Source organism: Pseudomonas sp. S3(2024), assembly GCF_036861315.1.
Classification (GTDB): domain Bacteria; phylum Pseudomonadota; class Gammaproteobacteria; order Pseudomonadales; family Pseudomonadaceae; genus Aquipseudomonas; species Aquipseudomonas putida_A.
In genome coordinates this window covers 194,233-251,903 of the sequence record NZ_JAZAQQ010000003.1, presented here as the reverse complement: position 1 = coordinate 251,903, position 57,671 = coordinate 194,233, and the positions used below count along the sequence as shown (strand labels likewise).

Genomic DNA, 57,671 nt, shown 5'->3' with positions numbered 1-57,671 from the left:
CCAAGGCCGGACTCAAGGACGGCTTCCAGACCACCATCTGGACGCGTCCGTCCGGCAGTCTGCTTAACCCGAATCCGAGTCTGGGCGCGCAGTTGCTGCAATCGGATCTGGCGGAAATCGGCATTCAGGCGGAAATCCGCGTGATCGAGTGGGGCGAACTGATCCGCCGCGCCAAGGCTGGCGAGCATGACCTGCTGTTCATGGGCTGGGCTGGCGACAACGGCGATCCGGACAACTTCCTCACGCCGCAGTTTTCCTGCGCGGCGGTCAAATCCGGCACCAACTTCGCCCGCTACTGCAATGCCGACCTGGACAAGCTGATCAGCGCCGGCAAGACCACCAGCGAACAAGGCGTACGCACCAAGCTGTACGAACAGGCGCAGGCGCAGATTCAGCAGCAGGCGCTGTGGCTGCCGCTGGCGCACCCGACCGCTTATGCGCTGACGCGCAAGGATGTGCAGGGTTACTCGGTGAGCCCGTTCGGGCGGCAGGACTACTCCAAGGTCAACCTGAAATAACCCGTCACAACACAATTCACCTGTGGGAGCGGGCTTGCTCGCGAAGGCATCGGATCAGCCAAACTCTTATTGACTGACACATCGCCTTCGCGAGCAAGCCCGCTCCCACAGGGGTTGGTGTTTGTTGTTGAAAGCTACATCCAGCCACACTCCGCCATCGACAGCGGCTCGCCGTCGCCGATGATGAAGTGATCCAGCACCCGCACATCAATCAGATCCAGAGCCTTCTGCAGACGCTTGGTCAGTTGCCGATCCGCCTGGCTCGGATCGCTGTTCCCCGACGGGTGGTTGTGGCAGAGAATCACCGCCGCCGCGTTGTTGGCCAATGAGCGTTTCACCACTTCCCGGGGATGCACGCTGGTGTTGTCGATCGAGCCGCGAAACAGCGCCTCGAACGTCAACACCTGATGCTTGGAATCGAGAAACAGGCAGCCAAACACCTCGTGTGGCTCGTGGCGCAGCATGGATTTCAGATAGTCCCGAACTGCCTGCGGATTCTCCAGCGCCGGTTTTTTACGCATGCGCTCGGCCAGGTGTCGCCGCCCCATTTCCAGCACCGCCTGCAACTGCGCGAATTTCGCAGGCCCCAATCCCAACTGTCCGCTGAACGCCGCAAGATCGGCCTCCAGCAACGCGCGCAGGCTGCCGAATTGCGTCAACAGGTGTCGCGCCAGATCCACCGCGCTTTTTCCCGTGACCCCGGTTCGAAGAAAAATCGCCAGCAACTCGGCGTCCGAAAGACTTCCCGAGCCCTGTTCAAGCAGCTTCTCCCGCGGCCGCTCCGCCGCCGGCCAATCGCGAATACTCATACACCTTCCTTGTCTGTGGGCACCGCTGTTCCGTAGCGGTCGCTGTGATATCGTAGCCCATCTTTTTTGCGGGCGAATTCACCCTGGGGAGGGGGTTTCGCCACGTATGTCACCCACGAAATGTAAAGGCAGACCTATGCAGCGGCTGTATCGGAAACGCATCGTTCTGGGCGTCGGCGGCGGCATTGCGGCCTACAAGAGCGCCGATCTGGTTCGTCGCCTGATCGACCAGGGCGCTGAAGTGCGCGTGGTCATGACCCATGGCGGCGCCGAGTTCATCACCCCGCTGACCATGCAGGCCCTGTCCGGGCACCCGGTTCACCTCGACTTGCTCGACCCGGCCGCCGAAGCGGCGATGGGCCACATCGAACTGGCCAAATGGGCCGATCTGGTGTTGATCGCCCCGGCCACCGCCGACCTGATCGCCCGTTTGGCCCAAGGCATCGCCAACGATCTGCTGACCACCCTGGTGCTGGCCACCGACGCCGTGGTGGCCGTCGCGCCAGCAATGAATCAGGCGATGTGGCGCGATCCGGCAACCCAAGCCAACCTGAAAATCCTTGAAAGCCGTGGCCTGAAGACTTTCGGCCCGGCCTCTGGCAGCCAGGCCTGCGGCGACGTCGGCATGGGCCGGATGATGGAAGCCACCGACCTGGCGCAGTGCGCGGCGGATTGCTTCCAGCGTCAGGCGCTGACCGGCAAGCACGTGGTGATCACCGCCGGCCCGACCCAGGAAAACATCGACCCGGTGCGCTACATCACCAACCACAGCTCCGGGAAAATGGGCTTTGCCCTCGCCGAAGCGGCGGTGGAAGCCGGCGCCCGTGTGACCCTGATCAGCGGCCCGGTGCACCTGCCGACGCCGGATCGCGTCACGCGCATCGATGTGGTCAGTGCCCGCGACATGCTCGCGGCCTGCGAATCCGCCATCCCGTGTGATGTGTTCATCGCCTCGGCAGCGGTGGCGGACTACCGTCCGGAAGTCGTTGCCCCGCAAAAACTCAAGAAAGACCCTACAAGCGGCGACGGCTTCGTCCTGCAAATGGTGCGTAACCCGGACATCCTCGCCACCATCGCGACCCGCCCCGACCGTCCGTTCAGTGTCGGCTTCGCCGCCGAGACCGAACATTTGCTCGACTACGCTGCACGCAAGCTGAAAGACAAGAATCTCGACCTGATCGTCGCCAACGACGTCGCCAACCCGAGCATCGGTTTCAACAGCGAAGAAAACGCCTGCAGCGTGATCGACCGTGAGCTTCACGCCACTGTTTTCGCCCAGACCAGCAAGAGCAAGATCGCTCGCCAACTGGTCACTTTTATCGCCGAACGTCTGAACCAGGTTTAATTTACATGCACGCTTTGCAAGCCAAGATCCTCGACCCACGCATCGGTACCGAATTCCCGCTGCCGCAATACGCCACCCCGGGCTCCGCCGGCCTCGACCTGCGCGCCATGCTGGAACAGGACATCGTGATCAAGCCGGGTGAAACCGTGCTGATCCCTACCGGTCTGTCGGTGTACATCGGCGACCCGAACCTCGCCGCGCTGATCCTGCCGCGCTCGGGCATGGGCCATAAGCACGGCATCGTGCTGGGCAACCTCGTCGGCCTGATCGACTCGGATTATCAGGGCCCGCTGATGGTGTCCTGCTGGAACCGTGGTCAGAACGACTTCACCATGACCGTCGGCGAGCGTCTGGCGCAGCTGGTGTTGGTGCCGGTGGTGCAGGCGCACTTCGAAATGGTTGAAGAGTTCGTCGAAACCGAACGCGGCGCGGGCGGATTTGGCCATACCGGCACTAAATGATCCACGGGTAATTTCTGTGGCGAGGGAGCTTGCTCCCGCTGGGCTGCGCAGCAGACCCGAAATCTTGTGGGCGCAGCGCCCCCAAGCGGGAGCAAGCTCCCTCGCCACAAAATTTGTGCAGCAGGTTTTAGCACCGAAAATCAAGGTTTTGCCGGCTGCAGGCCACGCCAGCCTAGGCGTCATGGCCCTTTCACACCACGAACTCTCTGTGGAAAACGCCGTCATAGCCTTCAGTTTGAGCCTGCCGCCGAGTGAATCGTCGGTCTGTCCCGCCACTTTCGAGATGGAGCATTTGTGCAGATGAGCACCCCCGCCAAGATCGCCCCGAAGCTACCCGACAGCATCTTCCGCGCCTATGACATTCGCGGCACTGTGCCGGAATTCCTCAATGCCGAAACCGCCTACTGGATCGGCCGCGCCATCGGCTCGCAGAGCCTGGCCCAAGGTGAACCGAATGTTTCCGTCGGTCGCGACGGCCGCCTGTCCGGCCCGGAACTGGTTGCAGAACTGATCCGCGGTATCGCCGAGAGCGGCTGCCACGTCAGCGACGTCGGCCTGGTGCCGACACCGGCGCTGTATTACGCGGCCAACGTGCTGGCCGGCAAGTCTGGGGTAATGCTCACCGGCAGCCACAACCCGTCGAACTACAACGGCTTCAAGATCGTGATCGCCGGCGACACCCTCGCCAACGAACAGATTCAGGTGCTGCACGAGCGCATCAAGACCAATGACCTGACCAGCGGTCAGGGCAGCGTGACCCAGGTCGAAATCCTCGACCGCTACACCACCGAAATCGTCCAGGACGTCAAACTGGCCCGACGTCTGAAAGTCGTGGTCGACTGCGGCAACGGCGCGGCCGGCGTGATTGCCCCGCAACTGATCGAAGCGCTGAACTGCGAAGTCATTCCGCTGTTCTGCGAAGTCGACGGCAACTTCCCCAACCATCACCCGGACCCGGGCAAACCCGAAAACCTCGTCGACCTGATCGCCAAGGTCAAGGAAACCAACGCCGACCTCGGCCTGGCCTTCGACGGTGACGGCGACCGTGTCGGCGTGGTGACCAACACCGGCAGCATCGTCTACCCGGACCGCCTGCTGATGCTGTTCGCCCGCGACGTGGTGGCGCGCAACCCGGACGCGGAAATCATCTTCGACGTCAAATGCACCCGCCGTCTGGTGCCGCTGATCAAGGAGTACGGTGGTCGTCCGCTAATGTGGAAGACTGGCCATTCGTTGATCAAAAAGAAAATGAAACAATCCGGTGCTCTATTGGCTGGTGAGATGAGCGGCCACATCTTCTTCAAGGAGCGCTGGTTCGGTTTCGACGACGGCATCTACAGCGCCGCACGGCTGCTGGAGATCCTCAGCAAGGAAAAATCCACCGCCGAAGAGCTGTTTGCGACCTTCCCGAACGATATTTCTACGCCGGAAATCAATATCCATGTGACCGAAGAGAGCAAATTCAGCATCATTGATGCACTGCACGACGCACAGTGGGGCGCAGGCGCCGACCTGACCACCATCGACGGCGTGCGAGTCGATTACGCCAAAGGCTGGGGCCTGGTGCGCGCCTCCAACACCACACCGGTGCTGGTGCTGCGCTTCGAGGCCGATGACGAGGCTGAATTGCAGCGCATCAAGGATGTGTTCCACGCCCAATTGAAACGCGTTGCACCTGATCTCCAACTACCGTTCTGATTCACCCGGAGCCCTGAATGACCCTCGAACGCGAAGCCGCCGCCCACACCGCCCAGGTTCTGTCCGAAGCGTTGCCTTACATCCGACGTTATGTCGGCAAGACCCTGGTGATCAAATACGGCGGCAACGCGATGGAAAGCGAGGAGCTGAAAACCGGCTTCGCCCGCGACATCGTCTTGATGAAAGCCGTAGGCATCAACCCGGTGGTGGTTCACGGCGGCGGCCCGCAGATCGGTGATCTGCTCAAGCGTCTGTCGATCGAAAGCCACTTCGTCGATGGCATGCGTGTCACCGACGCCGCGACCATGGACGTGGTGGAAATGGTCCTCGGCGGTCAGGTCAACAAAAGCATCGTCAACCTGATCAACCGTCACGGCGGCAGCGCCATCGGCCTGACCGGTAAAGACGCCGGGCTGATTCGGGCGAAGAAACTGACCGTCACCCGCCAGACCCCGGAGATGACCCAGCCGGAAATCATCGACATCGGTCAGGTGGGCGAAGTGGTCGGGATCAACACCGAGCTGCTGAACCTGCTGGTCAAAGGCAACTTCATCCCGGTGATCGCGCCGATCGGCGTCGGTGAGAACGGCGAGTCGTACAACATCAACGCCGACCTCGTGGCCGGTAAAGTCGCCGAGGCGCTGAAAGCCGAGAAGCTGATGCTGCTGACCAACATCGCCGGCCTGATGGACAAGTCTGGCACCGTGTTGACCGGCCTGAGCACTCAGCAGGTCGACGACCTGATCGCCGACGGCACCATCTACGGTGGCATGCTGCCGAAGATCCGCTGCGCACTGGAAGCGGTTCAGGGCGGTGTTGGCAGCTCGCTGATCATCGACGGTCGCGTACCGAACGCGATCCTGCTGGAAATCTTTACCGACACCGGTGTGGGCACGCTGATCAGCAATCGCAAGCGTCCGTAAGCCGTCGCGGAAACGAAAAGACCCTGCTCAGCCTGACTGAGCGGGGTCTTTTTTTGCCTGCGGCCTTCCATCTATTGTGGCGAGGGAGCTTGCTCCCGCTTGAGTGCGCAGCGCTCACAAGCTTTTCGGGTCTGCTACGCAGCCCAGCGGGAGCAAGCTCCCTCGCCACAAAAGCTCATTCCACAGTTCAGACGCCGAACTGGGCGCGGTACGCTTCCACGGCTGGCAAGTGCTGCTTGAGCTGCGGATCGTCGGCGAGGAATTCCAGCACCTGATTCAGCGAAACGATGCTGATCACCGGAATACCGAAATCACGCTCGACTTCCTGGATCGCCGACAACTCGCCGTTGCCACGCTCCTGACGGTTCAGGGCAATCAGCACGCCGGCGGCCTTGGCGCCGTCCTGGGACGCGATGATCTGCATCACTTCGCGGATCGCGGTGCCGGCAGTGATCACGTCGTCGATGATCAGCACGTCACCGGTCAGCGGCGCGCCGACCAGGCTGCCGCCTTCGCCGTGGGCCTTGGCTTCCTTGCGGTTGAAGCACCATGGCAGGTCACGGTTGTGGTGTTCGGCCAACGCGACAGCGGTGGTGGCTGCCAGCGGGATACCTTTGTAGGCCGGGCCAAACAATACGTCGAAAGGAATGCCGCTTTCGGCGATGGCTGCCGCGTAGAAACGCCCCAGCTGCGCCAGGGCCGAACCCGAGTTGAACAGGCCGGCATTGAAGAAGTAAGGACTGGTGCGCCCGGACTTCAGGGTGAACTCACCGAAGCGCAAAACGCCGCGATCGATGGCAAAACGAATGAAATCGCGCTGATACGCTTGCATGAAAAAAACCCCAAATACCACGGATTTAGCTAATTAGCTTGACGCCGTGTATCATACACGCACGCGATTTTTGGGGCCATTTATGCGGATCATCAGTGTGAACGTCAATGGTATTCAGGCTGCAGTCGAGCGTGGTTTGCTCAGTTGGCTGCAAGCACAGAATGCCGACGTCATCTGCCTGCAGGACACCCGTGCCTCCGCCTTTGAACTGGATGACCCAGCCTTCCAACTGGATGGCTACTTCCTTTATGCCTGCGATGCTGAAGTCCCTGCCCAAGGTGGCGTGGCTTTGTATTCGCGGTTGCAACCGAAGGCTGTCATCAGCGGTCTCGGTTTCGAGACGGCCGACCGCTACGGGCGCTACCTGCAAGCAGATTTCGACAAAGTCAGTATTGCCACCTTGCTGCTCCCTTCGGGGATGAACGGCGATGAGGACTTGAACCAGAAGTTCAAGCTCATGGACGACTTCGGCAAGTACCTGGACAAGCAGCGGCGTAAACGTCGCGAGTACATTTATTGTGGCTCGCTGTACGTTGCGCAGCAGAAGCTCGACATCAAGAACTGGCGCGACAGCCAGCAATCCCCGGGCTTCCTGGCGCCAGAACGCGCCTGGATGGACGAGATTGTCGGCAACATGGGCTACGTCGATGCCCTGCGCGAAGTCAGCCGCGAAGGCGACCAATACAGCTGGTGGCCGGACAACGAGCAGGCCGAGATGCTGAATCTGGGCTGGCGCTTCGACTACCAGCTGCTGACCCCGGGCTTGCGCCGTTTCGTACGCAGCGCGCGCCTGCCACGTCAGCCACGGTTCTCGCAGCACGCGCCGCTGATCGTCGACTACGACTGGACGCTGACCATATAAGCGTCGATCCGTCGTTAAAAAATGCCCGTATCGCGAGATACGGGCATTTTTTATGCCGCGCCTGAAGCCGTCCTGACCTCAGACGGCGACAAAAAACGGCAAGGCCAGGTAAAGCTTGATGACGATCACGTTGATGATGTCGATGAAGAATGCACCGACCATCGGCACCACCAGAAACGCAATCTGCGAAGGCCCGAAACGCTGCGTCACCGCCTGCATGTTGGCAATGGCGGTTGGCGTTGCGCCCAAGCCAAAACCGCAATGCCCCGCCGCCAGGACCGCCGCGTCGTAGTTACTGCCCATCACTCTGAATGTCACAAAAATCGCAAACAGCGCCATGACCAACGTTTGCGCAGCCAGGATGATGAATATCGGCAGTGCCAACGCTGCCAGATCCCAGAGTTTGAGAGACATCAAGGCAATTGCCAGAAACAGCGACAGGCTGACATTGCCCAGCACCGACACTTCACGCTCGAATACCTGATACAGGCCCAGCGCCGATAGCCCGTTACGTAGCATCACCCCCACAAACAAAACGCAGACAAACGTTGGCAACTCGAATGCGGTTCCGTGCAGAAAGCCATTCAGAAGATTGCCAGCCAATAAACTGACCGCAATCAATGCCAGTGTCTCGATAAACGAAAAGGGCGTAATCGAGCGCTCTTTGTTCGGCTGCTCAAAACCCTTTGGCATCCGTGGCATTTCTTGAAACTGGCAACCGGGCACTTCAACGCGCTTGATGAGCAGGCGAGCCACCGGCCCACCAATCAAACCACCCAGAACCAGGCCGAAGGTCGCCGACGCAATTGCAAGCTCGGAGGCCGAAGCGAGGCCGTACTTTTCACTGAATACCGTGCCCCACGCCGCCCCCGTACCGTGACCGCCCGCAAGCGTGATCGAACCCGTCAGGAGCCCCATCAACGGATCAAGACCCAACGTTTTGGCAAGGCCAATGCCCAAAGCGTTCTGAACCACCAGAAGCCCGGTAACCGCCAGTAGAAATATGCCGACTACGCGACCACCCTTTTTCAGGCTGGCAAAGTCTGCGCTCAAACCGATTGTGGCAAAGAACGCCAACATCAACGGCGTCTGCAGTGAAGTATCGAATCTGATTTCTATATCAAAAGTTCGCAATATCAATAAACCCAGCGCAACCACCAGTCCACCGGCGACGGGTTCAGGAATATTGTAATTACGCAGAAATCCGACTCGTGCAATAAGTCCGCGCCCCAGTAATAGCACCAGAGAGGCGGCCACGAGCGTTCCATAAAAATCGAGCTGGATCATTGGGGATATTCTTGGCTATTTATTCATCAGGCGCACTTTTACCCGCGCACGCCTATTGAATCGGCTGATTGTCTCAACACTGATTGATGTGGAATTCAAGGGCCTTTGATGGCTTGAATATATCGAGATATTTCTGAAGCAATGTTGCGCGGAGCAACCTTAACAATCGACAAGTCCTGTTGCCAAGGACTGAGATCGCGTTAAAGCATTGCAGTTGTGACTAAAAGTGTAGGCGTTAGATATATAAAAAATATCCACTACCGCTTGTCGCAGATAGAACTGCTCCTACACGAAAGAGTAATTATTCGAGTTGCAAAAAACAAAAATGCCCTGACAAGTCAGGGCATTTAAATAAAAACTTGCGAGTCACGGAGGCTTTGCATTGATCGTTATTTGATCAGGCGCCAAGTAAACGGATAACGGTAGGGAAAGCCTTCGTTCGCCTTCACCCCGGCAATGATCGTCAACACCAGCGCCCCGATGGCCAGCAGGCCCAGCAAGAAGAAGCCGATGATCAACACCATCAGCAGCAGACAGATCGCGGCGGCAATCGCCACGGTGATCTGAAAATTCAGCGCCTCCTTGCCCTGAGCGTCGATGAACGGATCGGTCTCGCGCTTCATCTGCCACAGGATCAGCGGCCCGATCAGGTTGCCGAACGGAATCCAGATCCCCAGCAAGGCGGACAAGTGACAAAACATCGCCCATTGGCGAACCTCCTGGCTCGGCTTGGGCAGCAACTCTTGCTCATCACTCATCACGTCCTCCTTGCGGGTTGCGAACCTGCTCAGTCGGCCAGTGCAGCCTTTTGCAGTTCGAAGATTTCGTTCATGCCTTTCTTCGCCAGTTCCAGCATGGCGTTCAGATCTTCAGGCTGGAACGGCGCGCCTTCGGCGGTGCCCTGGACTTCGATGAAGCCACCGGTGCTGGTCATCACCACGTTGAGGTCGGTCTCGGCGGCGGAATCTTCAAGATAGTCCAGATCCAGCACTGGCTCGCCCTGATACATGCCGACCGATACCGCGCCGATCATTTGCTTGAGCGGGTCGCCGCCTTTCAGGCCGCCGCGCTTCTTGATCACTTTCAGTGCATCGACCAGTGCCACCATGGCGCCGGTGATAGAGGCGGTGCGGGTGCCGCCGTCAGCCTGGATCACGTCGCAGTCGACGTACAGGGTCACGTCGCCCAGCTTGGACATGTCCAGCGCAGCGCGCAGGGAACGACCGATCAGACGCTGGATTTCCAGGGTACGACCGCCCTGCTTGCCACGGCTCGCTTCACGCTGGTTACGCTCGCCAGTGGCGCGCGGCAGCATGCCGTACTCGGCGGTCAACCAGCCCTGGCCCTGACCTTTGAGGAAACGCGGCACGCCGTTTTCGACGCTGACGGTGCAGATGACCTTGGTATCACCGAATTCGACCAGTACGGATCCCTCGGCGTGTTTGGTGTAGTTGCGGGTAATGCGGATCGAGCGAAGCTGATCGGCAGCGCGACCACTTGGACGTTTCATAGGGAATACCTGTACTGGGGACGGAAAACTGCCGAGCATTATAGAGCGCTGCACCGCGCCTGGGCACGGGTTAAAAATTCCGGCCGTCGACCCAGGGCCCTGAAACGCGCATAACCGACGGCCTGCAGCCCTTTGTCACACCGTGTGTTTGGGCGCATCCGCCGCACTGCGCTACAATCCTGCGCCTTTGCTGCCAGTCGGCTTAAATTCATTGATATCGAGCCTGCGGAACATCCCTTCTGCGCCGATCTGCATTGCGAGGTCACCGCCATGGTGCACAGCATGACCGCCTTCGCCCGCGTCGAGAAAGCCGGCGTCCAGGGCACCCTGAGCTGGGAGCTGCGCTCGGTCAACAGCCGCTATCTGGAACCGCACCTGCGCCTGCCGGAGTCGTTCCGCGACCTCGAGGGCGCCGTGCGTGAAGCCCTGCGTCAGGGCCTGTCGCGGGGCAAACTGGAATGCACCCTGCGCTTCACCGAAGAAAGCACCGGCAAGCCGTTGCAAGTCGACCGCGAGCGCGCCGCGCAACTGGTCGCCGCCGCCGAAACCGTTGCCGGCCTGATCAAGAACCCGGCAGCACTCAACCCGCTGGAAGTGCTGGCCTGGCCCGGCGTGCTGGTGGCCGACGCGACTGATCCACAGGCGCTGAACGCCGATGCGTTGGCGCTGTTCAATCAAGGTCTCAAGGAACTCAAGGCCGGCCGCGAGCGCGAAGGCGCGGAGCTGGCACGCCTGATCAACGAGCGCCTGACTTCCATTGAAGAGGACGTCGTGACCTTGCGTGAGCTGGTGCCGCAGATGCTCGCCACCCAACGTCAGAAAGTCCTCGATCGCTTCACCGACATGAAAGCCGAACTGGACCCGCAGCGTCTGGAACAGGAAATGGTCATCCTCGCGCAAAAGAGCGATGTGGCCGAAGAACTGGATCGCTTGAGCACCCACATCATCGAAGTGCGCCGGGTGCTCAAGTCCGGCGGTGCCGCCGGTCGGCGCCTGGATTTCCTGATGCAGGAACTCAACCGCGAAGCCAACACACTGGGCTCCAAGGCCTTCGACCCGCGCAGCACCCAGGCCGCCGTCAACCTCAAGGTGTTGATCGAGCAGATGCGCGAACAAGTGCAGAATATTGAGTAAGGCAACAGACATGACCCACAGCACCGGCACCCTGTACATCATTTCCGCGCCATCGGGCGCAGGCAAGAGCAGCCTGGTCAAGGCTTTGACCGATGCCAATCCGGAGATCCGCGTCTCGATCTCCCACACCACCCGCGCCATGCGTCCGGGTGAAGTGGACGGCGTGAACTATCACTTCGTGACTCGCGAAGAGTTCGTGAAGATGGGCGAGCACGGCGATTTCCTCGAACGCGCCGAAGTCTTCGGCAACTTCTATGGCACCTCGCAAAGCCGTCTGCAGCAAACGCTGGACGAAGGTCACGATCTGATTCTGGAAATCGACTGGCAAGGCGCCGAACAAGTGCGCAAGCTGATGCCGCAGGCACGCTCGATCTTCATCCTGCCGCCGTCGTTGCAGGCCTTGCACCAGCGTCTGACCAACCGCGGCCAGGACAGTGACGAGATCATTGACGGGCGGATGCGTGAAGCCGTCAGCGAGATGAGCCACTATGTCGAGTACGACTATCTGATCATCAACGACGATTTCGCCCATGCACTGGACGATCTGAAGGCGATTTTCCGCGCCAATCAGCTGCAACAGAAACGCCAGCAGGTACGTTTCGGCAAATTACTGGCCGAACTGCTCGGTTAATCAGCACTTCCCAAAACCGCTGCAAGCGCTTTACATTGGTGCTTGCAGCGCGTTGAAGGGTCTGGTCAAAAAATCAGCGCTTCCCTAATCGCTGGTGATTTTTTAAACTGCTCAGTCCGCTCGCCCAACCGGGCAGCGCGCATATTGCATTCGCTCCGAGGAATACCATGGCCCGCGTAACCGTTGAAGACTGCCTAGAACACGTGGAAAACCGCTTTGAGCTGGTCATGCTCTCTACCAAGCGTGCCCGTCAACTGGCCACCGGCGGCAAAGAGCCACTGGTCCAGTGGGAAAACGACAAGCCGACCGTTGTCGCCCTGCGTGAAATCGCAGAAGGCCTGATGAGCTACGAGTTCATCGCCGAGCAGGAAATCGTCCACGAAGACCCGGTCTTCGCTGCGTTCGAGGACGAGTCCAACGAGGCCGTCTAAGCCTATGCCTGGTCGACGTAGCACGGCGCGGGAACACAGCCTACGGCAGGAGTCATCATGCCGAGCATAGACGCCCTCGCCGATCGCTTATCGACCTACCTCGGCAATGACCAGGTCAACCTGGTCCGCCGAGCGTATTTCTACGCCGAACAAGCCCATGACGGTCAGCGCCGTCGCAGCGGCGAGGCGTACGTCACGCACCCTCTTGCGGTGGCGAATATTCTTGCCGACATGCACATGGACCATCAGAGCCTGATGGCCGCGATGCTGCATGATGTGATCGAAGACACCGGTATCGCCAAAGAAGCGCTGCAAGCGCAGTTTGGTGAAACCGTGGCCGAACTGGTCGACGGGGTCAGCAAACTGACCCAGATGAACTTCGAGACCAAGGCCGAAGCCCAGGCCGAAAACTTCCAGAAAATGGCCATGGCCATGGCGCGCGACATTCGCGTGATCCTGGTCAAACTCGCCGACCGCCTGCACAACATGCGCACGCTGGAAGTGCTGTCCGGGGAAAAACGTCGCCGGATCGCCAAGGAAACCCTCGAAATCTACGCGCCCATCGCCAACCGGCTGGGCATGCACGCCATTCGTATCGAATTCGAAGACCTCGGTTTCAAGGCGATGCACCCGATGCGTTCCGCGCGGATCTACCAGGCGGTCAAGCGCGCCCGGGGCAACCGCAAGGAAATCGTCAACAAGATCGAAGAGTCCCTCGGCCACTGCCTCGCGATCGACGGCATCCAGGGCGAAGTCAGCGGTCGCCAGAAACACCTCTACGGCATCTACAAGAAAATGCGCGGCAAGCGTCGGGCCTTCAACGAGATCATGGACGTCTACGCGTTCCGGATCATCGTCGACAAGGTCGATACCTGCTACCGCGTGCTGGGTGCCGTGCATAATTTGTACAAGCCGTTGCCGGGGCGCTTCAAGGATTACATCGCGATTCCCAAGGCCAACGGCTATCAGTCGCTGCACACCACGCTGTTCGGCATGCACGGCGTACCAATCGAGATCCAGATCCGCACCCGCGAAATGGAAGAGATGGCCAACAACGGCATTGCCGCCCATTGGCTGTACAAATCCAGCGGTGACGAGCAGCCCAAAGGCACTCACGCCCGCGCCCGCCAGTGGGTCAAAGGTGTGCTGGAAATGCAGCAACGCGCCGGCAACTCGCTGGAATTCATCGAGAGCGTGAAGATCGACCTGTTTCCGGACGAGGTCTACGTGTTCACGCCCAAAGGCCGGATCATGGAGCTGCCCAAAGGCTCCACGGCGGTCGACTTTGCCTACGCGGTGCACACCGACGTCGGCAACAGTTGCATCGCCTGCCGGATCAACCGCCGCCTCGCACCGCTGTCCGAACCGCTGCAAAGCGGCTCCACGGTCGAGATCGTCAGCGCACCCGGCGCGCGGCCGAACCCGGCGTGGCTCAACTTCGTGGTCACCGGCAAGGCCCGTACGCACATCCGCCATGCGCTGAAACTGCAACGTCGCTCCGAGTCCATCAGCCTCGGCGAACGCCTGCTGAACAAGGTGCTCAACGGTTTCGACAGCTCACTGGAGAAGATCCCGGCCGAGCGCGTCAAGGCGATGCTCAGCGAGTACCGCCTCGAACTGATCGAAGATTTGCTCGAAGACATTGGCCTGGGCAACCGCATGGCCTATGTCGTGGCGCGCCGTCTGCTCGGCGAAGGCGAACAGCTGCCAAGCCCGGAAGGCCCGCTGGCGATTCGCGGCACCGAAGGTCTGGTGCTCAGTTACGCCAAATGCTGCACGCCGATCCCGGGCGACCCGATTGTCGGGCACCTGTCGGCGGGCAAAGGCATGGTCGTGCACCTGGACAACTGCCGCAACATCAGCGAAATCCGGCACAACCCGGAAAAATGCATCCAGCTTTCGTGGGCCAAGGATGTCACCGGCGAATTCAACGTCGAGCTGCGCGTCGAGCTGGAGCACCAGCGCGGCCTGATCGCGCTGCTGGCCAGCAGCGTCAACGCGGCCGACGGCAATATCGAGAAAATCAGCATGGACGAGCGCGATGGCCGCATCAGCGTCGTCCAGCTGGTGGTCAGCGTCCACGACCGTGTGCACCTGGCCCGCGTGATCAAGAAACTGCGCGCCCTGACCGGGGTCATCCGCATCACCCGCATGCGTGCCTAATTCACACCTAACAAGGAGTCATACATGACCAAGACCGTTATCACCAGCGACAAGGCCCCAGCCGCCATCGGTACCTACTCCCAGGCGATCAAGGCCGGCAACACTGTCTACATGTCGGGCCAGATTCCTCTGGACCCAAAGACCATGGAACTGGTTGAAGGCTTCGAAGCCCAGACCGTCCAGGTGTTCGAGAACCTCAAAGCCGTGGCTGAAGCCGCTGGCGGTTCGTTCAAGGATATCGTCAAGCTGAACATCTTCCTCACCGACCTGAGCCACTTCGCCAAGGTCAACGAGATCATGGGCAAATACTTCGACCAGCCTTACCCGGCCCGCGCCGCCATCGGCGTTGCTGCCCTGCCGAAGGGTTCGCAAGTCGAAATGGATGCCATCCTGGTCATCGAGTAATGCACACGGCGCAGCCTTCAAACGCTGCGCCGACTGCTCTGCGGTAAAGAAAAGGTTTTGAAAGGATTCCACCATGCGCAAAGCGCTTGCTCTCTCGCTGCTCGCCATCTTCCTCGGCGGCTGTGCCAGCGACCCCGCCGACCGTGACATCAGCGGCACCTGGATCAACCAGGTGGCGATCGACGCTGCTGCCAAGGGCGGCCCCCTGCGCGAAGCGCTTCAGGCTTATGGCCCGAACCTGGAGTGGGACGTCAACACCAAGGCCGGTCAGGCCCGCTACACCAACGGTTTCGAGAACGTCGAAGGACGGCTACAGGGCGAACAGTCCGGCGCCTGGAAAGTCGACTTCTATGGCAGCTCCGGCAGTGAGCTGAAACGCGATGGCGGCCGGATGAAACAAGCCGCCACCGAGAACGAACCCGACCAGTTGTTCGACCGCGCGCAAATCCCCGTACCGGAAGGCGCACCGATTGGCGCCAGCTTCGAACGCGCACTGTATTCGGCCTATCTGGGCGGCAGCTGGAAGATTGCCAGCGGCGACGGCGAAGGCAACACCGTGCAGTTCCAGGCCGATGGCCAGGTCTCCGGCCTGCCCGGCGCCGACCGCTATGCCCTGTGCCTGGCAGGCGACTGCGCCTCGATGAACAGCGACCACGACAGCATGTGGCTGCAACTCAACGGCCAGGGCAACAACTGGATCTTTGCCCGCAAAGGCAAGGCGCTGGAGATTTTTCAGGCGGTGAACAGCGCACTGGCAGATGAAATGCCGCAGTTCACCCCGGGTGAACGCAAGTGGTTGCTTGAAAAGCAGTAACCACACCTGAGGGCAACACATAACCCTGTAGGAGTGAGCCTGCTCGCGATGACGGTTTAACGGCCAACATAAGTGTTGAATGTTATGGCCACATCGCGAGCAGGCTCACTCCTACAGTTGTTTTTGGGTGTCTGGAAGTCAGCACTTGCCTTCAAGAATCGCCGCATAGCCTTCACGGTAACTCGGATACGTCGGCGTCCAGCCCAGTGCCTTCGCCCGGGCATTGCTGCAGCGCTTGCTGCCGGTGCGGCGTACGCTGGCGTCTTCCGCCCAATCGGTGACACCCAGATACTCGCGCAGCCAGGCGACCACTTCGGCCAAGGGTGCGGGCGCATCGTCAACACCGATATAAACATCCTGCAACGGCGTGCCCTGATAAGCCGCCTGCAGCAGAAACGCCATCAGCCCCGCCGCGTCATCAGCATGAATGCGATTGCCGTACAGCGGCGGCTCAACCGCCACCCGATAACCGCGGCGCACCTGGGTCAACAGCCATTCACGTCCCGGGCCATAAATACCGGTCAGGCGCACGATGCTCGCCGGGATACCGCTTTTCAGCGCCACTTGCTCAGCCTCAAGCATCACTCGCCCGGAATAGCCGCTGGCGACGGTCGCTGAATGTTCGTCGACCCACTCCCCTTCCTGCTGGCCGTACACGCTGCTGCTGGACACGAACAGCAGTCGCTCAGGCACCTGGCCAAAGTCATTCAGCCAGCTCAGCACATTCTGCAAACCCTGTACGTAGGCGGCGCGATAACCGGCTTCATCGTGATCGGTGGCGGCCGCGCAATACACCAGATAATCCACCGCCCCGAACGGCCAGTTTTCCGGGCAATCTTCCTTGAACAGGTCACCGGCGACGCCGATGACGCCATCCGGCAAACGCGAAACATCACGGCGCAGACCATGAACCTCCCAGCCGGCGGCCAACAATTGCGTAGCCAGACGACTGCCGACGTCACCACAACCGGCAATCAAAACAGAAGGCGCGGACATCAAAAAACTCCCAAACGAAAGGAACAGACTAGCCCTCGCAAAGGACGAACGGCTAGCAATCGTGGAAAAAAAGATACTCTATTACTTCTGTTAACAAGAATTACTTGCAATAATGCACCCCACTTTTGTTCTCGGCCTCACGAGGCCTGGAAGAGCATCAACCGTTTTCTACTTCAGGTCCGGCCAGCATGACACGTAATCAAAACCCCGCTTCGCCAACCAAACGACCTCGCGCCTTCAGCGCGGTGGCGGCCCTGCTGCTCAGCCTGATGCTGGCGCCGACCGCCGCCTTCGCCGATGCCCAGGCGCCAGCCGCCCCGGCTGCCACTGAACAGCACGCGCCTGCTACCGCCGCGCCAGCCGCCACCGACCCGGTACAGGCTGTAGACGCCAGCGCAGCAGACGCGCCTGAAGTGCTCGAACCTGACAACAGCTTGGGCATGGCCCACGACCTGTCGCCATGGGGCATGTACCAGAACGCCGACATCATCGTGAAAATCGTGATGATCGGTCTGGCCATCGCTTCCATCATCACCTGGACCATCTGGATCGCCAAAGGCTTCGAGCTGATGGGCGCCAAGCGTCGTCTGCGCGGTGAAATCGCTGCCCTGAAAAAAGCCGCGACCCTCAAGGAAGCCAGCGCCACTGCGGCAAAGGAAGGCACCCTGGCCAACCTGCTGGTGCACGACGCGCTCGAAGAGATGCGCCTGTCGGTCAACAGCCGCGAGAAAGAAGGCATCAAGGAGCGCGTCAGCTTCCGTCTTGAGCGTCTGGTCGCTGCCTGTGGCCGCAACATGAGCAGCGGCACCGGCGTCCTCGCCACCATCGGTTCCACCGCGCCGTTCGTCGGCCTGTTCGGTACCGTCTGGGGCATCATGAACAGCTTCATCGGCATCGCCAAGACCCAGACCACCAACCTTGCCGTCGTGGCGCCGGGCATCGCCGAAGCGCTGCTGGCCACCGCGCTGGGCCTGGTTGCGGCGATTCCTGCGGTGGTGATCTACAACGTGTTCGCCCGCTCCATCGCCGGCTACAAGGCGCAGGTGTCCGACGCTTCGGCGCAGGTCCTGTTGCTGGTCAGCCGTGACCTCGATCACCAGCCTGAGCGCAGCAGCTCGCAACCACACATGGTGAAAGTGGGGTAATCGGCCATGGGCCTGCATTTGAAAGAAGGCGCAGACGACGATCTGGCCGAAAACCACGAAATCAACGTCACGCCGTTCATCGACGTGATGCTGGTGCTGCTGATCATCTTCATGGTGGCCGCGCCGCTGGCCACTGTGGACATCAAAGTCGACCTGCCGGCCTCGACCGCCAAACCGGCGCCGCGCCCGGAGAAACCGGTGTTCCTCAGCGTAAAAGCTGATCAGCGCCTGTACATCGGCGACGATGAAGTGAAAGCCGAAACCCTCGGCGCCATGCTCGACGCCAAGACCCAGGGCAAGAAAGACACCACCATCTTCTTCCAGGCCGACAAGGGCGTGGACTACGGCGACCTGATGAGCGTGATGGATAAATTGCGCTCGGCCGGTTATCTGAAGGTCGGTCTGGTCGGACTTGAGACGGCAGCCAAGAAATGATCACGACGCGCCATAAGCTGACGCGTTACAGCGGTAGCCTGGCCGTGGTGCTGGGCGTTCACGCGCTGGCCATCGCGCTGGCGCTGAACTGGACCGCCCGCCCGCCCATCGAACTGCCGCCGCAGGCAATGATGGTTGAGCTGGCACCGGTTCCGACCCCGCCACCGCCTGCTCCGCCGAAAGTCGTCACACCGCCGCAGCCACCGGCTCCGGTCGAAGAGTTGCCGATTCCGAAACTGGCTGAAGCACCCAAGGCCGAGATTGCTGTACCGAAGCCCAAACCCAAGCCAAAGCCGAAACCGCAGCCGCCCAAACCGGTGGAGAAAAAACCGGAGCCGGTGAAGGAAAAACCTTCCGAGGAAAAACCGGCGGAGACGCAGCCGACCCAAGCACCGACGGAGAAATCCGCCCAGCCGGCACCGGGACCGTCGCCCGCACAAATGGCCGCCAAGGCCAGCTGGCAAAACACCCTGCTCGCGCACTTGGGCAAGTACAAGAAGTATCCGGCCAGTGCGCAGGCTCGCGGCAAGGAAGGCTTGAACCGTCTGCGTTTCGTCGTCGACGCTGAAGGCAATGTGTTGTCGTTCGAACTGGTGGGCCGCTCGGGCAACGCCGATCTGGACCGGGCCACCCTGGAAATGATCCGCCGCGCACAACCGCTGCCCAAGCCACCGGCCGACATGCTCAACAACGGCTCGATCGAAATTGTCGCGCCGTTTGTGTACTCGCTGGATAAACGCCGCTGATCCATTGTGGGAGCGGGCTTGCTCGCGAAAGCGTCGTGTCAGTCGACATCCATGTATCTGACACACCGCATTCGCGAGCAAGCCCGCTCCCACAGGGTCGACAGTGGGATCGAAAAGGCACCGAAAGGTGCCTTTTGCCTATCTGGCAACGGCAAACTCACATTGCCCGGTGTCGCATTCCTCACTCAGTCTGATAACGTGCGTCTATCGATTGCAGCCGTTATGCTTGGCCCGCAACTTCATGGACGCTTGCTATGACCCTCACAGAATTACGCTACATCGTTACCCTCGCCCAAGAGCAGCACTTCGGCCACGCCGCCGAGCGTTGCCACGTCAGTCAGCCGACCCTGTCGGTGGGCGTGAAAAAACTTGAAGACGAACTCGGTGTGCTGATTTTCGAGCGCAGTAAAAGCGCCGTGCGCCTGACCCCGGTCGGCGAAGGCATTGTCGCCCAGGCGCAGAAAGTCCTGGAGCAGGCGCAAGGTATCCGTGAACTGGCCCAGGCCGGCAAGAACCAGCTGACCGCCCCGCTGAAAGTCGGCGCGATCTACACCGTCGGGCCGTACCTGTTCCCGCACCTGATTCCACAACTGCACCGGGTCGCCCCGCAGATGCCGTTGTACATCGAAGAAAACTTCACCCACGTGCTGCGCGACAAGCTGCGCAACGGCGAGCTCGACGCGATCATCATCGCCCTGCCGTTCAACGAAGCCGACGTGCTGACCCTGCCGCTGTACGACGAGCCGTTCTACGTCTTGATGCCAGCCCAGCACCCGTGGACGCAAAAAGAATCCATCGACCCGGGCCTGCTCAACGACAAGAGCCTGCTCCTGCTCGGCGAAGGCCACTGCTTCCGCGATCAGGTGCTTGAGGCCTGCCCGACCCTGACCAAGGGCAACGACGGCGCCAAGCACACCACGGTGGAATCCAGCTCGCTGGAGACCATCCGCCACATGGTCGCCTCCGGCCTGGGGATCTCGATCCTGCCGTTGTCGGCTGTCGACAGCCATCACTACGCCCCGGGCGTGATCGAAGTACGCCCGCTGTCGGCGCCGGTGCCATTCCGCACCGTGGCGATTGCCTGGCGCGCGAGCTTCCCGCGGCCGAAAGCCATCGAGATCCTCGCCGACTCTGTTCGCCTGTGCTCGGTGGCCAAGCCCGCCGCACCGGTCACGGCCGGTTAAGCCAGGGTCATGACCGAGCTGTCGCAAGTGTCGGTGACGGCACTCAAGGGTGTCGGCGAAGCCATGGCCGAGAAACTGGCCAAGGTCGGCCTGGAAAACCTCCAGGACGTGCTGTTTCACCTGCCGCTGCGTTATCAGGATCGCACCCGCGTGGTGCCGATCGGCCACTTGCGCCCGGGTCAGGACGCCGTGGTTGAAGGCACCGTCAGCGGCGCCGACGTGGTCATGGGCCGGCGGCGCAGCCTCGTCGTGCGCATGCAGGACGGCACCGGCGGCCTGAGCCTGCGCTTCTACCATTTCAGCAATGCACAGAAGGAAGGCCTCAAGCGCGGCACGCGGATTCGCTGCTACGGCGAAGTCCGGCCCGGCGCTTCGGGGCTGGAAATCTACCACCCGGAATACCGCGCCATCACCGGTGACGAACCGCCGCCGGTGGACGAAACCCTGACCCCGGTTTACCCGCTCACCGAAGGCCTGACCCAACAGCGCCTGCGCCAGTTGTGCATGCAGACCCTGACGCTGCTCAAGCCAAACACCCTGCCCGACTGGCTGCCGACCGAACTGGCCCGTGACTACCAACTGGCGCCGCTGGCCGACGCGATCCGCTACCTGCACAACCCGCCCGCCGATGCCGACGTCGATGAACTCGCCCTCGGTCATCACTGGGCCCAGCATAGGCTGGCCTTCGAGGAGCTGCTGACCCATCAACTGTCGCAACAGCGTCTGCGCGAAAGCATGCGTTCCCTGCGCGCGCCAGCGATGCCGAAGGCGAAAAAGCTGCCGCCGAAATACCTGGCCAACCTCGGCTTCAACCCGACCGGCGCGCAACAACGCGTGGGCAACGAAATCGCCTACGACCTCAGCCAGCACGAACCGATGCTGCGGCTGATTCAGGGCGATGTTGGCGCGGGCAAAACCGTGGTCGCCGCCCTCGCGGCACTGCAAGCGCTGGAGGCCGGTTATCAGGTCGCGCTGATGGCGCCGACCGAGATCCTCGCCGAGCAACACTTCATCACCTTCAAGCGCTGGCTCGAACCGCTGGGCATCGACGTCGCGTGGCTGGCCGGCAAGCTCAAGGGCAAGAATCGCGTCACCGCGGTGGAACAGATCGCCAGCGGCACGCCGATGGTGGTCGGCACTCACGCGCTGTTTCAGGATGAAGTGCAGTTCAAGAATCTGGCGCTGGTGATCATCGACGAACAACACCGCTTCGGCGTGCAGCAGCGTCTGGCGCTGCGGCAGAAAGGCGTCGGCGGGCGCATGTGTCCGCACCAACTGATCATGACTGCCACGCCGATCCCGCGCACGCTGGCGATGAGCGCCTACGCCGACCTCGACACCTCGATTCTCGACGAACTGCCGCCCGGTCGCACCCCGGTTAACACCGTGCTGGTCACCGACACCCGCCGCGTCGAAGTCATCGAACGGGTGCGCAGCGCCTGCGCCGAAGGGCGTCAGGCCTATTGGGTGTGCACGCTGATCGAAGAGTCGGAAGAGCTGACCTGTCAGGCCGCCGAAACCACGTTCGAAGACCTCACCGCCGCCCTCGGCGAGCTGAAAGTCGGACTGATCCACGGCCGCATGAAACCCGCCGAGAAAGCCGCCGTCATGGCCGAATTCAAGGCTGGCAACCTGCAACTGCTGGTCGCCACCACCGTGATCGAAGTCGGCGTCGACGTGCCCAACGCCAGCCTGATGATCATCGAAAACCCCGAGCGCCTCGGCCTCGCGCAGTTGCACCAGTTGCGCGGCCGCGTCGGTCGAGGCAGCGCGGTCAGCCATTGCGTGCTGCTCTACCATCCGCCGCTGTCGCAGATCGGCCGCCAGCGCCTGGGCATCATGCGCGAGACCAACGACGGTTTCGTCATCGCCGAAAAAGACCTCGAACTGCGCGGCCCCGGGGAAATGCTCGGCACCCGTCAGACCGGTCTGCTGCAATTCAAAGTCGCCGACCTGATGCGCGACGCCGATCTGCTGCCCGCCGTGCGCGATGCTGCGCAAGCGCTGCTGGAACGCTGGCCGACGCACGTCAGCCCATTGCTCGACCGCTGGCTGCGTCACGGGCAGCAATACGGCCAAGTGTGAGCACCGTCGCAGTTTGTGCAGGATCGTTCCTACAGAGCTGGTTATACTCCTGCCATTGTTTCAAAAACGGATACAGACCATGACTGACGCAGCTCTCGCCCCCGAACTCCCGCACGCGCCGTCTGTAATTCGGCTGCTGCTCGGCAAGCTGGGGATCGCCTACGAAGAAGTGCTCGACCACCACGGCCTCAACGCTTCGCGCAAGGTACAAGCCGTGTTGCTGGACGATGCCGTCGGCGCGCTGATGGTGCTGTTTCCGCAGAGCCAATTGCTCGACCTTAATCGCCTCGCCGAACTCACTGGCCGGCGCCTGACCGCCGTGTCCACCGAGCGCCTGGAAAAGATGCTCGGCAAACACAGCCTGAGCCTGCTGCCGGGCCTGCCAGCACTCACCAGCTCGCCATGCCTCTACGAAGAAAGCCTGCTGCGTGAGCCGAAACTGCTGATCAACTCCGGCGAGCCGGGCCTGCTGCTGGAAATCACCAGCGAAGCCTTCAAGAGCATGCTGACCAAGGCCAGCGCCGCCAACTTCGGTGAAGCCCTGAGCAGCATCCGTCCGAACCTCGACCGCCCGGACGATGACCGCGAGGAAATCACCCAGGCTGTGCAAGCGTTCACTGCACGCCGGATTCAGCAGCGTCTGGAAGCGACCATCGAAATTCCGCCGCTGGCCGAGACCGCGCAAAAAATCATCAAGCTGCGCGTCGACCCCAACGCCACCATCGACGACATCACCGGCGTGGTCGAAACCGACCCGGCACTGGCCGCGCAAGTGGTGAGCTGGGCGGCGTCGCCGTACTACGCCTCGCCGGGCAAGATCCGTTCGGTGGAAGACGCGATCGTTCGCGTGCTCGGTTTCGATCTGGTGATCAACCTGGCGCTGGGCCTGGCCCTCGGCAAGACCCTGAGCCTGCCGAAAGACCACCCGCAACACACCACACCGTACTGGCAGCAATCGATCTACACCGCCGCCGTCATCGAAGGCCTGACCCGCGCCATGCCGCGCGCCCAGCGCCCGGAAGCCGGCCTGACCTATCTGGCCGGTCTGCTGCACAACTTCGGCTACCTGCTGCTGGCTCACGTGTTCCCGCCGCACTTCTCGCTGATCTGCCGCCACCTGGAGGTCAACCCGCACCTGTGCCACAGCTACATCGAGCAGCACCTGTTGGGCATCAGCCGCGAACAGATCGGCTCGTGGCTGATGCGCTACTGGGACATGCCCGATGAACTGGCCACCGCCCTGCGCTTCCAGCACGACCCAAGCTACGACGGCGCCTACGCCGAATACCCGAACCTCGTCTGCCTGGCCGTACGCCTGCTACGCAGCCGCGGCATCGGCTCCGGCCCGGATGAAGACATTCCGGATGCGCTGCTGGAGCGTGTTGGCCTGACTCGCGACAAGGCCAATGATGTGGTCAGCAAAGTGCTTGAGGCTGAAGTGCTGCTGCGTGAGCTAGCTTCGCAATTCAGCCAGGCCTGAAACGCATCGCGGGCAAGTCTTGCTTCTGCAGAACAAGCCTGGCCCGCGACGCAAACTCACTATCAAGCCAGATAACGCAGCACATAACCCGGATAAGGCGGGGTGCCAAACGCTGTATAAGCGCAAACAACGATCCGGCGGTCGTCCGTTACTGTGCACCCTCTGAATATATCAACCCCGTTTTCATGGTTAAAGACTGCCCATCCTTTGCCCACGAATGCCGTATCAAGAGAGCCGTTCAGGTTATAGCGCGCAGTGACGACGGAACTCTTTTCATCAAGAAACGCCGCCCCTCCCTGTCCACTGACAACCAGCTTGCCATCGGTCTGCCAAACGCAGCGCTCCCAGGCAACTCCGTGCTCCGTGAAACGGGAAAACAGTGGTTTGCCGTTGTTGAAAACAAGATTGAAACTGCCGCTCGAGTTCAGCGCGACAATCAGCCCATCACGACGCGACTCACGACTTGCGGCTCCCGCCGCTAACAGGCCCCCGTCTGGTTTTAACACCATCGAAACAAGGTCAAGCCAATGGCTACTGTCGGTGATGGTTACGAGACCATTCTTGTTGTCGCCATAGCTCGCATCGACCTTGCCATGCTGGTCGTAGCGAATCACATAAGCGTCAGGCGACTCATCGGAAGTCGCTCTGCTGAAATCACCGCAGACCAGCACTTTTCCATCGGGCTGAACAGCCAAACCTGAAGCGTAATTCCAGCGATGAGTGACATCAGGAAGCTCCACCAGCACAAAGCCTTTCTCATTGAAAGTCTTGTCCAGCGAGCCATCCGCATCAAGTCTTAAAACAAGCCCTCTCAAATAGTCAAAAGCGAAAAAGACAGTACTGCTAAGAACAATCTTTCCATCGAGCAGCCCTACACCAAGCATTCCAAAGCCACCCGCCTCTGCGGATGACTTCTCAACGTTTTTGTCGTCATGGCGACGGGTGAGAAAATTTGCATCCGGATGGCTGCGTGATTCGATGAGGTCGTACACATTGACAGTGACCATGCCGTCCTTTTCAGGACCGAAGGACGTGTCCATCTGGCCATCAGCCAATTGACGCACGACCGCGAGATCAACGGAATCGTTCGAGTGTTCCACCGTCCCCGTGACCAGCCATCCACCGTTGTCGAGGAGGCGCAAATGACGCGCAGAAAAAACAGCGCCTGCCCGAGAAGGAATCTCGACAATCCCCTGTTTCCCAAAAGTTGAATCTAATGTGCCGTCCTCTAACAACCTTGCAACTTTGGGCAGGGATTTCTCCAAGGATGAAGCGCTGAATAGCAATAGCATTTTCTTGTCAGGTAACGAGGCAACCGATTCAGGGAACCTGCCCACAACGCCTTCAAAAGGCAGTTCAAGCTTGCCGCCTGACGCAAAAGCAGGATCGAGCCCTTCGCTTGCCGTTGTTTTTTCAATATCACTCATGATCGCACTCCTTGTGATTTGCCAATGCTGCCCACCAATCGACACCGCTGACAGTGGAGCACCAATCAGAAATGGGCACACCTGTCAGACCTGACAGGTGTGCAAAGGATTTAAGGAGTGCTATAGAGGACTTGCGAGCTAATCAGTAGAGCGCAAGCTTCGAGGGCGAGGCGTTGTTGCTACGGGATTTTGTGCTGGACCAGGATCGGGTTATCGGCGTTGGAATCTCTGCGGGCGAGTTCGATTGCGATGAGTCCGACTCGCTCACTGGCCCCAATCAGGCCTTGGGCTTGGCCTTCCTCGGCTTCAAATACTTCATCAACCCCTGAAACCACATCACCAGCGCCGGGTTGCCTTTGAGCTGAATCGACTTGTCCTGAATCCCCTGCATAAACGCCAACTGCTTGTTCTTCGCCTGCATCGTGGCAAAGGCATAACCCGCATCCTTGAACGCAATCGCAAACGCCGGCTCCGCCACCACCCCAGACTTGCTGGTGATGCGCTGATTCTTCACCACGAAATGCCGCGCCACCTTCCCATCCAGCGTCTGCAGCTGAAACATCAGATCCTTGTCACCCAACTGCTGCTGGAACGCAGGATTTGTCCGGCTGGCCTTACCCATCAACAAACCCATCATCCACAGAAGAAAACGAAATTTCATGCGCACAGCCTCAAAAGGAAAATGAACGGCCGGGGCAGTGTAAGGGATTCAGACGATAACGCCACTATCCGCCGCTATTGGAAGATGATGCAGCCCATTTCCCGCACGATGACCGCCAAGTCACAACTCGGCACCCACTGTCCTACACCTGTTGAAACAAATCCCTGTAGGAGCTGCCGAAGGCTGCGATCTTTTGATCTTCCAGCCTGCAAACCTATGGGAAATTTCCTTCAAAGCGTGGTGTTGTGCGTGAACTAGGCAGAATGAGGGTTCATCGATAGCCTCAATAGGTCACCACGAATTGGTGATACGGACGTGCAAGTCCGGCGGGAGTCCACATTGGTTATGGCAATTCGCCGAGCGTTTTCCTATGCTCGCGGATCGTTATGGCTGCTGTGTATGGGAGGCCTTAGGGTCTGCCGGGTGACTCCACCGGTCTTGCACACCTATGCACAGCTGCCACCACTTTCGAAGTGCGAGCGAAACGGTGTCGGCTCCTGAAACTGGAGTAAGACCGAATGATCAAACCAACACCCAATCCCCCCGAAACCCCAGACATATCGCCCTACGAATCACTGGAGTCCAAGAAATTCCACGAAGCCGCCGAACGCGCCCTCGACCACCACTTCAAACCGCGCACCGAATCCCAACCCAAACGCGAAACCGGCCTCTTCAGCCTCACCCCCGGCACCGACGCCGAAGCCCTCATGGCCAACGCCTCCGAAGACCTCCTGTCCATCAGCGCCATCGCCTGCGACCTCGCCGACGACCTCCACGGCTCCCGTCGCTCGGTCGCGCTGGCCCTGAGCAGAATGGCGGATGGGGTGCGATTGATGGTGGAAGGGACGCTTGATCATATTGAAGTGCGGAACCTGGCAGCCAAGTCGTAGCGGGATTTGCGGATGAAAAAAGGGGACTTTAAGTCCCCTTTCTGAATATTTCGGGCCTGCTATGCACCAGGCTCAGCCCCGTCACACTTCAGTTCTTTGATTTGCTCGCTCTGAATCGGAATCAAACAAACGAGACGCTTCTCTCCGAGCCCACGAAGCTCCGTCAAACTGAGCGTCACGTGCAACCCATCCTCGGCAAACACATGATCCTCAAACCCGGCATCGGCATATTCCGTCCAAAATGCCTTACCTTCGAGACTGCAGAACCGCTTGGAGGACAGCACTCTCCAACCGCCATTGGGCGCCAATATCTGGACTGTCAGGCATGGGCTGCCAAAGGTGCTGACATAGCGCGCGACGACATCCCCAAATCGATGGGCGTCGGTTCTGGACACTTTGTTGAGATCGACCACATTACCCGGCTCATCAGCGACGATCGTGTCCAGATAAGCCGCACGCTCCAGACTCATTCTGGCCACGCAGTTGTTGATAGTCGTGACATGCGCTGCCATCCCAGGCTCGATTTCCGTGGCTTCTAGCGGGCATGTGGTGTCGCGTAGCTTGATCCAGGCGCGCTGGGATTCTCTGGCCATGGCGACCAGCGCCTTACCCTGCTCAGGGTCACGCCGTTGTTGAGACTCAAACCGTCCCAGCAGTTTCTTGTAGCTGGCATTGAGTTGCGTGTCGGCTTCCTTGCGGGCTGCCTCCACACACCGATCGACCTGGGCGCTAACGGTGATTTCTTTGCAGTCGTCCTCGGCCATCGCAAAAGAGGCAAACAGGCATCCAAAGGACAACGCGATAAAACGCACAAACATGTTCAATTTTTCATTCCCTGAATTGCGGATCGCTCAACTACGCGTCGAGGTATTTTCTGCGTTTTGCCGTCGGCGCTCATCGCGTCGCGGTACTGGCTGTAATAGCGCTGCGCTTCGTCTTTGCGATCAAGGCGCCAGAGCGAGTCGGCTATGTTCAACATCAGTACCGTGCGTTTACCAACTGCCTCAACGCCGCGATAAAACTTCAGCGCCAGCTTATCGTTACCGCCCTCGGCCAAGTAGAAAGCCAAGTCGTTAAAAGCTTGAACATTGCGCGCCGGTGGGTGACAAGCCATATAGGACTCTGGACTTATAGTGCGAAGATTGAATGCGAGTTCTTCCACGCGAGATTGCGGCATCTCAATATTTGAGACCTGCTTCAATAAGTCCTTTGGAGACGGCGTCTGCATGACGAGGTCAGGCGCATCCTCTTCCCCAGAAATCCACCGATTGCCCTCCCACTTGCCGTCGCAAAACCTGGCTACGTGCTGACTGAGCACGCAACCGGTCTCCATTGAAATGACCTCGCAACCAGTTTCCTCTGTGGAGATTTCTTCACCCTCTTGGCCAATGACAACGCCATACAGAGTCTGAAGGAGGAGCAATGTTTTCTTGTCAGGGCTTAGCCAGACCTGATGCGTTTCAGTGCCCACCTCGGGTACGTAGAGGGGAAACGTTTTTCCATTGGCGGTAAACGAGGCGACCGCCGACTCTGGAGCAGGCCTGCCCCATGTCTTGTCCTTCAGCGTCACTAAATGCTCGCCAACCCCCACGATCTGAATATTTTCAGACAAGGCATTGGCTGAAGCTGACAGGCTCATGACAATCATCAACCACTTAAGGCTGCCCGCGAGAGGACGGTTCATCCACTCACTCCTCATCCATCGGCGACGATTCCACGTCGGTCATGCTCAGCAGCCGAAATTCATTGTTCACAAATTCGTAGTAACGGTCCCGGTTACCACTTTCCAACGCATTTCCCTGCGCATCTTCTTCGCCGTCGAGCGTGATGCCGGAGACGATGATCAAGCGGCTGTCGGGCTGGTAAACCATGCCGAACGTGCCGCCGTCGTAAGCATTCGGCAGACCGCCAACCACCTCACCGGTCTGGGCGTCCAGCACCTCACCGCAAATGGCACTTCCGCCACAACCGAGTCTGTGCAGGATGTAATGGCCGGCGAAGTTGACCTTGCCTTGCAGGGCTTGTGCCCGCGCTTGGTCCATCATTGGGCTGCTGTTTTCTTGCGGCACCAGCTTATGGTTGGGGCCGGTGAAAACTGGCGTGACGGTGTAATCCTTGAAAGTTGGGTCGGCAGCGAATGCCATGGCGGTTGAAATTACCAAGAGACTGCCCGCTACCAGTGACAGCCAGTTCATACGCAACAATAGTGTTTTCACTTCCTATCCTTCGAATTGATCAATTGCAACTCACCATCTCGATACAACACCTCACACCCCACCCACGCAGGGTCCACCTGCGGCATTACCGCCGACGGCTTGCGCAATTCCCGCAACAACGTCGAGCCATGGGACAACCGCCCGCCCATACGCGCAATCACCGCTCGTGCTGCTTGATAGTGCGCATGACGGCCAGGGTCTAGGGTGTCTTCGAGCAAGATGTCCTCGCCGAGAATGCCTTGCACTTGTCCCGGATAAATCATGAACCCGGTGGCCTGCTCCGCACCTTCGCGACCGTCCTGCCAAAAGCTGCCATCGCGGGTGCGCACATTGGGGTGCGGTGCAAACCAATGTTCGCGGTCCGCCAGTGGCATGGCGTGATGAAGCCGGAAGAAGATGCGCATCAGGTTGTCGCGATACCACTCGCGCACTTGCAGGTAGTAGCCACGCAAGCCCGGCAGGCCGCTCAAATGGGCGAGACGGATCAGACCTGGCCATTGCGGGAATGGCTGTAGCGGCAGATCGCTCGACGCAGGTCGAGGGGTGGCCGGATCGGTTTCCCATGGCAGTCGATGAGGACTGTTTTCCAGATTGTCGTACGCGGTCGGCGGGCGGCCCAGCCAATCGCCGCCGCTGCTGGCCAGTGCCGTGGCGATGCACAGATTGCCTTGCACCACGAACACGTAGAACCGGGAGAACCAGTCTGCTAATTGCTGGCCATCGGCAGCTTGGGCGACCAGTTCGGCAAGCTCCCGATCGAAGCGCTGCAAGCCGTTTTCAAGGTTCAGCAAATGGCCGCGAGCCTTGCGTTGCATACGCAAAAACAGCGGCAACGAACGCAGCATCTTCAGCGGTTGCCACGGCAGATGCGGCGTCGCACCACCAACTTCACCGGCGTAGTTATCGGCGCTGATGCCCCAGTCGGCCAACCGGGCAAGAAACAGGTCATTGTTGATGTAGGACGCGCCGCCGAACACAGCAGTGAACGGCTCGTTGTCCTGCAGCACCCGCGCATCCCAACGCGCCATGATCGCCGGAATACTCGTTGCCGCGCGGCGCTGGGCGTACTCCACCAGCACGCTCGGTTGCGGCGGCAGGATCTCGGCGATGTTGGCGGCGGTCAGGTGCCGGCGCCAGCCGTAGTCGCTGATCGGCCGGTATTGCAGCAGCCAGAGTTGCGAGCCGTCCCAGGCCCATTCGACGTCGCCGGGCACGTAGTGGAACACGCGCAACACGTCTTGCAGAAAGCGCCAGAGCCGGTCTTCGGTCAAGCCGTGGGACGGCATGAACGTGCCGCTGCGCCACGCATCGCCGAGTCGCGAAAGCGTTGCTCGTGAGGGGCTGACGTGTCCATCGGCCAGCGATTCGAGATGACCTTCAACCCATTCCAGTTCTACCGAGAGATGGCGCACGAACGAGATCCCGGAAACTACGGGGGTGATGAAGCGCTGCACCACTACTTCCTCGACGCCTTCGGCCGTCAGTTCGGCGATGCGTTTCGACACATTGGCGGTCGGCTCGCGCAGATAGGTTGTGCTCAAACCGGCATTTGCCGAATCGGCCTGATCCTCGCCATAACTGGAGGAGCGCACCGCCCAGGTCACGTCGGGTTGGGCAGCGAGAAATGCTGGCAGACGCGGATCATTGCAATCGTTGAGGGTCAGCGCCGCCGGCACCGCTTGCCGGGCCAGTTCAGCCAAGCGCAAACGCCCGCCCTTGGTGTGCGCGACAAACCCGCGCTCGCCCGACTCCAGCCACTGCGCGAACTGCGCAGGCGAGTCGATCCACGGGTAATGGCCCCAACCGGGTTTGAGGCTGATAGTCAGATCAGCGCGAGCGAGAATCGCCGACCACGCCGCCGCTTGCTCGATGCCGAGCACAGCGTCCTGATCGCCCCAGACCAGCTCGACCGGATCGGTGATCCACTCCAGCAATGGCAGCGCGGTGTCGGCACGGATCAGATCCCAGTGCGGCACAAACGCACGGCAGCGCGCATAACCGGCGCCCATGCGCTGGTACTGCGCGGGCGTCCAGGTCTGGTTGGAGAACTTGCGGGCGAACAGCGTGGGTTTGTTCGAGAGCAACCAGTGAATGGTCTTGCGAATCAGCAGCGGCGACATCAGTGCAGGCAACCGCCGCTGCCACAGAAACGCACCGACCGGCGCCAACAAAACGCTGCGGGAAAAGTGCCCCGGCCGACGTTGCAACGCATGCAACACCAGCAACGCATTGACCCCGACCGCCATGATCGCGCTGCCCTGCTGTGTCATCGCCAGCAAGGTCTGCGCGTAGTCCGCCAGATCCTCGCAGGGCGGCTGCGGGTTGGCGCCGAAGCCCGGCAGCTCCAGCGGCACCACCTCGTAACGCTGAAAATGCGGCAGCGCGTCATCCCACCAATCGGCGGCGCTGCCGTTGCCGGCCAACAGGTACATCAGGGGCTTGCTCATGGGCGATCCTCAGGCCAGATCGCGCAGCGCGGCGTCAAGAGTCGGATAGCGGAACGTGTAGCCCGCCTCGCTCAAACGCTGCGGCACCACACGCTGACCGTCGAAGAACAATTGCGCCATCTCCCCCGCCAGCGCACGAACTGGCGCGGCGGGAATGTGGAACCACACCGGACGCTTGAGGACCTTGCCGGCCTGCTCGGCGAACGCTGCCTGACTGACCGTTTCCGGCGCCACCATGTTGTAGGTGCCGCGCAGACTGTCGTCATTGAAAGCCCTTGCGATCACCTGAAGCACATCGTCGCGGTGCACCCAGCTCATGATCTGCCGACCATCGCCCATGCGCCCGCCGAAGCCCAGGCGGAACGGCATTAGCAACGGTGTCAGCGCACCACCCGGGCCGAACACCACGCCGAGACGCAGCACCACCTGACGCACTCCAAACTCGGTGGCCGGTTGCGCGGCGGCTTCCCAACGCGCACAGAGTTCGGCCATGAAACCGTCGCCCTTGCTGGCGTGTTCGTCGAGGTTTTCACTGGCGTCGCGCACGCCGTAGAAGCCGATGGCCGAGGCTTGAATCCACAGCGTTGGTTTTTGCTTGGTGTTCTTCAGCCAGGTCATCAACGCTTCGGTGGTGCCGACTCGGCTGGCGAGCAGTTGCGCCTGACGTTTGGGAGTCCAGCGTGGGCCGGCGACAGGGGCGCCAGCGAGATTGATCACTACGTCGAAGGTTTCGTCGTGACTGAGTTCGCCGAGCGAATGCATACAGCGGACGCGGCCGTTGAACAAGGTGGCGGCGCTCAACGGATCACGCGTTAGAACGCTAATTGAATGACCGGCGTCGAGTAACTGGTGGACTAAAGCTTCACCTATAAACCCTGTGCCGCCGGTGATCAGTACGCGTTTGAAAGCGCTGCCAACAAACGGGTTGGATGTGCTCGGAGTCTTTACTGAAGGGGATTTTCGGCGGTCATGGCGATACAGCCAAACCAGCGGTGGCAACAACACCAGCAACGCAAAACCGTCGAGCCACAGGTGCGACCAGACCTGCCGTTGCGCTGAAAGCCACATGTCCTGCGGTGCCCATAGCAGGATGCCCGCGATCAACCAGCCCCAAACTGCCGGGGCTTTCAAGCGATTGCCCAAGTGCACCAGCGCGAGCATGTACAGCGAATAACTTTGCAGCGTCGCGCCAAACAGCGCGAGCCACCAGACCTGTTGTTCGTGGCCGGCGGCAGGTACCGCATCGGCGCCCCAGAATGCGAGTTCCAGGGTGTGCAGATAGCCGTCAAGTAATCCGGAATGCCCGGCCCAGGTCAGGGTGAGGCCGGCGAGTATGTGCGCGATTGCGGCGGCGTATAGCCAGAGTACTAACGCTGGGCGAAGGGAGATCGAGGGGGCTGGCATTCCGTGTCCTGAGCGCATTCCTTGGGGGTGGGGAGTTTAAAGGAAAATCGCAGTCGTCAGATGCTCAAGCATTAAACGTTTTAGCGTGAGGGATTCAGGCTCAGCGCGTGCGAAAGCGCATCAAACATGCCCCAAAATTCAAATGCAGTGGCAAGCCTCAATCGGCGCGGCGCCTGACGATCCCAATCGCCCCACGATGAAGAGGCCCAACTGATTACCTTTGTCAGCCGCCATTTGATAACAGGCTAACGCCCGAGACATATCCTTCGTTCTAAGCTCGCCACAACAAACCGTTTCACTGTGTTCTTCCTTGAGTCATTCAGGCTTTGCGTTTGGAGAACCGGGTGACGCATTGCTTGGGTATGTTCATTTCCCAGTAGGTGCTGAGCAACACTTTACGCTTTTTGTCGACGCGCAAATTAACGAATCCATCGCCGCAATCCGGCTGCAATTCTTCGAAGGTGCCGGTTCTGGCTTGGTAAATGAACACCCGGTAGTAGTCGTAAGTACCCATGCCGTCATCAAGCTGCCAGATCGCGAAATCCTGGGCGCCGTCATAATTGAAATCGTCGAACTGCATGTGGAGTTCGTTTACGGCTTCAAAATCGACCGTCCGCGACTCGTTATGCGTTTCGCCTTTAACCGCGACGTTCAGCGTGGAGCCTTTGAGAACCAGCGTTGTTTCAACGCCTTGGGTTGGGCTGAACGTAGCGGTTTCGGCTAGCGACGGGATCGTCCACAGCAGGCCCAGCAGTGATAACGCTAAAGTTTTGAAATGCATGTACTCGCAGAACAGATCCATTAAAGCTCCGTAGTAAATGTCCCATCAAACAATAACTTTTCTAAGGCCTAGTCATGACCCGTGAGCCTTAACAGAAGAAGAGAAGTCTGCAACTTCTTCTATTACTGCGTTGTAGCACGCTGCCTAACCCGATCAGGAACCTTGGCTTGCTTGCCATTCTCGCTCATGAGATCGGTGTATACCTTATAGTTCTTTCCTGCGAATGCTTTATCACCCGCCTCCCAATAAGCATCTGCGAGATTAAGATAGGCAACTGTCCGCTTCGGATTTTCTGAAATAACTTTTTTCAAGAGCCAAATTGCGTCGGTATTGAAGCCTGCTTGCTGCCAAAAAAATGCTACGTCATTGAAAACTTGTTGGCTGGCAGAAGAGTAACCATACTCACCAATGTAGCGTTCAATAAAATCACGTTTCGGAAAGCTAGAAAATCTTGCTTTATCCTTATAAAGGCGCGACGTGGCGTTTTTGAACTCGACCAAAAGTTCTTCTTTTATATTTTTCTCAACACCAGAGACCATTTCTATCTTACTCAGACATTCAGCGCTTTCACATTTCTGCGCTTCATCATGTTCAAACACTGAATAGCAATATGGTTGTGGTTGCCCCGCAGAGCCAGGACCTTTCTGTAGATACACCAGACTTTCACCACTTGCATTAATTGGTTGGCAATAAGGAACCACACCGAAAGCGTCAGGTACTCCGGATTTATTCTTGATAATATCCACGCCACTTACGATCTTGCTCGCATCAAGTGTTTGCACTTTTCCGTCAGCACTCAAAATCCAGAAGGTGTTTTCCTGAGAGCTACAGTCACATTCACAGCTCAATATATAACTCTGGCTCCTGATATCAGACTTCGCCTTTGGAACGCCATCAGAACCACAGAAGTTCTCAGAAATAACCACTGAGCAAATATTGGTATCAGGATCGCATGCCAGCTTTTTCCCTTCGCTCCACGCTGGAGACGAAAACAAAATCAAAATAATAAACCAGCGGAAATTAAAGCTCACAGATGTCACCCTCTACGATTATTCCGTAATTTCCTTTTTCTCGCGTGGCGGTATTGCCATTTATTGTAGCGGTATATTTTGTCCCTGAATGATTCCCATCCAGCGACTGAAGGCATCGGCCCTATACGCTTCCGAGGCTTTTTCCGCTCGTTTTTACAGACAACAATCAGTAGCTCTTTTTGAGAAAATTGGGAAAATTGGGAAAATTGGGGACAGACCACGTTTTTCGGATTCTACTAAAAGGTGGTCTGGCCCTATTTCACTACTCTGAACCACCAAGTTCAGCAATCAAAAAATCGGAATCTGAAAACGCATCCTTCCCATGCACCGATCTTTAGCTTCGCCGAATAACCGGGATGTTATCGCGCAGTTTTCTTCTGCATATCCTTTCCAAGCCGGTCCAAAATCCTCGTTACCACCGACAAATTTCAAAGCTTCCGAATAATTCATAGCGGTGGCTTTTTCATTAACTAACGATACGGCTTTATAAAAACCATCTCCTATGACCCCGGTGCGAAGATAAACAAGTTCGGCAACACGAAAACTCGTCAACTGTTTCTTACACGACAATTGCTCAATCGGAGACTCTCCGCCTTCTTCATCATCGTTTTTGCAGTATTCATCCCTAAGGGTTATCCATTTTTTTTGCGTAGAAAGCAGCGCCGCTTTATTTGATGAATCGAGCTCGGCAGACAAAGCTTTGTATTGCTCATTCAGAACTTTATCAATTTTTTCAAACGATTTCTGGGAACAGTTTACAATATCAGGATTTGTTGAATTGACGGTATTACAATCAATATCGGCCGACGCAACGCCGGCATAAAGAAATACCGTCGATAAAACAGAAAATATTTTCTTCGTCACTTCCAGCAATTGCATTTCAACGCCTCCTCAAAAAAAACCGCTTCTTTTTCACGTCTCGTGGCTACGCCGGCGGTATTAGGATCATTCTCCCAAAGCCGCTTCATGCTACGTAGCCGGGATGGAATCAGTTCGGGTTTATCGTTATCGAAATCTTCTTTTATCTGTTTCATCTCTAGTCGCTTCAATGCCTTAGCGGGCGTATTCCCTGATAACGAATTGCCCCGATTGACTACAAGAGAAAGTAATACACCCTGACAATCCGGATGCAAATTTATAGCTTTAGGGTATACGTCAACAACTTGTTGCGCATACCGTTTCTTCATAATTACAGCTAACTTTAAAGCGTTATCTTTACTAATGGATATCGAGCTGACGTTGTGCACATAGTCGCGCGCATCCTGTCCTTTCTTGCCAAGAGCCCCTTTTAATCTTTCTATTTCTTCAGGGGTATACAGATCTTTAAGCTCTGCATCAACTCTCGCCGCTGTTTGCTGCCCCAGATCGTAACCATAACCTATCGTTATTCCACTGCTGGCATCGGACAAAGCATATGGATGTTCCCGATAAGCTTCGATTGCTAACAGAAATTCAAATAGCTTCTTGGACACCACATATGGCCCGACCGTTGTATCGAGGGTATAGACTTCGGCCTTGCACTTCTCAGGACAGCCGGACAAGAAACCGCCCAACAAACCAAGCAAATGAATATGCTGAACGTTATTATCACTGGTTATGCCATGTTTCCCAACCAGCTTATCCCACCAACTCAAGCGTTCAATTCTAAGTTTTTCTTCCACCCACTGCTGATGAGGATCCGAGACACTATGCCCCATCAGTTCGTCCAGCGAATCCCACTTTTCTCTTTTGAACTGCCACTCGCTTTCGTAACGCGTAACCATTTGAGATATCGGCTGAGAAAACCAAGGTTTGCTTAACACTTCCTTGATTTCTGCGGGTGTAAGTTTGTTGTCGCTGTTTTTATCGAGCATCTTGTACAGACGCTGCTTAGCGGGACCGTCATTGGCGTTTCCAATGTTTGGCAAATATGTCGCTCGCTCTTCCTCGGTCAAATTTTCCTGAGCATGGAGAGATGCCGCGAGGTGGTCCGCATTACTGACAGTTTCTTCGATGAAACTGAAACCTTCCCACTCAAAGGGTGAATGCCGCGATAACTTGGTATCTGGCTCTGCAAACCATCCATTGAGCTCATTCCCGTCGGCATCACCCAATAACCCGTCCAGGCGCCACCACAACGTATAGGTAGTGTTTCCTCCCATGACAACAGGAACCTTTATTTTTTTCTCGGCGGGTAGAGCCTCCAGCATTCCGACGGGAATCAGAAAATCATAGCCAACCGTTTTGTGTGGATCAGTCACTTTAGGTGGATTGGAAGGACCCATTCCTTCCATATGAGTAACCACCACGCTGCCTTTCGGAATTTTCACTAACGTTTTTTCAGCTGCTGGCAGTCCCGCAGCTTTCTCTTTGCTCTGCGCGGTAAAGGCTTTCACGTCTTCACAGCTGAACATCTCTACGTGCAGTAGATTTTTGGGGGCTGAATCGGAGTGATTCTGATACTTCCCTACATGTCCAATCAGACTGCCCGCGGTAATCGGGAATGGAGTCGCCAAGACATGCACGGCGTCCTTTTCGGCTGGCTCACTCTTGGCCTCAAGTAGCCCTTCCCAGACATATCCAAGCACCTCCCCTGCTGCCAGCGGCGGAACAGCGTTCCCACTGACGATCTCCAGCAGTTTCTGGTACTTACCACGCGTCCCGTCGTTTCCGATTTTAACTTGCGTACCGTGCGGCAAAATTGCTTTCACAGCGCCTGACTGGCTAGCAGAGGCGCGTACGACAAGACCTTTCTGTGGTGGAGTCATTGGGTCTTTGGCAGCGGCTCCAATGACATAAGTATTGGGCGTTGAACCTGCGGTCATCTCTCTTTTGAACACCCAGCCTGTACCTGGCGGCAGGGCGCCACTGGCTGGCGTGACGCTGACAACCTTGAGCCAACCATTGTGCTCTTCGCCTGTCTCGACAACCGTGCCGCGATTCAAAACTGTCAAGACCGTTGCATACCCGGGCTTTCCTCGTGGTTCCTGGCGGACACGCAAGCCCAGAAGTTCATCGTTGGCAGTCGCCTTGACCTGCAACGTACCGCCGCTCCAAAAGACCGGCCGCGGCAGTGCCGGGGTTTCTTCGTAGCTTTTCCATTGCAACAAATGCATATACAGGCTGAAAAAGGTAAGACTCGGGCCGGGAACGGGTGCTGCAGGAGGAGATCCCGCAGGTACCGCCGGCGCTGGCGGCATCGGCACTTCCAATCGGTGTTTGACCAATACAAAGCCAGTGGAAAAGTCGGACTGGCTTGTACCGAAATTCGACTTGGGATAGATGCTATCGATTCGATAGGCAACCACTTCACCGTCCGCTATGCATCGGACTTCTGTCGAGTCCTGCACCAGACCCGAATCTTCATCGAAATGCACGCCGCCATGCCAAAGCCCATTGGCCCCCAGCGGATAGTAACCATCCTTTGCTTTGGCTAACGCCTTGTAGAACTGCTGCGGATCGGTCGCTTCGGCCGTCCCTACTTTCAAGGGATAAGACCATTTTTCTACTTTCTTGGTTGTCTCTGTCATTACCAATTACCTGAATTCTGATCCCTGGTGGCTTGGATTGCCGTCGATGTCTTAACCAGAAAAATTAAGCATCCGCTTCGGTTTGCGTTTGATCTTCTCTTCAGACGCATTCAACAGCGCCTGATCCATCAAACTCCCCGCCTTATCCTTATCTGCCGCCCCCGGCAGCACCGGCGGCTTAATCCCGATGCCAGTCCCACTCCCCGGCGACCCACCCGCATTAATCTTCACCACCGGCCCAACCACCGTCACCCCACCACCATCCAGCTTGATAAAGCTCCCACCCCCAAGAATGGTCAGCTCCGTCCCCGCCTCAATAACAATCTTGTCCCCAGCCTTAAGGTGAATCTCTTTCCCCACACTGGTGAGCTGCGCAGTCCCCAGCTTCACATGCTGGTTCTGCCCAACCGTCAGGTGATCATCCAGCTTCGCTTCAATCTTGCGATCGCTGATGGTGGTGCGGTGTTCTTCGGCCTTCAGCTCGGTGTAGGCGTTCTTCACCACGGTGTCGTGACGTTCGTTACCGACCCGAATCTTCTGGTCGTGCTCGATGTTCTCGTCCCAGTCGCGCTGGGCATGGATGTAGATCTGCTCCGCGCCTTTTTTGTCTTCGATGCGCAGTTCGTTATAACCGCCGCCGCCCGGGGAGCTGAGGGTTTTGAAGACGCTGCGGGTTTTGTTGGCCGGCAGAGCGTATGGCACCGGGTTTTCCTTGTGGTACAGGCAGCCGGTGACGAGGGGTTGGTCGGGGTCGCCTTCGAGGAAGGTGACGAGGACTTCCATGCCGACGCGCGGAATGCTGATGGCGCCGTAGCGGTCGCCGGCCCAGGAGCTGGAGACGCGCAGCCAGCAGCTGGTCTTGTCGTCGGCCAGGCCTTCGCGGTCCCAGTGGAACTGGACTTTGATGCGGCCGTATTGGTCGCAGTGGATTTCTTCGCCTTTGGGGCCGGTGACCATGGCGGTCTGGCTGCCGAGCACGCGCGGTTTCGGGTGTTCGAGGGCCGGGCGGTAGAACACGTCCCACGGGGTGGCGAGGAAGGTGTTGCGGTAGCCCTGGTGGAAGTCGTCCTTGTTGTCGGTGGTGTCGCTGGTCACGCCTTCTTCGAGGACTTGCGGCTGTTTGCCTTCGTGGAAGATTTCGGTGAGCAGCCACAGGTCGTTCCACTCGCTGCGCGGGTGGTCGGACATGGCCATGAAGTGACCGCTGACCAGTTTGGTCTGGTCGCCGCGACCTTCGGCCTGGCGGTAGTCGGCGCGATGGCGTTCGAGGGCGCGCTGGCTGAGGAACTTGCCGCGCGCGCGGTCGATGAAGCGGCCCGGGTAGTCGTAGTCTTCGAGATCCGGTTCAGTGCTCTCGCCATCCGGTTTGTAAGCCGCTTCCATCTGCAGGCGCGGTTTTTCGAAGTCGTAGTCGCGGCGCGTGGTGCGGCTGGTGCGGGTTTCCAGGCGCAGTTTGAAGCCTTTGATCACCGGCTCTTCAGCGACCATGCCGCTGCCCTGTATGTAGGCGGTCGGCTGGCCGAGGTCGGGGAACACGGTCTGGTCGTCGCCGAACACCAGCAGGTGGCCCTTGTCGCTGTGCTGGAAGTGGTAGTGAATACCCTCCTCCTCGCACAGGCGCTGGACGAAGTGCAGATCGGTTTCGTCGTACTGCACGCAGTAGTCGCGATCCGGGCACGGCTGGCTCAGCTGGAAGCTGTAGGCGTTGCCCTTGATCCCGTGTTCGTCGAGGATCAGCGCGATGATTTTCGGCGCCGACATCTGCTGGTAAATGCGCTGATTGGTGCGGTGATGCAGGTATTGCAGTTGCGGCACCAGCGAGACCTTGTAGCGGGTCAGGCGCTTGCCGGCATCGCCCTGGGCGACGCGGTAAATCTGGCCGTGAATGCCCGAGCCCTGCGGATCGAATGCGAGGAACGCCTGCTTGTGCAGGAGTTTTTCCAGATCCAGATCGGGGTTTTCGCTGACCAGTTCGAGGTCGAAGCGAAACGGCTGGCTGATGCCTTCGGTGCCGGTGAACGACAGCACTTGCAGGTCGCCCACGTAGTCTTCGACCTTGAGGCTGAAGTGGGTTTCGTTAGCTGGGTTGAACATAAAGCGCTCCCTGTTCGAATGTCGTCCGTTACGCCCGAAGTCGCAACCGTTGCAGCCAGGACGAAGTGGCGCCCAAGGCGTCACGCAATTGATCGGCAGTGATGGTGCGTTCTGCCGCATTGAAGCTCAGCGCGGTTCGCAGCGCTGGCCAGCCGTGTTTCGGTAAGTTCGCCGGGGCTTGCAGCTCGAGCTCCAGGTGCTCGTCGCGGGCCTGGGTCGAGGGCAAGCGGCGGAACGGGTGTTTGCCGCTCGCCAGTTCATAGATCACGCAAGCCACGCCGTACACGTCCGCGCTGGCCGACAACGGTTGGCCCTCAAGCAGTTCGGGGGCGGCGTAGCCCGGGGTCCAGGCGTTGAAACGCTCGCGGCTCAGGTGCGGCAGGCCGGGCAACACGCCCTCGTCTGCCTGACCGAGACCGAAGTCGAACAGGCGCAGGCCGTCTTCGCTGAGCATGACATTGCTCGGTTTCATGTCACCGTGCAGCACGCCGCGACGGTGGGCATAAGCCAGCGTATCGAGCAGCGGCAGCGCGATGTCGCGCGTTTCTTTCCACGGCAGGCCCAGAGGCCGCTCGCAGAGCAATTTGTCCAGGGTCAGGCCACGCATGTATTCCATGGTAATGAAGGCCCGCTGGCAGTCGGTGTCGACTTCAAAAGTGTGCGCACGCACGACGTTGTCGTGGCGCAGGCGTCGGGTCAGGGCGAACTCGCTGTAGAGCAAGGCACTGGCGTCCGGCGATTCGGCAAATTCTTCGCTGAGGATTTTCAGCGCAATGTAAGGGTCGGGATCGCCGAACTGCTCGTGCAGCAGATCCCTTGCCCGATAGACCGCACCCATGCCGCCCGCCCCGAGCAGACGCTCGAGGTGGTAGCGGCCGGCGAGTACGTCCGGCAGTGCACCGATGCTGGCCTTGGTAGGCGCCAGCAACGGCTCGGCGTTGTTTGCCTTGGCGAAGGCGAAGTAGGTCAGGTTGCTGGCCTGCTCTTCGCTCATCAGCAAGTCATCGACTGAGGATTCGATTTCAGTCATTGGCGGATCACCACGGCAGTCAGGTTGTCCCGGGCGGCGCCACGCAGGGCGCCGTCGAACAGACGTTCCAGCGCCACATGCGGCGCGCTGAGGCTGAGGGCGTTGCCCAGGACATCGCTGCTCAGGCCCTGATACAAACCATCGCTGCACAGCAAAAACGCATCGCCCGGATAGACCTCGAGTTCGAGGACATCCAGGGTCAGTTGTTCGGCCGCACCGACGGCTCGGGTCAACGCCTGAGCCGCCGGGTGCGCTGCCGCTTGTTCGACGCTCATCTGTTGCTCGTCGATCAGTTGCTGTTGCAGCGAATGGTCTTTGGACAGCTGATACAGCCGCTGCCCGCGCCACATGTAACAACGGCTGTCGCCGGCCCAGATGCAGGCCGCGCGGTTGCCTTCCACCAGCAGCGCCACAACGGTGCTGCCCATGATGCTGTCGTGGCGCCCGGCGGTGACCGTCAACTCCTGCCCCAAACGCCGGTTCAGCCAGTGCAGGCACTGGCGGATGGCTTTGAGGCGCTCGTCGAAGTCCTCGTGCTGCGGCAGTTCAGCCAGGCTGGCGACGATCAACTGGCTGGCGATGTCGCCACCCTGATGACCGCCCATGCCGTCCGCGACCACCCACAGCCCCTGCTGTGGCGAGTCGAGGAAGGCATCTTCGTTGCGCGCCCGCACCTTGCCCGGGTCGGTACGCGCCGCGCTGCGCCAGGGACTGGCCACCAGCATCAGAGCTGCACCGGCATACGGAAGGTACGCAGCACGCCCATGTCGAACGGGTTCGGCGTGCGCTGGCTGGTCAGCAGGTAGTTGGCACGCAGGCCACCCACGTCGGCTTTCAGCACCAGCACGTCGCGGCCGGTCAGGTACTCGGTCTGCATCAGGTCGAACAGACGGAACAGCGACCATGGGCCGGAGTTCTTCTCGATACCGATCGGACGCCCGGCCATCTTGTCCATCACCAGGCTGGTGCGACCGTCTTCAGCGTCGGTCGGCCACTTGAACGTCATTGGCAGGATCGGACCGTGGCGGTACTCCATGGTCTTGTCGCCGAACTTGAACTCGGAACGGCTCACCGCCGGATCGAGGGTGTATGGCTCCAGTTTGAACTGCACGGTCGGCTCGGCCGGGTTGATCGAGAAGAAGCTCTGGCGAATGGTCAGGGCTGCTGCCATCTGGTCGAGGTACATCTTCGACACCGGCAGGCTGTGACCGTCGACGCTGCGCATCCGGTAGTTGCCCGGATCACCGCTGACGAACGGACGCATGTAGCTGTCGAAGAAGCGATCGACGGTGCCTTGAGCGCGGAAGAACTCGCGGAAGTCGCTGATCGCCACGTCGCTGGTGCTGCTGGCGCTGAACGGATAACGCTTGCTGATGGTTTTGCCATACACGCTGTACAGCTCGTTCTGATAACGGCCGTTCAGGTATTGGTAAGCATCGTTGAGCACCAAGCGCCACGAGTCTTCGGCCAGCACGTTGAACCACACGCTCAGCGGACGCGGCAGGCGACCCGAGGCCGCACGCAGGTTGGTCAGCGCATCACGCTGGCCGCTCATGCGGGTTTTCGCCATTTCGAACGCGGCTTGTTCCGGCGTGCTGGAACGGGCCAGACCGGACAGTTGCAGTTGCAGGTCGTTGAGCGCGCTGATGGCCGGGGTCAGGTCAGCAGCCGGGCCGTTGTTGTCATCGAGCAAACGGTGCAGCGGCTCGAAGCGGCGTTGCAGCGACTTCTTCGCGGTGTCCGGCAGGCTTTTCGCCACGGCCATCGCCGAAGCCTTGTCGGCGACCGCCGAGGCCAGTTTGCCGACCTTGCCCAGTTTGCCCTTCTGCCCTGCCAGTGCATCGGCGGCATCACCGGCTTCGTCCACCGGATCGGCAGCAGCCGGGAAACGCGTGTTTTCGCGCACTTCCGTGAGCAATGCCAGCACCGGCGAGTTGGCCGAAGTCAGGCCCGCCAGTTGCTCGGCGCCTTCACCGGCGTCGCTGATCGGCGGCAAGGCCACCTGGCCAACGGCCTCGCTCCAGTAGTTGGCGTAGTCGCGGAAGTACAGTTGCTCCAGCTCGACCATCAGGCGACGCAAGTCCATGTCGCTGATGCCCGCGCCTTCGCCCAGCACCCAGTTGTCACGCAGGATGTCGGTGACCAGCGCCGAACCCTGCACCGAGAAGTACTGCTGATAACCCTGCTGGGTGTAGAAGCCCGGGATCACGTATTCGGTGCCGATAAACAGCGAGCCCTGCGGACCGAGGTGTTGGCTGAAACGGTATTCCGGCAGGTTGCGCGCCTGCTCGCGGAGCATGCGGTAGACCACGGTGGCCAGCGATTCGGCGCGCAGCACCTGACGAGCCTGAGTCACCAGTTGATCGTTCAGCGGGTAGATGAACGGCTGCTTCAGCAGGCGCTCAAGGTGGGTGTTCAGACCATTCTGCACCGCGGTGTTGCCGGTGTAGCGCTGCGACCAGTCAGTGGCGACCCAGTCCTTGAGCCACACGGCGTCACGACGGTCTTTCATGTTTAGCATCAGGTACGCACGCAGGCTGTTGAGCAGCTTGTCGCGGTCCTTCATGTTGGCGCGGATCTGCCCTTCGAGCATCGTCGCGACCCGTGGCAGCAATTGCGCTTCGAGCTCATGTTCGTAGGCTTGCTTGACCACCGGATTGACGTCTTCGCCCTGATACAGACCGCCACGCTCGTGGTACGAGACGTCGCCCTTCTTCGGGAACACCTGAGTTGCGGCATAGCTGGTGTCGAGGGTTTTCAGCACGCCCATCGCGTCATCACGCGGGGTCAGCGCCGAACGCTGCTGAGTCCAGTTCTGCGCCAGCGTGCGCAGGTTTTCCAGACGCTCATAGTTGGCCGAGAAACCACCGGCCCAGAGCATGCCGAACAGCGCCAATGCCGCCAGTGCGCCAACGTACAACGCACGCTGACCCCAATGGATGCGGCTGCGCTCACGCTTGTCGAGGCCGGCCAGATCCGACTCGGGGAAAATCACCCGACTGAACAGATGATGGATGAAGCGCGAACGGCCACTGCGCAGGGTCGGCAGCACACCGGCATTCATGCCGAGGTTGGCGCCGATGCCGGCGGTGGTCGCGTCCATTTCCTGCGTCAGGTGCGGAGCACTGGTCAGGTAGAAACCCCGCAGCAGCGACGCACGCTGATACCGGTTGCCGGTGAACGCCATGTCGACGAACAGGCACAGACGCTCGCCGATCTGCCCCAGTTGATGCGGGAAGTCGAGGATGCGGCCACGGCGCTGGGTATCGCGCTCGGAGTGCATGCGCATGATCACCTGATTGTTCAGGCGCCGCAGCAGCTCTTCGAATTCGCCGCGCAGTACCGCGACGTCGGTACCAACCTGATCCTTGCGGAAACTGGTACCCAGCACCTGATCACTTTCTTCGCGGGTCAGTTGATCGAAGAACTCGTCAAAACCGAGCAGCTTGTCCGCCTTGCTCAGTACCAGATACACCGGCACGTCGACGTGCAGTTTCTGATAGACGTCTTGCAGACGACCGCGCACCTGGCGCGCCAGGGTGTCGATGTCCTGCTCGCTGCCACCGATCAGCGATTCCACCGGAATGGTTACCAGCACACCGTTCAACGGACGCCCGCGACGACGCTTGCGCAGCAGTTCGAGCAAGGTGGTCCAGGCATTGCCGTCGACTTCCGCGTCCGGCTGGGTGGTGTAGCGCCCGGCGGTGTCGATCAGCACACCGTGATCGGCGAAGTACCAGTCGCAATGCCGGGTGCCGAGGGTGTCACGGGTCAGCTTGCGGTCGATCTTGTTGATCGGGAATTCCAGCCCGGAGAAGTCCAGCAGGCTGGTCTTGCCGGAGGCCTGCGGACCGATCAGCAGGTACCACGGCAAGTCGTTGCGCCAGCGTTCGCTGCGGCCGCGATACAGGCTCGAAGTCTTCAGGGTTTTCAGCGCGTCCTTGAAGCGCGCCTTCAACTCTTTCTGCTCTTCTTCGATCAGCTCGTCACGACGGATGCGATCCTGGCCATCTTCGGTTTCTTCGACGGCTTTCTTGCGGATGCCCGCGCGCCAGCTGACGAAGACCATAGTCAGGCCCCAGATCAGGAACAACACGGCGATGGTCAGCAGACGCGAGGTCGCGCTTTCCCAGAACTTGTAGTCATCCACCGCCAACAATGGGCCGACGAACCACACCAGCAGCGCCACGAACAGCACCAGCAGCAGAGTCCAGACCCAGGTCTGGCGCAGGAAGGCGCCGACTTTCTTGAAAAACTTTTTCATCACACGTCCCTGTTTACGGCTGCGACTGCGGTTGCACCGCGGCCGGATCAAGCGGCTGATAAGGTTGCAGAACGGTGTCGCGCTGCTCGCCCAGGACCCAGGCGAAGCCCGAATACATCACCACCAGGCAGACCAGCGTGAACAGCACCACCATCCACGCCGGCACGATGCGCACCAGGTTGCGGCGCTGGTCGTTGAGGCCTTCCCAGTGCGGCGACAATTCACGCGGCACGTCGCCACGCAACTGACGGATCTGCCGGTACAGGGCGTCGCGGATGCCTTCGAGTTCGAGCATGCCACGGGCCTGCACGCGGTACTTGCCCTCGAAACCGAGGGACAGGCACAGGTACATCAGCTCAAGCATCGGCAGGTGCTTGACCGGGTTCTTCGACAGCCGATCAAGCAGCTGAAAGAACTTCTCGCCACCGAACGTCTCGTTATGGAAGCTGCTGAGCAGGCTCATCTGCGACCACTCGCTTTCGTTGCCCCACGGCGTGGTCACCACAGCTTCGTCGACCACGGTGCAGAGCACGTAACGCGCGGCCATCACCTGGCTGCTTTCGGCGCCGTTGTGCAGGGCGCGCACTTCGAACAGTTTGAGCCCGGCGGTCAAGCGCTCGTTGAGCGCGTAGAGGTCTTCGCGGGTTTCGCTGTGCTTGAGGCGCACCACTTCCGAGAGCAGTTCGGAGGACGCCGCCACCAGCGAATTGAGGCTGATGTTGAACGCCTCCGCCGGGCGCAGGCGCGCGGCGTAGATCATCCGTTCTTCCAGTTGCTCGAAGCGCGGCGGCGCGGCGAAGTCGGTCAGCGGACTGGCTGCCGGTCCGTGGCCCTGACGATCGAGCAGGACGGTTTTGTCGTCCTGGTTGTAATCCGTTTCCTTGATCATGGCGGTCAGTTCCTGATGGCCCAGAATTTCAGTTCAAGCTCGGCGAATTCGCCGGACACGTGGAACGCGAAGCCGCCGGAGCGCTCGAGTTGCGCCAGGTCTTCGGAACTGAGTTCGAGGATGAAGTAGGTTTTGTTCGAGTGGAACGCGATCTGCCGCGGGGCCACCGGCAACGGTTTGACCTTGATCCCCGGCAGGTGCAGGTTGACCAGTTGGCGGATACGCTCCACCGGGCCGACCTTGAGGTGCGCCGGCAAGCGGTGGCGCAGTTCTTCGGAGTCGCAGTTGGCACTTGCCGCCAGCACGAACGATGCCGAGCCGAGCAGTTTGTGGTCGTGCAACGGCGACACGATGATGCCGTACTGACGCGCTTGCAGGATCAGTTCGATGGCGTGCTGTTCCAGCACCATCGACAGCACCTGACGAATCGCTTCCATCAGTTTGCGGAAGCTCGCGCCCTGATCGGCGTGGGAATAGCGGCTGTCCAGACGCGGGCGCTTGCTGTCGCTGGAGAAGGTCGCCAGATCGCCGAGCATGGTCAGCAGCGTGCGGTACAACTCTTCCGGATGCACCTGCTCCAGACCGAGGTAGTGGCGCAGCAGCAGTTCGGTACGGTTGATCAGTTGCAGCATCATGAAGTCGCCGACTTCCGCACCGCCGACCTTGCCGTTGGACCGAATCCGCTCGGCGATCGTGTCGCCACGGTGGTTGAGCATGCTGATGACTTCTTTGAGGCACGACAGCAGATAGCTGGACGCGTGGGCCTGGATGTAGGTCGGCACGAAATCCGGGTCGAGGCTGATCACGCCGTCCGGCGTGGTGTCGAGCACGTCGCAGATCTTCAACTTCACGTAGGCCTGATCGCTCTGCTGCTCGCCGAGCAACAGTTTGAAATCCGGGCGACCACAGCTGACCTGACTGGCGGAATCGTCGCCGGCGTTGGAGTCGGCCACTTCGGCGTCGTACGCGGTGTAACGCGCGAGCACGTCGGACTGCTCCGGACGGCGCGCCTCGATGTGGTTACCGGTGACCAACGGCAGCGCCAGGTAAATCGGCGTGTTGCCGGTGTTCGGCGGTACGTCCAGCGCCAGCGGCTCGGTGTTGCCGCCGAGTTCGAAGAGGCTGCCGTCCGGCAGGATCCCCGACGCGGCACTGATCACCAGTTTGCCCATGTTGAGGAACTGCAGGTCGATCTCCAGATTGAGGAAACCCCAGGTGTAGCCACCCAGCAACTGGGTGCGGGTTTTCATCTGGTGATCGTAGTAGCGATCGTTGTGCTGGAAGTGCTGCGGCCGCAGCAACATGCCTTCCTGCCAAATGACTTTATGGGTATTCATGTTCAGTCATCCGCCTTGGCGAGCGCTTCATGGGTGTTGCGGATACCGGCCTGATCGAGGGTCAGATCGGCCTCGGTCAGCTCCAGCGGGGTGACCTGAACGGTGTAGCGCCACTTGGTTTCCGGCAGATCGCGGTAGGCGGCGAGAACGCCGACGTAGCGGCTGCCCTCCTCCACGCTGAGTTTCATTTCCACGGTTTCACCCGGGCGCAGTTCGAGTTCTTCGCTGGCCACCAGATCCGGGTTGAGGGATTCCTTGGCGCGCTCGTAGAGGCTGAAGAAATCAGCGTTCTCGAAAGTCACCGGGTGCTTGAGTTCGAACAGGCGCACGACGATCGGCGAAGGACGGCCGTTGAGGTCCGGGTTGAGCTGATCGCTGCCGGTCAGCTTCAGATTGATCTTGGTCACTTTCGAGTACGGCGACAGCGACGAGCAACCGGCGAGCAGCACCAGCACGGTGAGCGCAGTCAGCGTCTTGAAAAAAGCGGTCGAGCGGCGAGACATGCGCATCATCCTTGGTGGTCGGTGTGGAGGGTGGAGATCAGGCGGATCTGTTCTTCGTAGGCCTGGGCGAAGTCGCGGGCCAGCAGACGCTCGCTCCAGTCATCGTCCTGACGCAGGGCCTGGTGGTAGCGGCCGAACGCTCTCCAGCGTCCGCCCGAGGTGGCGATCAACGGCTTGTTGTCGCGCTCGAAACGCAGGGTCAACTGCTCTGGCGAGAAGTGCTCCAGCGTGCCGCGCACGGCGGCGCGGCTGGCGGTGAGCAGCGCGACCTGATGCGCTTGCAGATCGCGGAATGCACGGGAGATCGCCTGCTCGGCCGGCAGGTGCCCTGGCTTGTGCGGCTGCAACAGAATCTCCAGCGCTTCGCTCGGATCGACGGCGAATTTCAGCGGGTTCTTGTTGGTGCCTTGCACGGTGGTCTGGGCCAGACGCAGTTCGTTCTTCAGCTCCGAACGGGTGCGCAGGCTCTGCTGCAAACCGCCGATGCTCTGGCGCAGCAGACGCGCGGCATTCAGCGCCAAGGCTTCGCGGGCGTCGTGATCAAGGCCTTTGAGATCCACGCCCAGCGCCGCGCCGAAATGCTCCCAGAAACCTTCGCTCTGACGCTCGACGGCTTTCGGGGCCGGAGCTGGCTCGGGCTCAACCGGGGCGATCAGCTCCGGCACCATCAGGCTTTCCATGTCGATACGCGCATAGTCGGCACGCTGACGGGAGTCCTCGGGCTTGGCGGTCGGGGCCAACAGTTCGTCGATTTCCGAATAGACGCGCTCTTGCTGTTCGATCGCGTTCAGTGGATCAAGATCGAGGAAGGCGTCGTCCGGAATGATGCTGCCGGCGGCACGCGGACGGCCGACTTCACCGTCGAAGGTCGCCGGGTCACGCACCAGCCGCGCACGAATCTCGAAGTCACCGAGCACGTAGGTGCTGCCGTGCTCGATGCGCACCGGTTCGCCCTTGTGCAGGCGTGCGCCGCTGCCGCCGTCCTGGACGCCGTTGCTGCTGGTGTCGGTGAGGAAAAACGTGCCTTCGCGGTAGCTGACAATCGCGTGGTGATTGGACAGATGCCGCTTGCGGTCAGGAATGATCCAGTCGCAGTCCTCGCCCCGCCCGATCACGCCGCCGGCCTGTTTGAAGGTCTTCTGGCACAACTCGGTGGGCACGAACTGCTTGGTGTTCAGCATTTCGAAAACCAGTTCCATGTTTGATGCTCCTTGCGGTCACTTGCCGCGATTGACCGCTTGCGGATCACCCAACGGGCGATAGTCGTTGTCGTTGAATTTGTAATTGCCGCTACAGCCGCCAAGGCCGCATAGAACGACGAGGGTCAGCAGGACAGCGTGCCAGTGACGAACAGACATCAGAGGGTCTCCAGGGGTAGACAAAGCACAAAGCGCCGACCCTTGCGGGCGGCGCTGAAATTAATTCTTTGGGTAGTCTCGAAGGCTCTACATCGGGGCCTTCGAGCCATCACAAGGGATATACCGATCCTCTGTGGCGAGGGAGCTTGCTCCCGCCGGGCTGCGAAGCGGCCCCGAAACCAGACGCTGCGCTGCATCAGGGAAACCGGGCTCTGCGGGTCGCGACTGCTGCGCAGCCGAGCGGGAGCAAGCTCCCTCGCCACAGGTAATCTGCAAGCCCCAAGCAAATCATTGGCCACAGGAATACGGCTCGACGCAGCGATCAATTTCACGTCAACCATCGAAGTCACCCAAATTGATATTCAACCGCCCGAGGCGGTACAGCAGGGTGCGGCGCGGCAGGCCCAGTTCGCGGGCGGCGAGGGTCTGGTTGCCGTCGTTCTTGCGCAGGCAGTCGAGCAACAACGTGCGTTCGACTTTTTCCAGGCGCTCGCGCAGATTCAGGCCGCTGTGGTCTTCGGGCATCGGCTCCATGCGCAGGGAGAAATGCTCGGCCAGCAATTCGCCGCCCTCGCACAACAGCACCGCGCGTTCGACCAGTGCCTTGAGTTCGCGCACGTTGCCGGGGAAGGTGTAACCGGACAGGTGCTCCAGCGCCGCGCTCGACCAGCGCACCGGATCACGCTGCAAATACGCGCAGGTCTTCTCGGCGAAGTGCTGAGCCAGTTCGAGGATGTCGCCTTCGCGCTGACGCAGGGCCGGCAGCTCGATCGGGAACTGCGCGAGGCGGTAATACAAGTCCTCGCGGAATTTGCCTTCGCTGACCAGCGTCGACAGATCGCGGTGGGTCGCGGCGATGATGCGCACATCGATCTTGTGCGTGTCGTTGGAACCCAGCGGACGAATCTCGCCCTCCTGCAAAACCCGCAGAATCTTCGCTTGCAGCGACAGCGGCATGTCGCCGATCTCGTCGAGCAACAGCGTGCCACCGTTGGCCGCATCGAACAGCCCCGCGCGGTCACGGTCAGCGCCGGTGAAGGCGCCTTTGCGATAGCCGAACAGCTCGCTTTCCAGCAGGTTTTCCGGGACTGCTGCGCAGTTCTGCACGATGAACGCCTGAGAGCGACGCGGGCCGCAATCGTGAATCGCGCGGGCGACGACTTCCTTGCCGGTGCCGGTCTCGCCGCGCAGCAGCACGGTGTACGGGCTGTGCAGGACTTTGCTGATCAACGAGTGGGTCTGGCGCATGGCGGCGCTTTTGCCGATCAGGCCATAGCCGTTGATGCTCGGCACACTGCGCGCCACCGTGGACGACTCTGCCGGCGGCTGGCGCAGACGCTGCAGCAAATGCAATTGACCGAGGACGAACGAGCCGAGCTGGCCGAGCGAATCGGCAAAGCCTTGCAGGTCGACGTGACGACGACTGGCGCACAGCAGCAGGCCTTCAACCGCCTTCTGCTGATTGACCAGCGGCACGCACAGCAGCGATTGCCAAGCACCAGCGGTGGCCGGCAGGAAACTGGTTTCGTGCAGGCTGGCGCCGAGATCGTCCAGGCACACCACGCGGTTCTGGCACAGGGCGAACTGCAGCAGCTGCTCACCGTTGTAGTCCGCCGGCAGGCTGGTGGCGGCGCGCGGTTGCAGCGCGCCGTCGAGGCATTCGGCGTTCATCCCCAGGCAGGTGTGGGTGGCGTCGAGCAGGTACAGCTGGGTCAATTCGCACCCGCTCAGCTCGGCCAGACCACGCACGAAGTCACCTAGCAGCGCAGCACCGTCCGCCGCGCGCGACAGGCTGGCGAACTGCGCCAGCAAGGCTTCGGCATAGACCAGTGGCTGCGGCACTTGAGTGAACATCACACCCACCTCAGGCGAACTCGCACGTCACGCTGGCGTTGCCATCGAGCGTGGCATGCACACGCTTGAGGCTTTCACCGGTGGCCATCGCATCGAGCAGGCGGTCGGCTACCAACGGCAGCACATGCTGATCGAGCAGATGGTCGATCAGGCGCGCGCCGCTTTCGCTTTGCGTGCAGCGCTCGGACAGATGATCGACGAGGTTCTGGCACCAGCTGAAATCCAGCTGACGGCGGTTGAGGCGCTCGCCGAGACGACCGAGTTTGATCTCGATCAGCTCGCGCAGCACCGGGCCGCCCACCGGGTAGTACGGCACCACTTTCATCCGCGCCAGCAGCGCCGGTTTGAAGTGTTTGCTCAGCACCGGGCGAATGGTCTCTTCGAGCAGCTCGGCGGTCGGGCGGGCGCCGTTTTCGCAGAGGTCGCTGATCTTGTCGCTACCGAGGTTCGAGGTCATCAGGATCAAGGTGTTGCGGAAGTCGATCTCGCGACCTTCGCCGTCGTTGGCCACGCCCTTGTCGAAGATTTGGTAGAACAGGTTGAGCACGTCCGGATCGGCCTTCTCGACTTCATCGAGCAGCACCACCGAGTACGGCTTCTGGCGCACTGCTTCGGTGAGCATGCCGCCCTCGCCGTAACCGACGTAGCCCGGTGGCGCACCGATCAGACGCGATACGGTGTGCTTCTCCTGGAATTCGGACATGTTGATGGTAGTGATGAAACGGTCGCCGCCGTACAGCAGGTCAGCCAGGGCCAGCGCGGTTTCGGTCTTGCCGACGCCGCTCGGGCCGACCAGCAGGAACACGCCGACCGGTGCATCAGGTTTGTTAAGACCTGCTGCTGTGGCGCGCATCGAGCGGTCCAGTGCGTGCACGGCTTGTTCCTGACCACGGATGCGCGTGCGCAGGTCGGTGGCGAAACTCGCGACTTTGGCGTTGTGTTCGCGGGCCAGTTGCGCCAGCGGCACACCGGTCCAGGCGCTGATCACTTCGGCCACCAGACGCGGGCAGACTTCGAAGCTGACCAGACGTTCTTTGACTTGAGCAGCGGTCAGGGCGCTGTGGGTCTGGTGCAGTTCGGCTTCCAGCGCTTCGACGCTCTGGCCTTCCTCGACCTCGGCGGCGATGGTTTCGATCACCGTGCCTTCGGCGTCTTCTTCAACGCTGACGGTCGGCTCGACAGCGGCAGCTTCGCGGGCCTTGGCCAGTTGCTGGCGCAGTTCCAGCAGGCGCTCGGCCAACTGCTTCTGTTCGGTCCACAGGGTTTCCAGCGCGACCATTTCGCTTTCCGCCTCGTCGAGCCGCGCTTCCAGCGCATCCAACGCTTCGTGGTCGATCAGCAGACCAGCCTCGGCATCGCGACGCAGGGCCTGACGCTGACGGCCACCTTCGGCCAGTTCGCCACGCAGGCGTTCGAGGCTTTCCGGGGCGGCGGCGAGGCTGATGCGCACGCGGGCACACGCGGTGTCGAGCACGTCGACAGCTTTGTCCGGCAGTTGGCGACCGGCCAGATAGCGGGCGGACAACTCGGCAGCGGAGACCACCGCGTCATCCCGCAGGTAGATGCCGTGGCTCTTTTCGTAGACTTGCGCCAGACCGCGGAGAATGGTCACCGCTTCGCTGACGGTCGGCTCATGCAACTGCACCGGTTGGAAACGCCGAGCCAGCGCCGGATCCTTCTCGAAATATTTCTTGTACTCGGCCCAAGTGGTAGCGGCGATGGTGCGCAGTTCACCACGGGCCAGAGCCGGTTTCAGCAGGTTGGCCGCGTCGGAACCACCAGCATTGCCGCCCGCGCCGATCAGGGTGTGGGCTTCGTCGATGAACAGGATGATCGGTTTCGGCGAGGCTTTGACTTCGTCGATCACGCCTTTGAGGCGACGCTCGAACTCACCTTTGACGCTGGCGCCAGCCTGCAGCAGGCCCATGTCCAGCGACAGCAGCTCGACGCCCTTGAGCACCTGCGGCACTTCACCGGCAGCGATGCGCGAGGCCAGGCCTTCGACGATGGCGGTCTTACCCACGCCAGCCTCGCCGACCACGATCGGGTTGTTCTTGCGGCGACGGGCGAGGATGTCGACCATCTGCCGAATCGCGCCATCGCGGCACAGCACCGGGTCGAGTTTGCCGTCGCGGGCCTGCTGGGTCAGGTTGTGGGTGAAACGCTGCAGCAGCGATTCGCCCTGCGCCGCCGGCTTGCCGTTGGCGGCCGGTTGCTCCTGTTGCGACAGGGCAAATTCCTTCAAGCGATCGATGTTCAGTTTGGCGAGCAACGGCTGATAACGGCTGCCGGCGTAGCGCATCGGGTTGCGCAGCAGCGCGAGGATCAGCGCGGCGTCTTCGACCTGGGTCTGGCCCAGTTCGAGGTTGGCCACCAGCAGCGCGTCTTGCAGCCACTGCACCAGTTCCGGGGCGAACACCGGGTTGCGCGAGGCGCTGTGTTCAACGCGAGATTGCAGTGCGGCGCTCAGTTCACCGGCATCGACATCCGCATCCTGCAAGGCGCGCGACAGCAAGCCGTTTGGTCGTTCCAGCAAACCCAGCAGCAGGTCTTCGACGAGGATCTTGCTGCCGCCACGGGCCACGCAACGTTCGGCCGAACGCTCCAGATCGCGACGGGTTTCGGCGTCCAGCGCCTGGATGAGTTGTTGCAGGTCTACGTTGATCATGGCTCACGTCCTTAATGAATTTTGCTGCCCAGGGTGACCACGCCGTCTGCTTTTTCGCAGCCCAGCCAACTGGTCCATCCCAGGCGACAGTCGTTCTTTTCACCAATGCGCAGTTCGCGGATTTCTTCCGGGCGCAGCACCAGGCGAATGTCGTAATCGAGCGGGTCACGCAGGGTGAACCGCACCAGCGCGCACAGCGGCTGGTAACCGAAACCGATTGGCAGGAATTCGTGGAATCGCTCCCAGTCGAGTTCGGTGATGTGAATGCGGAATTTGCCGCTGCGGTCGCGCACCTGCTCGCCCAGCACCAGGTCTTCACCGAGCAGGCTGTTGGCGCGACCGAGGCGGTTGCGCTGCTCGTCGAGGATCTCCACGCGGCGCTCAATGCACTGCTCGATGACCAGGTCTTCGTGCTTGAAGTAGTAACGCAGCACGGCTTCGATCAGCGCCGCCGAGTGCGCGCGCAAGCTGAGCAGACCGAGGTATGGCAGCAGGCGTTTCCAGTTCAGTTCCTTGGCCTTGCGGATCTCGTCGCCACCCAGACCGATCAGCGCGAACAGCTGCGACGAAAACGGGTCAATCGCGCCGCTCTGGAAGCTGGCGCGATAGCGGTACTTGCGCCAGATCGGCAGCATCAGTCGTTGCAGGCGATGGTGGAACAGGTCGAGGAAGTTGCGCGTCGGGTTGCCGTCCTCGCTGTCGCCGAGCGCCTGCTCGCCGTAAAACGCCGGCAGCGGCGAACCGGAGCCGACCAGCCCGATCAGGTTGAAACGCATGCGCGCGCGCATCTGCCCGTGCTCTTCGAAAAACTCCACGCGATCGACGTCGCTGCGCGGAAAGCCCAGGCTCGGGTTGGCCTGGAACTCCACTTGATCGTACAGATCGTCTTCGCTCAGGTACGGGTGCGCCTCGCGCAGCCGGTCGATCACCAGCAGCACGGCCTGAAACAGCGAGTACTCGCGTATTACCTTGGTCAGCCCGCTTAAAGCAGGGGCTGCAGGCCCATACGTGGTGTCCATTGGTACACCTCTCCCTGTGTGCTTTTTACCCGCAGCTCGTGGTACGAATTGAGACTGGCGTAAAGCGCGAAAAACTCGTTAAGAACCGAAGCGAAAACGAACAGGTCGCCTTCGCCGATATACCCTTCGGGGTCGATGGTCAGTTCGGTGCGCAGACCGCGCACCGGCAAGCCACGGTGCAGCCGGTCGACGTGGTGGTGCTTGATGTGCTTGAGGCCGCCGAGCAGGCGTTTGCTGACCTTTTCCGCGTGCTGGTCGTAGTAGCGCGGCAGGTCGTAGGTTTCGAGAATCACCTTCAACGCGTTGACGTCGGCCAGCGACAGATAGTTGAGCGACATGTTGCTGATCAGCTTCCACAGGAAGTCACGGTTCAGCGGCGGCGCAAAGCTCGACGTGGCCGGGGTGATGTTACGGAAACTCAGGAACTCCGGGGTCTCTTCACAGGCCATGCAGATGTCGCCGAGCTTGAGCTTGCGCGGCAGGTTCTGGTTGGTGCAGATCAACTCGATCGACAGGGTTTCGTGGGCTTCGGTGTGGCGGATGCCGAAGCTCAGGTAGGTGTCGAGGCCGTCATGCAGCAACGATGAACGCTGGCGGATGCTGTAATGCGGACGGCTGTTGGGCACGTCGAAACTCGGGTCATGCTCGAAGGATTCGAACGGCACGTACTCCTGATAACCGAGGCCGCCGGGCTTCCAGCCGGTCACGGTTTCCACCGAGAACACACCGCAGTTTTCCAGATCGTATTCCGCCGGCAGCAGCAGGTATTCATCCTGTTTGCCATCGAGTCGGATCGGCAGCGCGTCATGCGCGAACAGGTTGGCAATCGGCGTGCAGAACAGCTTCACGTTATCCAGGGTCGGCCGCATGCGCATGATCCCGCTCTTGCGGATATCGAAACGCAGCTCGAGGCCGCGCATCTGCTTGAGGGTGTCTTCCGGCAGCGCCTTGAGGATGTCCAGACCGTTGACGTCGACGAACAGGAACTTGTCCTGGAAGGCGAAGTATTCCTGCAGATAGCGATAGCCACGGAAGGTGTTCAGCGGATACGGGATCAACGCTTCTTCTTCGGCAAAGCCCACCGGCTTGACCCGGTCACCGGGAATCTTGAACGCCATCGGCTTGCCCGTCACGCCATCGATTGGCTTGCCGGCGCCGTCGAGCGGGATCAGCTCAATGCCTTCCAGGTTGCGCAGCAGGCTCAGATACAGCATCTGGCTGATGTAGCGCTCGCCGGCAAAGTGCAGGCGCAGTTTGCTCAGTTCCAGCTCACCGAGGTGACCGTCGGCGCTCATTTCCAGACGCAGGCTGAGCAGCGAGCCGTCGCCCTTCACCGAGTAGTTCAGCGCGGCCAAGTCCAACGGCAGGACTTCCGTCGGGTAGCAGGTGCGGAAGCGGCAACGCACGTCTTCGATCGGTTTGCTTTCGATCGGCGTATCGCGCTCGACCACCAGCGCCGGCCCGGAACGCTTCAGTGGATCAAACTGCAAAATGCTGAACGCCGGCAGCGGGCGCATGTAGTTCGGCCACAGCAGCTGCATCAGCGAATGGCTGAGCTCCGGCAGCTCGTCATCGAGCTTCTGCCGCAGCCGCCCGGTGAGGAACGCAAAGCCTTCCAGCAACCGCTCCACATCCGGATCCCGCCCGGCCTGGCCCAGGAACGGCGCCAACGCGGGACTACGCTCGGCGAAACGGCGGCCCAACTGGCGCAGTGCGGTGAGTTCGCTTTGGTAGTAGTGGTTAAAGGACACGGGTTACCTGCCTGGTAGTGGAACTCATGGAATAACTGTCCTGCGGATTACGCTGGATGTCCGACCTGGTCATTGGATTGCACCTGCAGGCTGACTTGGCTGAATGCGACCTGCGATGTTTCGCAAAGCCCAACGCAACTCGATGACTTGAGTGGTGAGGATCGCCAGCAACGTGACGCAGCCTTGAGCTACGCCGTAAAACAGGGCTCTTAACGGGTTGTCGGGTAGCATCCAGAGCAGGATGAAGCCCACCATCAGAAAAAGGATGGCCAGCTTGGCGACCAGACCTGGAATCAGCGCAACGATCAGGTTGACGCCCAGAAAAATGTAAAACAGTGCGTAACTCGCAATGCCGATGGCGACACCATGGGAGGTAAATCCGCCGTTAAAAAGCCTGTAAGCATGCACAACCGCGTCATTCAAAAATGCATAAGCCACGCATCCGAGGGCGTGGATTAATAAGCATAGGGTGAGACGAACGTAGCTGTTCATACTTCTATCAATTTTCCAGAATCTCGTAGGGTGTATTACTGATGAAAATATTTAGCCAATTTTCTTCCCATTGCGGCATGGAGATTATAAAAGCCTTATCTTTCTTTTCGAAGGCGATCCAAGTAATTCCAACTTCAGTATCATCTTCGAAC

Annotated in this window: 50 protein-coding genes and 1 pseudogene (2 of these 51 only partly in view); 19 read left to right on the top strand and 32 right to left on the bottom strand. The window is 59.9% G+C overall.

The window, feature by feature from the left end; translation table 11 throughout:
- Positions 1–518, top strand: partial view of an ABC transporter substrate-binding protein gene (locus VLA07_RS10310; protein WP_333989190.1) — the final stretch only. It extends 1,069 nt beyond the left edge of the window; 518 of the gene's 1,587 nt are visible here — the last part of the coding sequence; the start codon falls outside the window, past its left edge; its stop codon occupies positions 516–518.
- Between the two features lie 134 nt (positions 519–652).
- On the opposite strand, the gene radC is transcribed toward VLA07_RS10310, so the two are convergent.
- On the bottom strand, positions 653–1,327 hold the full coding sequence (gene radC, locus VLA07_RS10305) for a RadC family protein (protein ID WP_098966267.1): 675 nt from the start codon (positions 1,325–1,327) through the stop codon (positions 653–655).
- Between the two features lie 136 nt (positions 1,328–1,463).
- Between radC and coaBC the strand changes: the two genes are divergently transcribed.
- The 4 genes and pseudogenes from coaBC (at position 1,464) to argB (ending at position 5,754) form a co-directional block, all read left to right on the top strand.
- On the top strand, positions 1,464–2,672 hold the full coding sequence (coaBC, locus tag VLA07_RS10300) for a bifunctional phosphopantothenoylcysteine decarboxylase/phosphopantothenate--cysteine ligase CoaBC (protein WP_103369705.1): 1,209 nt from the start codon (positions 1,464–1,466) through the stop codon (positions 2,670–2,672).
- A gap of 5 nt (positions 2,673–2,677) precedes the next feature.
- Complete coding sequence (gene dut / locus VLA07_RS10295; protein ID WP_047596787.1) at positions 2,678–3,133, top strand: dUTP diphosphatase; 456 nt, start codon at positions 2,678–2,680, stop codon at positions 3,131–3,133.
- A gap of 321 nt (positions 3,134–3,454) precedes the next feature.
- A pseudogene (locus VLA07_RS10290) lies at positions 3,455–4,831 on the top strand (phosphomannomutase/phosphoglucomutase); the annotation flags it as partial.
- A gap of 17 nt (positions 4,832–4,848) precedes the next feature.
- Entirely contained in the window at positions 4,849–5,754 is a 906-nt protein-coding gene (gene argB / locus VLA07_RS10285; protein WP_003229488.1) for an acetylglutamate kinase, read from the top strand.
- 187 nt (positions 5,755–5,941) lie between these two features.
- On the opposite strand, the gene pyrE is transcribed toward argB, so the two are convergent.
- Complete coding sequence (gene pyrE, locus VLA07_RS10280) at positions 5,942–6,586, bottom strand: orotate phosphoribosyltransferase (RefSeq protein WP_011336558.1); 645 nt, start codon at positions 6,584–6,586, stop codon at positions 5,942–5,944.
- Positions 6,587–6,668: 82 nt separating this feature from the next.
- Between pyrE and VLA07_RS10275 the strand changes: the two genes are divergently transcribed.
- On the top strand, positions 6,669–7,448 hold the full coding sequence (locus VLA07_RS10275) for an exodeoxyribonuclease III (RefSeq protein WP_003229491.1): 780 nt from the start codon (positions 6,669–6,671) through the stop codon (positions 7,446–7,448).
- Positions 7,449–7,526: 78 nt separating this feature from the next.
- Here VLA07_RS10275 and gltS read toward each other — a convergent pair whose 3' ends face one another.
- The 3 genes from gltS to rph all read right to left on the bottom strand — a co-directional run bounded on the left by gltS (position 7,527) and on the right by rph (position 10,245).
- Positions 7,527–8,735, bottom strand: coding sequence for a sodium/glutamate symporter (gene gltS / locus VLA07_RS10270; protein WP_247267191.1), 1,209 nt, complete (start codon positions 8,733–8,735; stop codon positions 7,527–7,529).
- A 389-nt stretch (positions 8,736–9,124) separates the two neighbouring features.
- Entirely contained in the window at positions 9,125–9,493 is a 369-nt protein-coding gene (locus tag VLA07_RS10265) for a DUF4870 domain-containing protein (protein WP_003229492.1), read from the bottom strand.
- Between the two features lie 29 nt (positions 9,494–9,522).
- Entirely contained in the window at positions 9,523–10,245 is a 723-nt protein-coding gene (gene rph, locus VLA07_RS10260; protein WP_027610407.1) for a ribonuclease PH, read from the bottom strand.
- 270 nt (positions 10,246–10,515) lie between these two features.
- Between rph and VLA07_RS10255 the strand changes: the two genes are divergently transcribed.
- From VLA07_RS10255 to VLA07_RS10230, 6 genes are all read left to right on the top strand, one after another.
- Positions 10,516–11,379, top strand: coding sequence for a YicC/YloC family endoribonuclease (locus tag VLA07_RS10255; protein ID WP_247267190.1), 864 nt, complete (start codon positions 10,516–10,518; stop codon positions 11,377–11,379).
- Between the two features lie 10 nt (positions 11,380–11,389).
- Positions 11,390–12,010, top strand: coding sequence for a guanylate kinase (gmk, locus tag VLA07_RS10250; protein WP_003229498.1), 621 nt, complete (start codon positions 11,390–11,392; stop codon positions 12,008–12,010).
- Positions 12,011–12,177: 167 nt separating this feature from the next.
- On the top strand, positions 12,178–12,441 hold the full coding sequence (rpoZ, locus tag VLA07_RS10245) for a DNA-directed RNA polymerase subunit omega (RefSeq protein WP_003229503.1): 264 nt from the start codon (positions 12,178–12,180) through the stop codon (positions 12,439–12,441).
- A 57-nt stretch (positions 12,442–12,498) separates the two neighbouring features.
- Positions 12,499–14,604 carry a bifunctional GTP diphosphokinase/guanosine-3',5'-bis pyrophosphate 3'-pyrophosphohydrolase gene (gene spoT, locus VLA07_RS10240; RefSeq protein ID WP_025112705.1) on the top strand — a complete coding sequence of 702 codons (2,106 nt, stop codon included), beginning with the start codon at positions 12,499–12,501 and terminating at the stop codon, positions 14,602–14,604.
- Between the two features lie 24 nt (positions 14,605–14,628).
- Positions 14,629–15,009, top strand: a complete 381-nt coding sequence (locus tag VLA07_RS10235) for a RidA family protein (protein ID WP_003229509.1) — start codon at positions 14,629–14,631, stop codon at positions 15,007–15,009.
- Between the two features lie 73 nt (positions 15,010–15,082).
- Complete coding sequence (locus VLA07_RS10230; RefSeq protein ID WP_007962358.1) at positions 15,083–15,823, top strand: hypothetical protein; 741 nt, start codon at positions 15,083–15,085, stop codon at positions 15,821–15,823.
- Positions 15,824–15,961: 138 nt separating this feature from the next.
- Here the strand turns inward: VLA07_RS10230 and VLA07_RS10225 are convergent, their stop codons facing one another.
- Positions 15,962–16,819, bottom strand: coding sequence for an SDR family oxidoreductase (locus tag VLA07_RS10225; protein ID WP_333989189.1), 858 nt, complete (start codon positions 16,817–16,819; stop codon positions 15,962–15,964).
- Between the two features lie 188 nt (positions 16,820–17,007).
- Between VLA07_RS10225 and exbB the strand changes: the two genes are divergently transcribed.
- The 6 genes from exbB (at position 17,008) to VLA07_RS10195 (ending at position 23,894) form a co-directional block, all read left to right on the top strand.
- Positions 17,008–17,964, top strand: coding sequence for a tonB-system energizer ExbB (exbB, locus tag VLA07_RS10220; protein WP_330205787.1), 957 nt, complete (start codon positions 17,008–17,010; stop codon positions 17,962–17,964).
- 6 nt (positions 17,965–17,970) lie between these two features.
- On the top strand, positions 17,971–18,399 hold the full coding sequence (exbD, locus tag VLA07_RS10215) for a TonB system transport protein ExbD (RefSeq protein ID WP_333989188.1): 429 nt from the start codon (positions 17,971–17,973) through the stop codon (positions 18,397–18,399).
- Entirely contained in the window at positions 18,396–19,145 is a 750-nt protein-coding gene (locus VLA07_RS10210; RefSeq protein ID WP_095137707.1) for an energy transducer TonB family protein, read from the top strand. Before exbD ends, VLA07_RS10210 begins: the two co-directional genes overlap by 4 nt.
- A gap of 254 nt (positions 19,146–19,399) precedes the next feature.
- Entirely contained in the window at positions 19,400–20,329 is a 930-nt protein-coding gene (locus tag VLA07_RS10205) for a hydrogen peroxide-inducible genes activator (RefSeq protein ID WP_007962352.1), read from the top strand.
- A gap of 9 nt (positions 20,330–20,338) precedes the next feature.
- Entirely contained in the window at positions 20,339–22,414 is a 2,076-nt protein-coding gene (gene recG, locus VLA07_RS10200) for an ATP-dependent DNA helicase RecG (RefSeq protein WP_333989187.1), read from the top strand.
- A 79-nt stretch (positions 22,415–22,493) separates the two neighbouring features.
- Entirely contained in the window at positions 22,494–23,894 is a 1,401-nt protein-coding gene (locus VLA07_RS10195) for an aminoacyl-tRNA deacylase and HDOD domain-containing protein (protein WP_095137709.1), read from the top strand.
- Between the two features lie 62 nt (positions 23,895–23,956).
- On the opposite strand, the gene VLA07_RS10190 is transcribed toward VLA07_RS10195, so the two are convergent.
- Positions 23,957–25,321, bottom strand: a complete 1,365-nt coding sequence (locus VLA07_RS10190) for a hypothetical protein (protein ID WP_333989186.1) — start codon at positions 25,319–25,321, stop codon at positions 23,957–23,959.
- A gap of 277 nt (positions 25,322–25,598) precedes the next feature.
- The gene (locus VLA07_RS10185; RefSeq protein WP_333989185.1) at positions 25,599–25,982 is read right to left on the bottom strand and encodes a helicase; all 384 of its coding nucleotides are present in this window, start codon (positions 25,980–25,982) and stop codon (positions 25,599–25,601) included.
- A gap of 518 nt (positions 25,983–26,500) precedes the next feature.
- Between VLA07_RS10185 and VLA07_RS10180 the strand changes: the two genes are divergently transcribed.
- Positions 26,501–26,872: a DUF6124 family protein gene (locus VLA07_RS10180; RefSeq protein WP_027610398.1), complete on the top strand. Its 372-nt coding sequence runs from the start codon at positions 26,501–26,503 to the stop codon at positions 26,870–26,872.
- Between the two features lie 59 nt (positions 26,873–26,931).
- Here the strand turns inward: VLA07_RS10180 and VLA07_RS10175 are convergent, their stop codons facing one another.
- The 24 genes from VLA07_RS10175 to VLA07_RS10060 all read right to left on the bottom strand — a co-directional run.
- Positions 26,932–27,690, bottom strand: coding sequence for a lysozyme inhibitor LprI family protein (locus tag VLA07_RS10175; RefSeq protein WP_333989184.1), 759 nt, complete (start codon positions 27,688–27,690; stop codon positions 26,932–26,934).
- Between the two features lie 2 nt (positions 27,691–27,692).
- Positions 27,693–28,556 (bottom strand): tetratricopeptide repeat protein, encoded by an 864-nt coding sequence (locus VLA07_RS10170; protein WP_333989183.1) that lies wholly within the window; start codon positions 28,554–28,556, stop codon positions 27,693–27,695.
- A gap of 4 nt (positions 28,557–28,560) precedes the next feature.
- A complete protein-coding gene (locus VLA07_RS10165; protein WP_409077733.1) occupies positions 28,561–29,016 on the bottom strand; it encodes a hypothetical protein in 456 nt (151 codons plus the stop codon).
- Positions 29,017–29,084: 68 nt separating this feature from the next.
- Positions 29,085–31,535: an alpha/beta hydrolase gene (locus VLA07_RS10160; RefSeq protein ID WP_333989182.1), complete on the bottom strand. Its 2,451-nt coding sequence runs from the start codon at positions 31,533–31,535 to the stop codon at positions 29,085–29,087.
- Positions 31,536–31,544: 9 nt separating this feature from the next.
- The gene (locus VLA07_RS10155) at positions 31,545–32,939 is read right to left on the bottom strand and encodes a TIGR01777 family oxidoreductase (protein WP_333989181.1); all 1,395 of its coding nucleotides are present in this window, start codon (positions 32,937–32,939) and stop codon (positions 31,545–31,547) included.
- Between the two features lie 319 nt (positions 32,940–33,258).
- A complete protein-coding gene (locus VLA07_RS10150) occupies positions 33,259–33,720 on the bottom strand; it encodes an XAC2610-related protein (protein ID WP_150370224.1) in 462 nt (153 codons plus the stop codon).
- 122 nt (positions 33,721–33,842) lie between these two features.
- Positions 33,843–34,751 (bottom strand): tetratricopeptide repeat protein, encoded by a 909-nt coding sequence (locus VLA07_RS10145; protein ID WP_333989180.1) that lies wholly within the window; start codon positions 34,749–34,751, stop codon positions 33,843–33,845.
- A 288-nt stretch (positions 34,752–35,039) separates the two neighbouring features.
- Positions 35,040–35,630 carry a lysozyme inhibitor LprI family protein gene (locus VLA07_RS10140; RefSeq protein WP_150370053.1) on the bottom strand — a complete coding sequence of 197 codons (591 nt, stop codon included), beginning with the start codon at positions 35,628–35,630 and terminating at the stop codon, positions 35,040–35,042.
- Positions 35,612–38,260, bottom strand: coding sequence for a pesticin C-terminus-like muramidase (locus tag VLA07_RS10135; RefSeq protein WP_095668003.1), 2,649 nt, complete (start codon positions 38,258–38,260; stop codon positions 35,612–35,614). Before VLA07_RS10135 ends, VLA07_RS10140 begins: the two co-directional genes overlap by 19 nt.
- Positions 38,261–38,311: 51 nt before the next feature.
- Positions 38,312–40,354, bottom strand: a complete 2,043-nt coding sequence (locus tag VLA07_RS10130) for a type VI secretion system Vgr family protein (protein ID WP_333989179.1) — start codon at positions 40,352–40,354, stop codon at positions 38,312–38,314.
- Positions 40,355–40,382: 28 nt separating this feature from the next.
- On the bottom strand, positions 40,383–41,384 hold the full coding sequence (locus VLA07_RS10125) for a serine/threonine-protein kinase (RefSeq protein ID WP_333989177.1): 1,002 nt from the start codon (positions 41,382–41,384) through the stop codon (positions 40,383–40,385).
- Complete coding sequence (locus tag VLA07_RS10120) at positions 41,381–42,109, bottom strand: PP2C family protein-serine/threonine phosphatase (protein WP_108589160.1); 729 nt, start codon at positions 42,107–42,109, stop codon at positions 41,381–41,383. Before VLA07_RS10120 ends, VLA07_RS10125 begins: the two co-directional genes overlap by 4 nt.
- Positions 42,109–45,648: a type VI secretion system membrane subunit TssM gene (gene tssM / locus VLA07_RS10115; protein WP_027610388.1), complete on the bottom strand. Its 3,540-nt coding sequence runs from the start codon at positions 45,646–45,648 to the stop codon at positions 42,109–42,111. Before tssM ends, VLA07_RS10120 begins: the two co-directional genes overlap by 1 nt.
- Positions 45,649–45,661: 13 nt before the next feature.
- A complete protein-coding gene (gene icmH / locus VLA07_RS10110) occupies positions 45,662–46,537 on the bottom strand; it encodes a type IVB secretion system protein IcmH/DotU (RefSeq protein WP_003229559.1) in 876 nt (291 codons plus the stop codon).
- 5 nt (positions 46,538–46,542) lie between these two features.
- The gene (gene tssK / locus VLA07_RS10105) at positions 46,543–47,874 is read right to left on the bottom strand and encodes a type VI secretion system baseplate subunit TssK (protein WP_007962327.1); all 1,332 of its coding nucleotides are present in this window, start codon (positions 47,872–47,874) and stop codon (positions 46,543–46,545) included.
- A gap of 2 nt (positions 47,875–47,876) precedes the next feature.
- Positions 47,877–48,377 carry a type VI secretion system lipoprotein TssJ gene (gene tssJ, locus VLA07_RS10100; protein ID WP_007962325.1) on the bottom strand — a complete coding sequence of 167 codons (501 nt, stop codon included), beginning with the start codon at positions 48,375–48,377 and terminating at the stop codon, positions 47,877–47,879.
- A gap of 5 nt (positions 48,378–48,382) precedes the next feature.
- On the bottom strand, positions 48,383–49,576 hold the full coding sequence (tagH, locus tag VLA07_RS10095) for a type VI secretion system-associated FHA domain protein TagH (protein ID WP_097089473.1): 1,194 nt from the start codon (positions 49,574–49,576) through the stop codon (positions 48,383–48,385).
- An 18-nt stretch (positions 49,577–49,594) separates the two neighbouring features.
- Entirely contained in the window at positions 49,595–49,735 is a 141-nt protein-coding gene (locus VLA07_RS10090) for a hypothetical protein (protein ID WP_003229566.1), read from the bottom strand.
- 333 nt (positions 49,736–50,068) lie between these two features.
- Positions 50,069–51,589, bottom strand: a complete 1,521-nt coding sequence (locus VLA07_RS10085; protein WP_115988608.1) for a sigma-54 interaction domain-containing protein — start codon at positions 51,587–51,589, stop codon at positions 50,069–50,071.
- Positions 51,590–51,599: 10 nt separating this feature from the next.
- Positions 51,600–54,257: a type VI secretion system ATPase TssH gene (tssH, locus tag VLA07_RS10080; RefSeq protein WP_027610385.1), complete on the bottom strand. Its 2,658-nt coding sequence runs from the start codon at positions 54,255–54,257 to the stop codon at positions 51,600–51,602.
- An 11-nt stretch (positions 54,258–54,268) separates the two neighbouring features.
- Positions 54,269–55,276, bottom strand: a complete 1,008-nt coding sequence (tssG, locus tag VLA07_RS10075; protein WP_003229570.1) for a type VI secretion system baseplate subunit TssG — start codon at positions 55,274–55,276, stop codon at positions 54,269–54,271.
- The gene (gene tssF, locus VLA07_RS10070) at positions 55,240–57,027 is read right to left on the bottom strand and encodes a type VI secretion system baseplate subunit TssF (RefSeq protein ID WP_333989173.1); all 1,788 of its coding nucleotides are present in this window, start codon (positions 57,025–57,027) and stop codon (positions 55,240–55,242) included. The genes tssG and tssF overlap by 37 nt, the downstream gene beginning before the upstream one ends.
- Positions 57,028–57,096: 69 nt before the next feature.
- Positions 57,097–57,519, bottom strand: coding sequence for a hypothetical protein (locus tag VLA07_RS10065; protein ID WP_115988605.1), 423 nt, complete (start codon positions 57,517–57,519; stop codon positions 57,097–57,099).
- Between the two features lie 7 nt (positions 57,520–57,526).
- A protein-coding gene (locus VLA07_RS10060) for a hypothetical protein (RefSeq protein WP_333989172.1) crosses the window boundary here: on the bottom strand, positions 57,527–57,671 show its 3' portion. Its footprint extends 269 nt past the window's final position; the window shows 145 of its 414 coding nt (coding positions 270–414); its start codon lies off the right edge, out of view; the stop codon is at positions 57,527–57,529.

Excerpts from the sequence above, each read along its gene's own strand:
- radC (WP_098966267.1), bottom strand. The coding sequence starts at position 1,327 with ATGAGTATTCGCGATTGGCCGGCGGCGGAGCGGCCGCGGGAGAAGCTG.
- coaBC (WP_103369705.1), top strand. The coding sequence starts at position 1,464 with ATGCAGCGGCTGTATCGGAAACGCATCGTTCTGGGCGTCGGCGGCGGC.
- dut (WP_047596787.1), top strand. The coding sequence starts at position 2,678 with ATGCACGCTTTGCAAGCCAAGATCCTCGACCCACGCATCGGTACCGAA.
- argB (WP_003229488.1), top strand. The coding sequence starts at position 4,849 with ATGACCCTCGAACGCGAAGCCGCCGCCCACACCGCCCAGGTTCTGTCC.
- pyrE (WP_011336558.1), bottom strand. The coding sequence starts at position 6,586 with ATGCAAGCGTATCAGCGCGATTTCATTCGTTTTGCCATCGATCGCGGC.
- VLA07_RS10275 (WP_003229491.1), top strand. The coding sequence starts at position 6,669 with ATGCGGATCATCAGTGTGAACGTCAATGGTATTCAGGCTGCAGTCGAG.
- gltS (WP_247267191.1), bottom strand. The coding sequence starts at position 8,735 with ATGATCCAGCTCGATTTTTATGGAACGCTCGTGGCCGCCTCTCTGGTG.
- VLA07_RS10265 (WP_003229492.1), bottom strand. The coding sequence starts at position 9,493 with ATGAGTGATGAGCAAGAGTTGCTGCCCAAGCCGAGCCAGGAGGTTCGC.
- rph (WP_027610407.1), bottom strand. The coding sequence starts at position 10,245 with ATGAAACGTCCAAGTGGTCGCGCTGCCGATCAGCTTCGCTCGATCCGC.
- VLA07_RS10255 (WP_247267190.1), top strand. The coding sequence starts at position 10,516 with ATGGTGCACAGCATGACCGCCTTCGCCCGCGTCGAGAAAGCCGGCGTC.
- gmk (WP_003229498.1), top strand. The coding sequence starts at position 11,390 with ATGACCCACAGCACCGGCACCCTGTACATCATTTCCGCGCCATCGGGC.
- rpoZ (WP_003229503.1), top strand. The coding sequence starts at position 12,178 with ATGGCCCGCGTAACCGTTGAAGACTGCCTAGAACACGTGGAAAACCGC.
- spoT (WP_025112705.1), top strand. The coding sequence starts at position 12,499 with ATGCCGAGCATAGACGCCCTCGCCGATCGCTTATCGACCTACCTCGGC.
- VLA07_RS10235 (WP_003229509.1), top strand. The coding sequence starts at position 14,629 with ATGACCAAGACCGTTATCACCAGCGACAAGGCCCCAGCCGCCATCGGT.
- VLA07_RS10230 (WP_007962358.1), top strand. The coding sequence starts at position 15,083 with ATGCGCAAAGCGCTTGCTCTCTCGCTGCTCGCCATCTTCCTCGGCGGC.
- VLA07_RS10225 (WP_333989189.1), bottom strand. The coding sequence starts at position 16,819 with ATGTCCGCGCCTTCTGTTTTGATTGCCGGTTGTGGTGACGTCGGCAGT.
- exbB (WP_330205787.1), top strand. The coding sequence starts at position 17,008 with ATGACACGTAATCAAAACCCCGCTTCGCCAACCAAACGACCTCGCGCC.
- exbD (WP_333989188.1), top strand. The coding sequence starts at position 17,971 with ATGGGCCTGCATTTGAAAGAAGGCGCAGACGACGATCTGGCCGAAAAC.
- VLA07_RS10210 (WP_095137707.1), top strand. The coding sequence starts at position 18,396 with ATGATCACGACGCGCCATAAGCTGACGCGTTACAGCGGTAGCCTGGCC.
- VLA07_RS10205 (WP_007962352.1), top strand. The coding sequence starts at position 19,400 with ATGACCCTCACAGAATTACGCTACATCGTTACCCTCGCCCAAGAGCAG.
- recG (WP_333989187.1), top strand. The coding sequence starts at position 20,339 with ATGACCGAGCTGTCGCAAGTGTCGGTGACGGCACTCAAGGGTGTCGGC.
- VLA07_RS10195 (WP_095137709.1), top strand. The coding sequence starts at position 22,494 with ATGACTGACGCAGCTCTCGCCCCCGAACTCCCGCACGCGCCGTCTGTA.
- VLA07_RS10190 (WP_333989186.1), bottom strand. The coding sequence starts at position 25,321 with ATGAGTGATATTGAAAAAACAACGGCAAGCGAAGGGCTCGATCCTGCT.
- VLA07_RS10185 (WP_333989185.1), bottom strand. The coding sequence starts at position 25,982 with ATGAAATTTCGTTTTCTTCTGTGGATGATGGGTTTGTTGATGGGTAAG.
- VLA07_RS10180 (WP_027610398.1), top strand. The coding sequence starts at position 26,501 with ATGATCAAACCAACACCCAATCCCCCCGAAACCCCAGACATATCGCCC.
- VLA07_RS10175 (WP_333989184.1), bottom strand. The coding sequence starts at position 27,690 with ATGTTTGTGCGTTTTATCGCGTTGTCCTTTGGATGCCTGTTTGCCTCT.
- VLA07_RS10170 (WP_333989183.1), bottom strand. The coding sequence starts at position 28,556 with ATGAACCGTCCTCTCGCGGGCAGCCTTAAGTGGTTGATGATTGTCATG.
- VLA07_RS10165 (WP_409077733.1), bottom strand. The coding sequence starts at position 29,016 with ATGGCATTCGCTGCCGACCCAACTTTCAAGGATTACACCGTCACGCCA.
- VLA07_RS10160 (WP_333989182.1), bottom strand. The coding sequence starts at position 31,535 with ATGAGCAAGCCCCTGATGTACCTGTTGGCCGGCAACGGCAGCGCCGCC.
- VLA07_RS10155 (WP_333989181.1), bottom strand. The coding sequence starts at position 32,939 with ATGCCAGCCCCCTCGATCTCCCTTCGCCCAGCGTTAGTACTCTGGCTA.
- VLA07_RS10150 (WP_150370224.1), bottom strand. The coding sequence starts at position 33,720 with ATGCATTTCAAAACTTTAGCGTTATCACTGCTGGGCCTGCTGTGGACG.
- VLA07_RS10140 (WP_150370053.1), bottom strand. The coding sequence starts at position 35,630 with ATGCAATTGCTGGAAGTGACGAAGAAAATATTTTCTGTTTTATCGACG.
- VLA07_RS10135 (WP_095668003.1), bottom strand. The coding sequence starts at position 38,260 with ATGACAGAGACAACCAAGAAAGTAGAAAAATGGTCTTATCCCTTGAAA.
- VLA07_RS10130 (WP_333989179.1), bottom strand. The coding sequence starts at position 40,354 with ATGTTCAACCCAGCTAACGAAACCCACTTCAGCCTCAAGGTCGAAGAC.
- VLA07_RS10125 (WP_333989177.1), bottom strand. The coding sequence starts at position 41,384 with ATGACTGAAATCGAATCCTCAGTCGATGACTTGCTGATGAGCGAAGAG.
- VLA07_RS10120 (WP_108589160.1), bottom strand. The coding sequence starts at position 42,109 with ATGCTGGTGGCCAGTCCCTGGCGCAGCGCGGCGCGTACCGACCCGGGC.
- tssM (WP_027610388.1), bottom strand. The coding sequence starts at position 45,648 with ATGAAAAAGTTTTTCAAGAAAGTCGGCGCCTTCCTGCGCCAGACCTGG.
- icmH (WP_003229559.1), bottom strand. The coding sequence starts at position 46,537 with ATGATCAAGGAAACGGATTACAACCAGGACGACAAAACCGTCCTGCTC.
- tssK (WP_007962327.1), bottom strand. The coding sequence starts at position 47,874 with ATGAATACCCATAAAGTCATTTGGCAGGAAGGCATGTTGCTGCGGCCG.
- tssJ (WP_007962325.1), bottom strand. The coding sequence starts at position 48,377 with ATGTCTCGCCGCTCGACCGCTTTTTTCAAGACGCTGACTGCGCTCACC.
- tagH (WP_097089473.1), bottom strand. The coding sequence starts at position 49,576 with ATGGAACTGGTTTTCGAAATGCTGAACACCAAGCAGTTCGTGCCCACC.
- VLA07_RS10090 (WP_003229566.1), bottom strand. The coding sequence starts at position 49,735 with ATGTCTGTTCGTCACTGGCACGCTGTCCTGCTGACCCTCGTCGTTCTA.
- VLA07_RS10085 (WP_115988608.1), bottom strand. The coding sequence starts at position 51,589 with ATGTTCACTCAAGTGCCGCAGCCACTGGTCTATGCCGAAGCCTTGCTG.
- tssH (WP_027610385.1), bottom strand. The coding sequence starts at position 54,257 with ATGATCAACGTAGACCTGCAACAACTCATCCAGGCGCTGGACGCCGAA.
- tssG (WP_003229570.1), bottom strand. The coding sequence starts at position 55,276 with ATGGACACCACGTATGGGCCTGCAGCCCCTGCTTTAAGCGGGCTGACC.
- VLA07_RS10065 (WP_115988605.1), bottom strand. The coding sequence starts at position 57,519 with ATGAACAGCTACGTTCGTCTCACCCTATGCTTATTAATCCACGCCCTC.